The sequence below is a fragment of the Sporosarcina sp. Y1009 genome (assembly GCF_057669865.1).
The window spans coordinates 1-56,373 of record NZ_JBYHFO010000019.1 but is presented as its reverse complement, the minus strand read 5'-3'; the positions used below and the strand labels follow the sequence as shown (position 1 = coordinate 56,373).

General features: G+C 38.2%; 44 protein-coding genes and 1 pseudogene. 41 read left to right on the top strand and 4 right to left on the bottom strand.

What is annotated here, in order from left to right; translation table 11 throughout:
* The first annotated feature begins 640 nt into the window (after nucleotides 1-640).
* The 6 genes from AC25Y1_RS17150 (at nucleotide 641) to AC25Y1_RS17125 (ending at nucleotide 8,451) form a co-directional block, all read left to right on the top strand.
* Nucleotides 641-1,564, top strand: coding sequence for a carbohydrate ABC transporter permease (locus AC25Y1_RS17150; protein ID WP_488149220.1), 924 nt, complete (start codon nucleotides 641-643; stop codon nucleotides 1,562-1,564).
* 5 nt (nucleotides 1,565-1,569) lie between these two features.
* Nucleotides 1,570-2,406, top strand: a complete 837-nt coding sequence (locus AC25Y1_RS17145) for a carbohydrate ABC transporter permease (RefSeq protein ID WP_488149219.1) — start codon at nucleotides 1,570-1,572, stop codon at nucleotides 2,404-2,406.
* Nucleotides 2,407-2,446: 40 nt separating this feature from the next.
* The gene (locus AC25Y1_RS17140; protein WP_488149218.1) at nucleotides 2,447-3,751 is read left to right on the top strand and encodes an ABC transporter substrate-binding protein; all 1,305 of its coding nucleotides are present in this window, start codon (nucleotides 2,447-2,449) and stop codon (nucleotides 3,749-3,751) included.
* A 71-nt stretch (nucleotides 3,752-3,822) separates the two neighbouring features.
* The gene (locus AC25Y1_RS17135; RefSeq protein ID WP_488149217.1) at nucleotides 3,823-4,920 is read left to right on the top strand and encodes a glycoside hydrolase family 88/105 protein; all 1,098 of its coding nucleotides are present in this window, start codon (nucleotides 3,823-3,825) and stop codon (nucleotides 4,918-4,920) included.
* 182 nt (nucleotides 4,921-5,102) lie between these two features.
* The gene (locus AC25Y1_RS17130; RefSeq protein WP_488149216.1) at nucleotides 5,103-6,911 is read left to right on the top strand and encodes a sensor histidine kinase; all 1,809 of its coding nucleotides are present in this window, start codon (nucleotides 5,103-5,105) and stop codon (nucleotides 6,909-6,911) included.
* Complete coding sequence (locus AC25Y1_RS17125; protein ID WP_488149215.1) at nucleotides 6,904-8,451, top strand: response regulator transcription factor; 1,548 nt, start codon at nucleotides 6,904-6,906, stop codon at nucleotides 8,449-8,451. Before AC25Y1_RS17130 ends, AC25Y1_RS17125 begins: the two co-directional genes overlap by 8 nt.
* Before the next feature lie 95 nt (nucleotides 8,452-8,546).
* On the opposite strand, the gene AC25Y1_RS17120 is transcribed toward AC25Y1_RS17125, so the two are convergent.
* Nucleotides 8,547-9,311 carry an IclR family transcriptional regulator gene (locus AC25Y1_RS17120; protein ID WP_488149214.1) on the bottom strand — a complete coding sequence of 255 codons (765 nt, stop codon included), beginning with the start codon at nucleotides 9,309-9,311 and terminating at the stop codon, nucleotides 8,547-8,549.
* A 266-nt stretch (nucleotides 9,312-9,577) separates the two neighbouring features.
* Between AC25Y1_RS17120 and AC25Y1_RS17115 the strand changes: the two genes are divergently transcribed.
* From AC25Y1_RS17115 to AC25Y1_RS17085, 7 genes are all read left to right on the top strand, one after another.
* Complete coding sequence (locus AC25Y1_RS17115) at nucleotides 9,578-10,225, top strand: bifunctional 4-hydroxy-2-oxoglutarate aldolase/2-dehydro-3-deoxy-phosphogluconate aldolase (RefSeq protein WP_488149213.1); 648 nt, start codon at nucleotides 9,578-9,580, stop codon at nucleotides 10,223-10,225.
* Between the two features lie 2 nt (nucleotides 10,226-10,227).
* A complete protein-coding gene (locus AC25Y1_RS17110; RefSeq protein ID WP_488149212.1) occupies nucleotides 10,228-11,241 on the top strand; it encodes a PfkB family carbohydrate kinase in 1,014 nt (337 codons plus the stop codon).
* Nucleotides 11,242-11,551: 310 nt separating this feature from the next.
* A complete protein-coding gene (gene kduI, locus AC25Y1_RS17105; RefSeq protein ID WP_488149223.1) occupies nucleotides 11,552-12,382 on the top strand; it encodes a 5-dehydro-4-deoxy-D-glucuronate isomerase in 831 nt (276 codons plus the stop codon).
* A gap of 55 nt (nucleotides 12,383-12,437) precedes the next feature.
* Nucleotides 12,438-13,220 carry a 2-dehydro-3-deoxy-D-gluconate 5-dehydrogenase KduD gene (kduD, locus tag AC25Y1_RS17100; RefSeq protein ID WP_488149211.1) on the top strand — a complete coding sequence of 261 codons (783 nt, stop codon included), beginning with the start codon at nucleotides 12,438-12,440 and terminating at the stop codon, nucleotides 13,218-13,220.
* An 87-nt stretch (nucleotides 13,221-13,307) separates the two neighbouring features.
* Entirely contained in the window at nucleotides 13,308-14,153 is an 846-nt protein-coding gene (locus AC25Y1_RS17095) for a sugar phosphate isomerase/epimerase family protein (RefSeq protein ID WP_488149210.1), read from the top strand.
* Between the two features lie 26 nt (nucleotides 14,154-14,179).
* Complete coding sequence (locus AC25Y1_RS17090) at nucleotides 14,180-14,989, top strand: inositol monophosphatase family protein (RefSeq protein WP_488149209.1); 810 nt, start codon at nucleotides 14,180-14,182, stop codon at nucleotides 14,987-14,989.
* A gap of 84 nt (nucleotides 14,990-15,073) precedes the next feature.
* Nucleotides 15,074-15,418 carry a hypothetical protein gene (locus tag AC25Y1_RS17085; RefSeq protein ID WP_488149208.1) on the top strand — a complete coding sequence of 115 codons (345 nt, stop codon included), beginning with the start codon at nucleotides 15,074-15,076 and terminating at the stop codon, nucleotides 15,416-15,418.
* A 276-nt stretch (nucleotides 15,419-15,694) separates the two neighbouring features.
* Here AC25Y1_RS17085 and AC25Y1_RS17080 read toward each other — a convergent pair whose 3' ends face one another.
* Nucleotides 15,695-16,672: a LacI family DNA-binding transcriptional regulator gene (locus tag AC25Y1_RS17080; protein ID WP_488149207.1), complete on the bottom strand. Its 978-nt coding sequence runs from the start codon at nucleotides 16,670-16,672 to the stop codon at nucleotides 15,695-15,697.
* Between the two features lie 277 nt (nucleotides 16,673-16,949).
* On the opposite strand from AC25Y1_RS17080, the gene AC25Y1_RS17075 reads away from it, so the two are divergent.
* The 4 genes from AC25Y1_RS17075 (at nucleotide 16,950) to AC25Y1_RS17060 (ending at nucleotide 21,738) form a co-directional block, all read left to right on the top strand.
* On the top strand, nucleotides 16,950-18,461 hold the full coding sequence (locus AC25Y1_RS17075) for an extracellular solute-binding protein (protein ID WP_488149206.1): 1,512 nt from the start codon (nucleotides 16,950-16,952) through the stop codon (nucleotides 18,459-18,461).
* Between the two features lie 99 nt (nucleotides 18,462-18,560).
* Nucleotides 18,561-19,505, top strand: a complete 945-nt coding sequence (locus AC25Y1_RS17070) for an ABC transporter permease (protein WP_488149205.1) — start codon at nucleotides 18,561-18,563, stop codon at nucleotides 19,503-19,505.
* Between the two features lie 21 nt (nucleotides 19,506-19,526).
* Complete coding sequence (locus AC25Y1_RS17065) at nucleotides 19,527-20,402, top strand: carbohydrate ABC transporter permease (RefSeq protein ID WP_488149204.1); 876 nt, start codon at nucleotides 19,527-19,529, stop codon at nucleotides 20,400-20,402.
* 325 nt (nucleotides 20,403-20,727) lie between these two features.
* A complete protein-coding gene (locus AC25Y1_RS17060; RefSeq protein ID WP_488149203.1) occupies nucleotides 20,728-21,738 on the top strand; it encodes a dienelactone hydrolase family protein in 1,011 nt (336 codons plus the stop codon).
* Between the two features lie 50 nt (nucleotides 21,739-21,788).
* On the opposite strand, the gene AC25Y1_RS17055 is transcribed toward AC25Y1_RS17060, so the two are convergent.
* The gene (locus AC25Y1_RS17055; RefSeq protein ID WP_488149202.1) at nucleotides 21,789-24,089 is read right to left on the bottom strand and encodes a helix-turn-helix domain-containing protein; all 2,301 of its coding nucleotides are present in this window, start codon (nucleotides 24,087-24,089) and stop codon (nucleotides 21,789-21,791) included.
* Nucleotides 24,090-24,406: 317 nt separating this feature from the next.
* Between AC25Y1_RS17055 and AC25Y1_RS17050 the strand changes: the two genes are divergently transcribed.
* The 6 genes and pseudogenes from AC25Y1_RS17050 (at nucleotide 24,407) to AC25Y1_RS17025 (ending at nucleotide 35,279) form a co-directional block, all read left to right on the top strand.
* On the top strand, nucleotides 24,407-24,946 hold the full coding sequence (locus AC25Y1_RS17050) for a hypothetical protein (RefSeq protein WP_488149201.1): 540 nt from the start codon (nucleotides 24,407-24,409) through the stop codon (nucleotides 24,944-24,946).
* Between the two features lie 17 nt (nucleotides 24,947-24,963).
* Nucleotides 24,964-25,629 carry a YesL family protein gene (locus AC25Y1_RS17045; protein ID WP_488149200.1) on the top strand — a complete coding sequence of 222 codons (666 nt, stop codon included), beginning with the start codon at nucleotides 24,964-24,966 and terminating at the stop codon, nucleotides 25,627-25,629.
* Between the two features lie 76 nt (nucleotides 25,630-25,705).
* The gene (locus AC25Y1_RS17040) at nucleotides 25,706-26,992 is read left to right on the top strand and encodes a Gfo/Idh/MocA family oxidoreductase (protein ID WP_488149199.1); all 1,287 of its coding nucleotides are present in this window, start codon (nucleotides 25,706-25,708) and stop codon (nucleotides 26,990-26,992) included.
* Between the two features lie 1,361 nt (nucleotides 26,993-28,353).
* Nucleotides 28,354-29,256, top strand: a pseudogene (locus AC25Y1_RS17035) (pectate lyase family protein); the annotation flags it as partial.
* Entirely contained in the window at nucleotides 29,251-34,542 is a 5,292-nt protein-coding gene (locus AC25Y1_RS17030; protein ID WP_488149222.1) for a right-handed parallel beta-helix repeat-containing protein, read from the top strand. The pseudogene AC25Y1_RS17035 and the gene AC25Y1_RS17030, both read left to right, overlap by 6 nt.
* A gap of 74 nt (nucleotides 34,543-34,616) precedes the next feature.
* Nucleotides 34,617-35,279: a rhamnogalacturonan acetylesterase gene (locus tag AC25Y1_RS17025; RefSeq protein ID WP_488149198.1), complete on the top strand. Its 663-nt coding sequence runs from the start codon at nucleotides 34,617-34,619 to the stop codon at nucleotides 35,277-35,279.
* A gap of 172 nt (nucleotides 35,280-35,451) precedes the next feature.
* Here AC25Y1_RS17025 and AC25Y1_RS17020 read toward each other — a convergent pair whose 3' ends face one another.
* Nucleotides 35,452-36,765, bottom strand: a complete 1,314-nt coding sequence (locus AC25Y1_RS17020; RefSeq protein WP_488149197.1) for a multi antimicrobial extrusion protein MatE — start codon at nucleotides 36,763-36,765, stop codon at nucleotides 35,452-35,454.
* Between the two features lie 169 nt (nucleotides 36,766-36,934).
* Between AC25Y1_RS17020 and AC25Y1_RS17015 the strand changes: the two genes are divergently transcribed.
* The 18 genes from AC25Y1_RS17015 to AC25Y1_RS16930 all read left to right on the top strand — a co-directional run bounded on the left by AC25Y1_RS17015 (nucleotide 36,935) and on the right by AC25Y1_RS16930 (nucleotide 56,241).
* Complete coding sequence (locus tag AC25Y1_RS17015; protein WP_488149196.1) at nucleotides 36,935-38,428, top strand: tagaturonate epimerase family protein; 1,494 nt, start codon at nucleotides 36,935-36,937, stop codon at nucleotides 38,426-38,428.
* A gap of 189 nt (nucleotides 38,429-38,617) precedes the next feature.
* Nucleotides 38,618-39,595: a TRAP transporter substrate-binding protein gene (locus AC25Y1_RS17010; protein WP_488149195.1), complete on the top strand. Its 978-nt coding sequence runs from the start codon at nucleotides 38,618-38,620 to the stop codon at nucleotides 39,593-39,595.
* Between the two features lie 110 nt (nucleotides 39,596-39,705).
* On the top strand, nucleotides 39,706-40,239 hold the full coding sequence (locus AC25Y1_RS17005) for a TRAP transporter small permease (protein ID WP_488149194.1): 534 nt from the start codon (nucleotides 39,706-39,708) through the stop codon (nucleotides 40,237-40,239).
* A 3-nt stretch (nucleotides 40,240-40,242) separates the two neighbouring features.
* Nucleotides 40,243-41,523 carry a TRAP transporter large permease gene (locus tag AC25Y1_RS17000; RefSeq protein WP_488149193.1) on the top strand — a complete coding sequence of 427 codons (1,281 nt, stop codon included), beginning with the start codon at nucleotides 40,243-40,245 and terminating at the stop codon, nucleotides 41,521-41,523.
* A gap of 117 nt (nucleotides 41,524-41,640) precedes the next feature.
* Entirely contained in the window at nucleotides 41,641-42,486 is an 846-nt protein-coding gene (gene larE, locus AC25Y1_RS16995) for an ATP-dependent sacrificial sulfur transferase LarE (protein ID WP_488149221.1), read from the top strand.
* Between the two features lie 203 nt (nucleotides 42,487-42,689).
* Entirely contained in the window at nucleotides 42,690-43,565 is an 876-nt protein-coding gene (locus AC25Y1_RS16990; protein WP_488149192.1) for an AraC family transcriptional regulator, read from the top strand.
* A complete protein-coding gene (locus AC25Y1_RS16985; RefSeq protein ID WP_488149191.1) occupies nucleotides 43,552-44,712 on the top strand; it encodes a Gfo/Idh/MocA family protein in 1,161 nt (386 codons plus the stop codon). The genes AC25Y1_RS16990 and AC25Y1_RS16985 overlap by 14 nt, the downstream gene beginning before the upstream one ends.
* Before the next feature lie 66 nt (nucleotides 44,713-44,778).
* Nucleotides 44,779-45,801 carry a Gfo/Idh/MocA family protein gene (locus AC25Y1_RS16980; RefSeq protein WP_488149190.1) on the top strand — a complete coding sequence of 341 codons (1,023 nt, stop codon included), beginning with the start codon at nucleotides 44,779-44,781 and terminating at the stop codon, nucleotides 45,799-45,801.
* Nucleotides 45,802-45,846: 45 nt separating this feature from the next.
* Nucleotides 45,847-46,635, top strand: a complete 789-nt coding sequence (locus tag AC25Y1_RS16975) for a sugar phosphate isomerase/epimerase family protein (RefSeq protein ID WP_488149189.1) — start codon at nucleotides 45,847-45,849, stop codon at nucleotides 46,633-46,635.
* A gap of 203 nt (nucleotides 46,636-46,838) precedes the next feature.
* Nucleotides 46,839-47,699: a sugar phosphate isomerase/epimerase family protein gene (locus AC25Y1_RS16970; protein WP_488149188.1), complete on the top strand. Its 861-nt coding sequence runs from the start codon at nucleotides 46,839-46,841 to the stop codon at nucleotides 47,697-47,699.
* 29 nt (nucleotides 47,700-47,728) lie between these two features.
* Nucleotides 47,729-48,799: a Gfo/Idh/MocA family protein gene (locus AC25Y1_RS16965; protein ID WP_488149187.1), complete on the top strand. Its 1,071-nt coding sequence runs from the start codon at nucleotides 47,729-47,731 to the stop codon at nucleotides 48,797-48,799.
* Between the two features lie 148 nt (nucleotides 48,800-48,947).
* Nucleotides 48,948-50,114, top strand: coding sequence for a Gfo/Idh/MocA family protein (locus AC25Y1_RS16960; protein WP_488149186.1), 1,167 nt, complete (start codon nucleotides 48,948-48,950; stop codon nucleotides 50,112-50,114).
* A gap of 279 nt (nucleotides 50,115-50,393) precedes the next feature.
* Entirely contained in the window at nucleotides 50,394-51,662 is a 1,269-nt protein-coding gene (locus tag AC25Y1_RS16955; RefSeq protein WP_488149185.1) for a nickel pincer cofactor-dependent isomerase, group 22, read from the top strand.
* A 34-nt stretch (nucleotides 51,663-51,696) separates the two neighbouring features.
* Entirely contained in the window at nucleotides 51,697-52,467 is a 771-nt protein-coding gene (locus tag AC25Y1_RS16950) for an SDR family oxidoreductase (protein WP_488149184.1), read from the top strand.
* Between the two features lie 80 nt (nucleotides 52,468-52,547).
* Nucleotides 52,548-54,020, top strand: coding sequence for a gluconokinase (locus AC25Y1_RS16945; protein WP_488149183.1), 1,473 nt, complete (start codon nucleotides 52,548-52,550; stop codon nucleotides 54,018-54,020).
* Nucleotides 54,021-54,042: 22 nt separating this feature from the next.
* Nucleotides 54,043-54,801, top strand: coding sequence for a nickel pincer cofactor biosynthesis protein LarB (gene larB, locus AC25Y1_RS16940; protein ID WP_488149182.1), 759 nt, complete (start codon nucleotides 54,043-54,045; stop codon nucleotides 54,799-54,801).
* Nucleotides 54,798-55,268, top strand: coding sequence for a nickel pincer cofactor biosynthesis protein LarC2 (gene larC2 / locus AC25Y1_RS16935; RefSeq protein WP_488149181.1), 471 nt, complete (start codon nucleotides 54,798-54,800; stop codon nucleotides 55,266-55,268). Before larB ends, larC2 begins: the two co-directional genes overlap by 4 nt.
* A 49-nt stretch (nucleotides 55,269-55,317) precedes the next feature.
* A complete protein-coding gene (locus AC25Y1_RS16930) occupies nucleotides 55,318-56,241 on the top strand; it encodes an AEC family transporter (protein ID WP_488149180.1) in 924 nt (307 codons plus the stop codon).
* Nucleotides 56,242-56,373: the final 132 nt, after the last annotated feature.

The following is a 56,373-nucleotide window of genomic DNA, read 5'->3' as shown; positions in this document are numbered from 1 at the left end:
GTTAATCATTAATTTTTCTTAAGTTGACGCGTATGGTCGCCACCCTTCACTCCAATCAACTACTTTCATTGTATAAAGAAATTTTACAGAGAGCACTTTCGAATGTGGAAATTCATATGTACTGAATGTATATTAGTAGAAAAATCTTAGTTTAAAGATTTTGATAGAAATCTAGTTTAGAAATCCTTAGTAACCTAAACTAGCAATTTACAACTGAAGAAACGTCAATACTTTACCAAAAACAATCTAGCGAAGGCGCCTTACCAGTGGTAGCCGGAGTGATAAGACTGGCAGTGGTCTTCTGTCAGGCTTATCGCGGGAGGCATCCACAAGCGTCGAAGCGTTATTCAAGGGAAATTCTTGGTACAGCCTATAATTGGGGCCTTTAAGTGGGTGCAAAATTAATTCCTCAAACAAGGAAACATTACACAAAAAGTAAGTATCGTTTCCACAGAACAAAGAAATGTTCGACACAAACAATCCAACAAACCCCTCCAGATAGCCATTCACCCCACTATCCAGCTATTAAAATTTTAAAGATGTTAAAAAATCTAACAAAGACCTTAAAATATTGCCTTATAAAAGAAAGCGTTTTCATTTAGACTTGGAACTACGTTAAGAAATTGGAAGGAGGACTACGATGAGCTCTAATCAGCTGAGTGGTGATGTGAAGGTGAAGCGCAAATTTAAATTAGATAAATGGATTCCTTATCTATTCATCTTGCCGTCATTCTTAATTATTGCTACATTTTTATTTTACCCAATCGGAACTGTTTTCTATTACAGTTTCCAACACTATGATATTTCAGCACCTTTCTATAACAAATTCGCAGGTTTTGAAAACTTCGTAAAAATATTTACGGATGATAAATTGTTCTTCCCGAGTCTGTGGAACAGTTTAAAATGGGTAGTGTCTCAAGTTGGTCTTCAATTAATATTTGGATTGGGCGTCGCGGTTCTGCTCAATCAAACATTTAAATTACGAGGATTCGTTAGAGCGATTGCATTTATACCATGGGCCATTTCAGGCGTACTTGCTTCGGTTATGTGGTCGTTAATGTATAACGAACATATGGGTGTTTTCAATGACATCTTGATGAAACTTGGACTTATCAGTGAGCCGCAAGCATTTCTAGCGAGTACATCAAGTGCCTTCCTTGCAGTCGTTATTGCTGAGTTATGGAGAGGGATTCCATTCTTCGCGATTACGTTGTTGGCGTCACTTCAAAGTATTCCGGAGGAGCTATATGAGGCTTCGGATATTGACGGGGCTAGCAAATGGGAATCATTTGTACATATCACATTGCCGCATTTGAAAAATACAATTATCTTAACGACCTTACTCAGAACGGTTTGGGAGTTTAACAACGTTGATTTGATTTTCAACTTAACGGGTGGAGGTCCTGCAAATTCCACAACGACATTGACGATGTACATTGCCAACTTGGCTGTTAACGGAAGTGACTTTGGGTATGGATCTGCATTAACGGTAATTTCGTTCATCCTACTCTTTGTATTTGCGATGGTTTACTTGAAGATTACTAGATATGAAAGGGAGGACTAATAAAAATGGTTAATTCAAGAACACGCACAAATAAAATCTTATTTTTCTACCTCCCTTTAACATTAATGATTACATGGACAATCTTTCCGATTTATTGGACAATCAATACAGCGTTCAAGCGTGAAGGCGATATTGTAAAACGCCCACTTGAGTATTTTCCGACAGCACCAACTGTTGAAAACTTTGTGGTCGCTTGGAATAACGTAGGTTTTGCAACTTTTTTTAAAAACAGTTTGATCGTTGGAATTTCAACAGTACTTGTTGTTATTGTTTTATCAACATTATCGGGTTATGCATTAGCCCGTTATCAGTTTAAAGGGAAACGTTCATTTTTATTAATGTTGCTCGCTACGCAGTTTATTCCAAGAGCGATGTTAATTATCCCGTTGTTTATCATCTTCAAAAATATGGGGTTAATCAGTAATCCATTGTCACTGATTATCACTTACACCGCCGTCGAGATACCATTTACGACCATATTGATGAGTGGGTTTATCGGGAATATTCCAAGAGATTTAGAAGAAGCGGCGGCTGTTGATGGGGCCAATAAATTGCAATCATTGCGCTTGGTCATGTTGCCATTACTTCTTCCAGGAATTGTTGCAACAGCGGTATTCACATTCATCTATACTTGGAATGAATTCTTACTTGCACTCATGCTGACAAATCAGCAAAGCAAATTCACCTTGCCAGTCGGTTTGAGCTTTATGATGGGTGAATTCAACGTTAACTACGGAGCGTTGGCAGCTGGAAGTGTCATCGCATTAGTACCTGCTGTTATCCTATTCGCATATGCACAAAAGCATCTTGTTAATGGAATGGGTGGGGCAGTTAAAGGTTAATCAATAAATGCACGTACAAATAAAAGGAGGAACAACATCTATGAAGAACTTACTTAAAATGAGTTTGCTGTTCATGTTAGTTGCTGGTGGAATTTTAGCTGGATGTGGTAGCAGTAGTGATGGAAAGACAGCAGACGGAAAAACTAAAATTACGTTTTGGGATGAAAATGCTGGGCCACAACGGACACCGATTTGGGAAAAATTAATTGTAGACTTTGAAGATGCAAATCCAGAAATCGAAGTTGAATACGTTGGACTACCGAAAGATTCTTCGAAATCTAAATTAGATACAGCGATTGCTGCAGATGATATGCCAGACGTTGGTTCTATCCAAACGAGCTGGTTGCCAGAGTTTGCAATTCGTGAAGCATTACTTCCGCTAGATGATTATTTAGCAGATTCTGAACTAAATGCGTTAATTAATAAAGGTGCTGTCCAATTCAATAAAGATGTTGTCAATGATCGTAAATTATACGGAATTCCATACACGCAAAACCTAGACGTTATTTGGATCCGTTCAGATTGGTTTAAAGAAGCAGGAATAGAAGCACCGGAGACATGGGATGACTTCTTTAATGCAGCAGACGAAATGACTGAAGAAGGTCGTTATGGGTATACGATTCGCGGTGGGGCAGGTGGTTCTTTCCAACTGCAACGTCTCATGTTCGCGTATTCAGGTTTGGAAAACTACTTTGATGAAAATGGAAAATCAACAATCAATGATCCAAAACATGTTGAGTTCCTCGAGCAGTATTTTGAAATGTACCAGAAGAATACACCAAAAAGTGATATCACAAATGATTACAAAGAAATGATTGCCGGTTTTGACACAGGCGTCGTTGGAATGGTTCACCATAACATTGGTTCATTCGGCGAGCATAATAAAGCATTTGAAGCAGATCAGTTCCAAGCAATTCCACTACCTAAAACAGAAGATGACAGATACGTTGCAGAAGGTGGAAACACAATCAACATGTCCATCTTCAAAACGACAAAAAATCCAGACGAGGCATGGAAGTTTGTTGAATTCATCAACTCAGCTGAGAGTCAAAGTTACTGGAACGAAGAAGTCGGTCAAATTCCAACTAACGCAGATGTGTTAGATATGGATTGGATTAAAGACTCTGCTCATATTAAAACAGCGTTCGAAGTGTATGATAATCCGCAAACCGTTTTATACAAACCACCATTTTACTTACCAGACTACCGTTCAATTCTCGATAACTTGGTAGATCCAGGCACACAAAAAGTAATGAGTGGAGATAGCTCTGTAAAAGAGTTTCTTGACGAATGGGCAAAAGCAATTGAAGATTCAGAAGCTAAATATAATGACGCAATGAAATAATTATAGTAATCTGAGTGTTGATTCAATTGGCACTCAGATTATTACTATCGTAAACATGTATTGGGGGAATAGTGAAGATGACAACTGAAATTGAAACACCATTATCCATTGCTGAGAAAGCTTGCCGTACAATTATGAAAACGTTTTCTCCAGCCGAACTGCCACCAGCAAACAGATGGCATTATCACCAAAGTGTATTTCTCTATGGAATGATTCGTGTATGGGAAGCTACAGGAAAAGATGAGTACTTCGAATACATGAAAGCATATGTCGACAATTTATTAGATGAAGAAGGGAACTTCTTTTTCGCAAGAGACGAACTCGATTCTATCCAAGTTGGTATTTTATTGTTCCCACTCTATGAGGCAACTGGCGAGAAGAAATATCTTGTTGCTGCTAAGAAATTAAGGAATTTATTGAATACGATTAATAAAACAACAGAGGGCGGATTTTGGCATAAAGATAAATATCCTTATCAAATGTGGTTAGATGGTTTGTTTATGGCAGCGCCGTTTATGGTTATGTATGATAAGCATTTCAACGAACCAGAACTGATCCAATCTTTACTTCTTCAAGAAAAGTTAATGAGAAAACATATGAAAGACTCAAAAACTGGATTACCGTATCACGCTTGGGACGAAAAGAAAGTCCAACCATGGGCCGATAAAGAAACAGGTTGTTCACCGGAATTCTGGGGACGTTCTGTTGGTTGGTACGGAACAGCACTCGTCGATTTACTGGAATTATTAGATGGTCAAAAGCATGGACAAGAAGTTTTCGTTGAAGAGCTACAGCAATTCATCCCTTCTGTTGTTAACTTCCAAGACGAAGAATCTGGTCTTTGGTACCAAGTTGTTGACAAAGGTGACCGTGAAGATAACTGGTTAGAATCATCTTGTTCATCGTTATTTATCTATACGATTGCAAAAGCGATTAAAGCAGGTATTGTTGATGATTCTTATAAAGCTGTTGTGAATAAGGCGTATGAAGGTTTACTATCACGCATGGTGAAAGTCGACGGAGATGACCTTGAGTTAAGTGGGATTTGTATCGGGACATCCGCAGGAACGTACGATTATTATGTTGAAAGACCGACATCTGAAAATGATTTACACGGCATGGGTGCATTTATTTTAGCGTGTATGGCACAACATGATATCTCAAAATAAGCAGAGTAAGTAGCGACTATGCTTGTCCTCTAGATTAGTCTATACTTAATCTAGAGGTTTTTTTCTCTAAAAATTCAGTGTATAAGCAAAGAAGAATTGAACTGCATTCTTCCAAGTCGGTGCTAAGCGAGCGCCTTGTGTTTTTTGTTCTTAAAAATTCAGTGTATAAGCAGGGGTTTGCTATGCTACGTGAAAAAATAAAAAAGTTTAGTCGGAAGTATTTATTTTCGTCTTTTAGTTCTACAATCAATGCACTTTATATGACTATTATTATCATTATCGTCGTCATTATCGGCGGGATATCTTATCAATTGGCGACAAAACAAATTGAAGAAAATGCGTATCAAAGTATGAGTGATACGGTGTTGCAAACGAATAATTATATCGATTTTATGTTAACAGATGTTTTTGAACAGCTTGTGATTTTATCGAAAGATCCTAAAATTGAAGCCTTGAAAGTAATGGATTCAAATACAAGGTCCTCTCAACTCTATATAGATGTTGATGATGATTTACGCGCAATTTATCATCGTTTCAATTCAATTATCGATTCGATCTATGTGGATTTAAACCATGGAGAGATATCTTTCTATCAAGGTGCCCAGCAATTTGACCCGACATTTTCCTATGACCATTATTTCAAGGAATTCCAAGGAAGCAAAGAAGCTTTTTACTGGCAAAATATGCATCAGAATCCTTTGACGAAAGATTCCTATGAGGTCATCTCAGTATTTCATCTAATCGAGACAGAAAACCCACTAGAAAACGGCATGATTTTATTTAATCTACGTGCTGATTTTTTTGAGAAGGTTTTCAATAAATCATTAATTGGAGAAAACGGTTATTTTACACTGGTGAGTCCTGATGGTACTTTTCAAACGAAAACAGTAGACAATCAGTATCAGTTAGATGCCGAGACTGCCAGTAAGTTAAATGAAATCGACAATAAAGAAGGAAAGTTCGCTTTTGCAAATGCAGAAAACGAAAGCATGTATGGAATTTATAACACAATCGGTGTAAATAAGTGGAAAGTCGCTGCTATATTTCCAGAAAGCCAGATTTTAGAAACGATCAATCAAATAAAATATTTGTTGGTCGGCATTATTCTAATTGTCATTATTATGGCGTCATTTATCGTCAACTTAGTTGGAAAGTATATTTCCAATCCCATCAAAAAATTAGCGACTGAAATGACAAAAGTCGATCAAGAACATCTGCAGTTAGACGAAGGATTAGCTGCACCAAAAGAGATGCGAATTCTATACAGCAGTTTCAATGAACAAATGGCGCGCAATACTGCATTACTTCACCAAATTGAGCTCGATCAAAAGGAAAAGCGCCAGTTGGAAGTTGCGATTATTCAAGCGCAAATGAACCCACATTTCCTCTATAACACCTTGTATTCGATTAAAGGCTTATGTGATATGGGGTTAAATGAAGATGCGAGTGAAATGATTAGTGCGCTATCGAACTTTTTTAGGATTAGCATTAGTCGGGGACAAGAGATAATCTCAATAGAAGAAGAAATCGACCATATTAAAAGTTATTTGTATATTATGGAGATGCGCTACGGGGATGATTTTTCTTATACACTTGAGGTGGAGGATCAAGTTTTAACCAGTCGAATTATTAAACTCACGCTTCAACCACTGATTGAAAATGCGATCTATCACGGTGTTAAACTGAATCGGAATCAAGGTTTTATACATGTGCGTGTTTCAGAATCTGGGGATAAGATTCTGCTTGAAGTTGAGGATAATGGACAAGGGATGGACGAAATTCATCTCAAAAAGATTCAAGAAGAAATCGATGCCCCTTACAATGGCGATCAGAAAAAATATATCGGTATCGGCTTAAGAAGTGTTAGTGAACGACTCAAAGGATATTTTGGTAAATCATGTGAATTGAAGATTGAGAGTGAAGTTGGAAAAGGGACGAAAATATTGGTTTTAATTCCGAATGTAAAAGGGGAGATCCAAGACCATGGATAAAATCGTCATTGTTGAAGATGATCGAATTATTCGACGCATTTTGTCTAGAGCCCCGTGGAATCAACATGGTTTTGTTCTAGTAGGGGAAGCAGCAGATGGTGAGAGTGCACTTGAAATCATCGAAAGAGAACAGCCACATGTGGTTGTGTCTGATATTTCGATGCCTTTCATGAATGGGTTAGAAATGGCTCAGATTATTAGAGAGACGAGTCCTTACTCAAAAGTAATCTTTCTGACGGGGTATGAGGATTTTAAGTATGCGCAGCAAGCTGTTCAGTTAAAGGCTTTTGATTATTTATTGAAGCCAGTGAAGATAGAGGATTTATTGGCAAAAGTTAAAGCTGCAGCGCTAGCGTGTAATAAGGAAATAGAAAATGATCGTCGATTTGTGGATTCCTTGCCTTTGCTGCAGCAACAGTTTTTGCGGAAAATCGCCAACCAAGATGGTTCAACGGCTGTTGATATTGAGCAAGAACTTGCAAGTCTTGACATTCAACTAGAAGGACCTTTTTACAATGTACTCCTGATTAGTGTTCAGGAAGATGTGAAATTAAAGGTAACAGAGATTATTGAGGGTATTCTGTTGTCACATGCCGATGGTGAATTGTTAAATGGCGAATTGAATGAGTTAGTGCTTCTCTTGTCGTTGGAGGATGATACGGGGAACAAGGAGAAAGAGTTAGCAGGAATTATTTTAAATCAATTGAATGATCTGCTTGATTATAAGGCGACGATTACGATAGGAAGAACGTACCGGAACTTGTTTGAGATTATGACCTCATTTGTTGAGTCGCGACTAGCGATGGAAATGAAGCATATTATGGGGACGAGCCGTGTCTACTCGATAGATGATACGATTCCGAGTACGATGCAAAATGTGAATTTGTTAAATGGATTAAATGAGGAATTCAATACGCATATTCGACTAGAGTTGCCGTCGAAAGTAAAAGAAACGCTTGAGAAAATTGCCGGGGCAATAACCGAAAATAAGAATATACCGCTTTCCGAGACGAAGTTGACGGCATTGAAGTTTAGTACGTCACTTTATTATCAAATTAAGAAGTGGAAGAGAGGGGAAGAAGAGAGTCTAAGTATGACTGTTCTTTTTGACCATATTCTTCAGCTGGAATCATTGCATGAAATGTTATATACACTTAACGGTCTTGTCGATGAGTGGGCGGATTCGATGAATAAGGAGAAGAACTTAAATCATCATTCGCTGGTCGATAATGCGATGGCCTATATGGAAGAGAATTTCCATGAAGTAACGTTAACACAACAAAAAGTGGCAGATAAGGTATTTGTCAGTGCGCCTTATTTGAGTAATTTGTTTAAGCATGAGAAGGGCTTGAACTTCGGTGATTATCTATTGGAATTAAGAATAACAAAAGCGATGGCGTTACTTCGTGATCGTGATGCAAAAGTTTATAAGGTCGCTGAAAGTGTTGGCTATAGCAATCCACAGTATTTTGGTGTTTGTTTTAAAAAGTATACCGGCCAAACGCCGGGTGAGTACCGGAAAAGTGTGGACAGTGGTTAAGGGTGAGTGAATGTTGCAGCATATAATTAAAGGAAATCAGCAGTCTAATTAAAAAACAAGTACCAGAATCATGAATTATTCTGGTACTCGCTATGTCACTGCAGTTCAGCTTCAATTGCAGTTTTACAATTCTGTACGGCCTCAATAATTTCGTTTTTGAAAGTTTCAGTGATTCTATACTTCGGCACGCTGACGCTGAATGCGCCGAAATTTTGTCCGTTGACGGTAATGCTTGCGCCAATGCAGAACACATCGATTTCATGTTCACCGTTATCAAATGCATAGCCGCGGTTTTTAATCGATTGTAGTTCAGCTCTAAATGACTTCTTTGTTGTAAAGGTGTTATCTGTTTTAGCTATCAATTTATTATCCGCAAGATACTGATCAATCTCTTCGGCTGTTTGTTCAGCGAGAATGGATTTGCCCATCGCTGAGCAATACAACGGAATGGATCTTCCGATTTGCGAATACAAGGTGACGGGGTTATTGCTTTCTATTTTATTGATATAAACAATTTTGGCGTTTTCAATCATGCCGAGATGAACCGTTTCGGTCGTCACTCTTTGTAAGTTTTCTAAATGTGGTTGAGCAATTTTCTTTATATCTAATTGCTTAAAGCTTTGCCTTGCAAACTTAATAATGGAAGGCCCTAGGTCAAATTCATTGGTTTTAGAATCTCTTTTCACATAGCCAATCAGCTGCAAAGTATTAAGTATTTTGGATGCTGTCGAATTGGTTAAGTCGCATGCCTTTGCAATGACATTTAAACGTTGGGGTTGTGCACTTTCAAATAAGAAATTCAAAATTTGATCTGCTTTTATCAGAACGGTTCCATATGGTTTTATTTCTGGTTTAGGCATGATTATTCCTTCTCTCAATTTTTTCTGGTAGTAATCAATTAATCATAAAATCCAATCGCTCTTAATGATAGTTTGTCTTATAAACAAATTAAAGCGATTTAACTTGTAAACGCTTTCTTAATTATATATACTAAAGTAGATAGTTTCCATATAAGCATACTGGTTTCCGTATAGGAAATAAAGTATTGCGCACTAATTGACAAATTAACATAGATTTTGTTCAATAGAGGCCGAAATCGGACTGAAATTATACGAGGAGGTGTGTTATGAAAAAACAACAGGTACTAAGAAAACTAACTGATTGCGGAGTGGTTGCGGTCGTTCGAGCCGACTCTGAATTGGAAGCACTAAATATTTCAGAAGCTTGTGTCCTAGGTGGTATTAATGGGATTGAAATTACATTTACCGTGCAAGGTGCCGATAAAATTATTAGTGAACTAGCTACAGCTTACAAGAATAATAGTGAGGTCGTCATCGGTGCAGGTACCGTGTTAGATGCCGTTACTGCTCGCATTGCTATTCTTGCAGGTGCAGAGTTTGTTGTTAGCCCGAGTTTTGATAAAGACACAGCTGAATTATGTAATTTATATCAAATTCCATATATGCCTGGCTGCATGACAATTACTGAAATGAAGGAAGCGCTTAAATCAGGCGTAGATATCGTTAAACTGTTCCCAGGAAATACATACGGTCCTGATTGGGTGAAGGGTGTTAAAGCACCTTTGCCACAAGTAAATATAATGCCAACAGGCGGCGTTGATTTAGATAATGTTGACCAATGGATTAAAAACGGTTGTGTTGCTGTTGGCGTAGGCGGCAGTTTGGTTGCGCATGCAAAAACAGGTGAGTTTAACAAAATTACAGAAGATGCTCGTAAATTTGTCGACAAAGTTCAAAAGGCAAGAGAGGCGTAAATATGAAAAAGATTATTACATTTGGGGAAATTTTGCTTCGCCTTTCCACTACAGTAGGCGAAAGAATCCTACAAGCCAATCAGTTAACGATGAATTACGGCGGGGCCGAGGCGAATGTAGCTGTTTCACTCGCGAACTTTGGTTATGACGTAAATATAGTGAGTAAAATCCCGGAAAATTCACTCGGGGTTGCTGTTGAAAAGCATTTAAAAGCAAATGGTGTGGGGACGGATTATTTAATGAAAGGCGGCGAACGACTGGGAACCTATTACTTGGAAACGGGTATTGGGGAAAGAAGTGCTGATGTTGTCTATGATCGAAAATACTCGAGTCTTGCAATGTTAACGGAAGATGAGATTGATTTTGAAGAAGTCTTTCGTGACGTATCGCTTTTTCATGTGTCTGGAATTACTCCGGCATTATCACCGGTCTTGAGTGGGATAACTTTGCTCGCATTAAAGAAAGCGAAAGAACTTGGTGTAACAACAAGTTTTGATTTTAATTATCGATCAAAGCTTTGGAATAAAGAAGAGGCTTCAAAAGTTTTTAAACAGCTTTTACCTTATGTTGATATTTGTTCTTGCGGCGACAAAGATGCGATTCATTTTCTCGGCATTCAAGAAGCTGATAACGCGTTAGAAAATCATGAAAAACTAAGCTATTATTACGCGGAGATTCAAAAAATGTATCCAAATATCACATATATGAGTTCCACGTTCAGAACGGTTTTATCGGCATCAGATAATGATTTGCAAGGTAATTTCTATGTGGATGGAACTTTGTATCAATCGAAAGTACACCATATAAGTCCAATCGTGGACCGTGTTGGTGGTGGAGATGCATTTGCTTCAGGAATTTTATATGGCATTTTAGAAGAAATGTCTCCAGAAGAAGTGATTTCATTCGCGACTGCGGCTTCTGCTTTAAAACATACCGTTCACGGAGATTGCAATGTTTTTTCTGCGGATGAAGTACGAGAGTTTGCGGAGAATGGTTCAGGTAAAATTATTCGTTAATCAGCTGAGTAGATTTCCGCTACAGGCGGACGCTTTCCGCGGGGCGGTCGGACAAGTGAGGAAAGATAAAGTTCAATCTTTCCCTCCTCGTTCGCTTCGCTACCTGCGGGGTCTCACCAAAGAGAGAGTGAACTTTCTCTCTCCGTCTTTTTCCCGCTAATCCCGCTGGAGTCGCCGCCTTTCGCTCCAATCTAAGAAACTTATAGAGTGAAAAAGGCATCAGTAGTGTGTTTTATCAAGAATTGTAAAGTGAAAGTGTAGATTAATAAATTAGGCTTTTTACTATTAGGAGGAATGACAACAAATGGAAATGGAAACACGTTATGCAAATCACCCGGAAGAGATTAAGACTTATAATACGGATCAATTAAGAGAGCATTTTCTTGTTGAAAAGCTTTTTGAAGCAGGAAAAGTTCATTTAACTTACACGCATGTAGACCGCATGATTTTCGGTGGGGTTACACCAACAAATGAAGAACTAACGATTAAACTAGATAAAGAGCTAGGGGTTACTTATTTCCTTGAGCGCCGTGAACTCGGAATTATTAATATCGGCGGGGACGGATCTGTCGTTCTCGATGGTGAAGAAATTAAGATGGATCGCCGCGACGGACTATATGTTGGACGTGGAACGAAAGAGGTCTTATTCCGTTCAGACGATGCGAACAACCCAGCTAAATTCTATATCAACTCATCACCTGCACACCATACGTATCCAACAGTGAAAATTGATATTAAGAATATCAAACCACTTGAGGTGGGTGGGTCAGGAACGTTGAATGAGCGTAAAATCTATCAATATGTACACCCAAATAACTGTGAGAGCTGCCAACTTCAAATGGGGCTTACAATGCTACAACCGGGAAGCGTTTGGAACACAATGCCTGCTCATACACATGAGCGCCGTATGGAAGTTTATCTCTATTTTGATATGGAACCAGAAACGCGTGTTTTCCACTTCATGGGACAGCCAAGCGAAACGAGACATCTTGTCATGAAGAACGAACAAGCTGCCATTTCACCAAGCTGGTCAATTCATACAGGTACTGCAACAAGTAACTACACGTTCATTTGGGGCATGTGCGGAGAAAACATTACGTATGACGACATGGACCACGTAGCAATGAAAGACTTACGATAATATAAAAAGAACGTGCTCGTTTCGGCGAGCACGATATTTTTGGAGGGCGAAATAGATGACTAATAACTTAAATGATTTCTCATTAGACTTTTTCTCGTTAGACGGAAAAGTAGCAATCGTAACAGGCGGTAATAAAGGATTAGGCCAAGCTTACGCGGTAGCACTTGCAAAAGCTGGCGCAGATCTCTTTGTCGTTACACACGGCACTGAATGGGACGAAACGAGAGAATTAATCGAAAATACAGGTCGTAAAGTTGAATTTTTCCAAGCAGATTTAACAGATCGCAAGAAAGCGAAAGAGCTCGTAGCGAAATGCGTTGAAGTTTACGGGAAAGTTGATATTCTCATTAACAACGCTGGAACAATTCGTCGTGCACCACTTCTGGAATACACAGAAGAAGATTGGGACGCTGTCGTGGAATTAAACCAGAACTCTTTGTTCTTCTTAAGCCAAGAAGCAGCAAAATTTATGGCTGAACAAAAGAGCGGTAAAATCGTCAACATCGCTTCCATGCTTTCTTTCCAGGGTGGAAAATTCGTTCCTCCTTACACAGTGAGCAAGCACGGTGTTGTCGGTTTAACGAAATCATTTGCAAATGAATTGGCAGAGCACGGCATCCAAGTGAACGCAATCGCACCAGGATATGTAAAAACTGCCAACACTGCGCCAATTCGCGAAGACGAAAAGCGTAACGCAGAAATCCTAGCACGTATCCCAGCTGCACGTTGGGCTGATCCAGCTGACTTAATGGGTATTGTTGTGTTCCTATCAAGTAAAGCATCGGACTATATGAACGGCTCAGTTGTCGCAATCGACGGCGGATGGTTGTCACGTTAATCGATAAATAGAAGTAAATAAGCCGTATCACAGGCAGTGATACGGCTTATTTAATAGGTAATTAAATACAAGTAAAAGGGGATTATTATGGACTTAAATCTAGGAATACGCGCACATGATATTGAAAATCAAACAACAATTGAAGGATTAGTCGATGAAATCGCAGGCAAAGGTTTAACAGGTGTACAACTCGCTTTAGGGAAATCATTCGGGGATATCAATTCTAGCTTAGGAAGTTTGAGTCCTGGTTTCGCTAAACATATTGGCGGTAAGTTTGCGGAGAAAAATGTTCAAATTTCGGTATTGGGTTGCTACATTCACATGATTCATCCGGATAAAGAAAAAAGACAGGCTGAATTGGATCGTTTTAAAGAACATATTCGCTTTGCTAGAGATTTTGGTTGTAGCATCGTTGGAACCGAAACTGGAAACGTTCATGCAAAAGGAGGCTACACGACGGATAATTTCGAGGAACAACCTTTTCTTGATGTCGTTGATAGTGTCCGTGAACTCGTAGAAGAAGCTGAAAAATTTGGTGTCATTGTTGCTATTGAAGGGGGCATCAATCACCCAGTCCACACGCCTCAAAAATTAAGAAGGCTTTTAGACCTTATTGATTCACCTAATCTTCAAGTGATCTTTGATCCGGCAAATTACTTGGACCCAGAGAATTATCTTCGTCAAGAAGAAATCTTCCAAGAAGCAATGGATTTACTCGGAGACCGTATGGTGATTATGCATGCAAAGGACTTCATCATTGAAGATGGTTGGATTAAGATGGTGCCTGTTGGGACAGGATTACTAAACTATGATGCGGTTTTTAAACTAGTCAAACCGAAAAAACCTTTCATGAATGTACTCTTAGAGAATACACAAGAGCCGCATATTAACAATAGTATCGCATTCTTAAGAAAGAAGTATGAAGAGGCCTAAATCGCTTCAACTTGGAGGTTGTTACTATGGAGAGTACTGTTCGTAATGAAATCTATGAACATGCAAAACAATGGGTTTTAACAGCTGGAGAATTAATTCGCGAGAAAATTCATGATCCCATGATCATTGAAACGAAAGCACATGCAGATGACCTGGTCACGACGGTTGATAAAGAAACAGAGTATTTCCTAGCACAACAGATTCGTAAAACCTATCCGAAACATCTTCTTTTTAGTGAAGAAGGGTACGGGGACGATGTTGATTCACTAGACGGAACGGTTTGGATTGTTGACCCGATTGACGGAACGATGAATTTTGTGCACCAACGAAGAAACTTTGCGATTTCTATCGGGATTTTCCATCAAGGTATCGGAGAAATTGGTTTTGTTTATGATGTGATGGCAGATATTCTTTATAGTGCAAAACGCGGTGAGGGTGCTTATAAAAATGACGAAAAGCTACCGCCGTTAAAACAAGATCTTAACCTTGAGGAAGCAGTGCTCGGATTTAATCATAAGTTGCTATGTGAAAATAGCGTGATTGATGAAAAGGTTATGCAGCAATTGTTTAAAAAAATCCGTGGTGCACGCGCTTATGGTTCGGCGGCACTAAAACTTGCCTATGTATCAGAAGGGATTATAGACGGATATATAACGATGAATCTTGCACCGTGGGATATTGCAGGTGGCATAATTCTTGCGAATGAAGTGGGAGCTGTTACTACGAATTTAAGTGGTGGGAAAGCAAATCTGTTAACAAATGATTCTACGGTAACTTGTCACCCGGCGATTCAACAGGAGATTATTCAAGAATACCTAGTTATAGGGTTAAAGTAATCGAATGATCAGTAAGTTTACACATCGCTCATTGGGGGAATCCTGTGTATAACTAAAACTATACTTGAACAGGGGATGATACCAATGACTAGAAGTGTTGAAGTTTATTTTAAAAGTGAAAATGACGCTGAGTCTGTGCGTGCAAGTTTACAAACTGTAAAAGTGAAGAATCTGTATATCGATGAGATGGGAGAAGGATCTGATACAAGAATGTACACACCATTCTTTCCAACCAATATCGGAGGTTCTGGTATGCCCGGTAGTGTCGGACCGATTGGTGCAAATGCACCGATTGTAGTTGATGAAGATGTATTCAGCGGTGAAGATGCAAATCCAACTCATTTATTGAAAGTAGAAGTCGAAGAATCCGAATATGATCATGTCCTTTCTATTTTAAAGAACCATGATTGTTATACTTCGGTACAGTGATTTAAGAATGTAATTTAATCTTAGCGAGTACTTGAATGGTGCATTATTCAAGTACTCGTTTTAATTTGGCCGCTAATTTCACTTAAGCAACATTTTTATACATGAGAATAGTCCCGACTTGCAAGCAAAATCTATTTTGTGCAAGGAAATACCTTAGAAGTGCAAGCAAATCACTTTGAACTGCAAGCAAAACTCATCGAAGTGCAAGCAAATCACTAGTGCGTGCAAGGAAAATAATCAGCCACAAAAAAAGTCGCCTAGAGCTAGGCGACTCTCTTATTCACAACTAGCCCTGACAGTCAATTCAGGTGTCATTTTAATAACAATCGGTTGGCTATCCTTCTCTTCAATCATCTTAATCATCGATTGAACGATTTCCACAGCCAATTGATCAACAGGAACGCCTATGCTTGTTAAAGGAACTTCCATATTCTCCATTTGGGGGATGTTGTCGTAACTAATAATCGAAATATCTTTAGGGATATCGAGATTTGCTTCTTTAATTCCACGAATAATTCCACCGCTAATATCATAACTCCCACCCACAATGGCAGTTGGCCGATTCGGTAAGCTTAAAAACTTCTGAGTTGCCGTATAACCATCGTACCAATCCAATCCGAATGTGTTAATAAGATTATGCTCAGCTACCGGTAGATTAAAATCCTTCATTGCTTTGATAAATCCCTTATATTTTTGCATTTGCATGGGATCAATCGGGGAAAAATCACCTATATAAGCAATATGGCTATGATCTAACGAATACAAGTATTTTACAGCTTGATACATAGCCTCTTCATGATTCGCATCGATAATTGGATAATTTGCAGCTTCTTTTCCAACAACTCCGTACGATAATAACGGAATGGAATTGGGATTGACAGCAACATCTATATTTTCCTCGAACAAAATAATACCATCTACCTGAAAACGTCTAAATGTATCCAAAGAAGTTTGCACTTGGTCTACGGAGAGAATCATGGAATAGGGTGTTTTATTGATTTCATCGCTAATTCTCGTCACCAAAGTGGAAAGAACCAATCGTTCAATTGTAGGCCAGATTAATCCGATAATTTTTGTCTGTTTCGAAACAAGTCTTTGGGCTGCAAAATTGGGTTTATAACCAATTTCGTTTGCAATCGAAACAATTCGATTTTTCGTATCACTTTTCACTAATGGACTATCATTTAATGCTTTAGAAACCGTCGAATAACTCACACCTGCGATTTTAGCTATATCTTTTATTGTTATGCTCATTTATGATCACCCATCTACGTATTTACTCGCTTATCATAATGTAACACAAAATAACAACGTTTTCATTTTTGGTAACAATCTCCTATGTATATTGAGTAATTTCATGTAAAAACCATAATCATATCATTAGGTTGTAAGCGTTATCATGTTGATGTGACGGGCTTTGTAGGCAGAGTAAGAAACTGATTATATACGAAATCGTCAGAGTTATCTTATGATAGGGCTAGTTACAAAAGTGTTACTTAAAAAGAACGATCACAAAAGGGGTGTAGAAGAAATGAAGTTAAAGAAAATGTTGGTGTTAGTCTTTTCGATGGTTTTAATGCTTGTCCTGGTCGCATGTAGTAATGATGACGGCGGATCTACAAGCAAAAATGATGGTGATAAAGGAACAGCTGGTGAAAAAGAAAAACCGAAAATTACGATTATGACGAAGCTTCATACAGCTGAAGTTCCTGACGATAAACTTAAAACATTGCTTGAAGAAAAAGCGAATGTTGAGCTAGACATCGAATGGGTTCCCGATAACAACTATAGTGACAAGCTAAGTACTGCTTTCGCTACAGGAACATTCCCACAAGCAGTTACAATGGGGGCGGACCAGATTGATATGTTTAAAGAAGCAATCCGCGATGATCAATTTTGGGAAATCGGACCATACTTTGATGAGTTTAAAAACCTAGGTAATTTAAAAGAAGCTGTCGTTCAGAATACAATGGTAGATGGAAAAGTTTATTCATTATATCAAGGTCGTCCATTATCTAGACAAGGACTTATCTATCGTAAAGACTGGGCGGATAAGCTTGGATTAGAAGCACCAAAAACAGTTGACGAGTTTTATGAAATGGCAAGAGCATTTTCTGAAGACGATCCAGATGGAAATGGTAAAGCCGACACGATTGGTTTAACGGATAGAAGTGATTTAGTCTATGGTGTGTTTAAAACAATTGCATCATGGCACGGAACTCCTAATAACTGGGGCGAGCAAAATGGCGAATTATTACCTGAATTCATGTTCCCTGAATATAAAGAGTCTATGAACTTTGTAAAAGATTTAAGAGACAATAAATTCATGAACCAAGATTTCCCTGTAACAAGTAAAGAAGATCAGCAAGCTATGTTTAAAAATGGGACTGCAGGTATGTATGTAGGTGCAATGGTTGACGTACTAGGTATGTATAACGATGCAGTTGAGCTTAACCCGGATCTAGTGTATGACGTCCACAATTACGTTGCAGGGCCGAGTGGTGAGTTTACAGTTTGGTCGAACCCAGGGTATAACAATGAAATTGTATTCCCTAAATCTGCGATTAAAACAGAAGAAGAGCTTAAAGATGTGTTGGCATTCTTTGACAAAATGATGACACCTGAATTTGCAAACCTTGTTCAATGGGGAGTAGAAGGCGAACACTATACAGTTGAAAATGGTTTCGCGGTTGTTGATGACAATCAGGATGCAATCGAAAGAGAAGTATTTTCTTATAATATGTTAGGTATCGGTGAACCTGAGACTAACGGACGATATGAATCATTACACACTTATGAGCCGAGACAAAAAGTTGAAGAGCTAGTTTTAGAGAATGATAAACACTTAATCCATGATCCTACATTGACATTGGATTCAGATACGTATGTTAGAGATGGTGCTAGACTGCAAGAAATCATCAATGATGCAACATACAATTATATGTTAGGTGAAATTGATGAAGCTGGTTTTGACGGTGAAGTCGAAAAGTGGAAAGCACAAGGCGGAAGTAAAATTATTGAAGAATATAACGCATCTAGATAATTAAAAAAGTAAAGGAAGACCCGATTCTCTCGGGCTTCCTTTATTCATTATATTACGCTAGCAGGGTAGTAGACATTTCTTACAGAGAGAGTGATAAGTATGAGTAGCAAGGTTGCCACACAAGAGCGAGTAAGGAAGCCGAACAAGTTATTAAAACAAATTGCGAAGAATAAATTGCTATATTTGATGATTGCTCCAGGGTTAATCTATTTGTTTGTCTATAAGTACGTACCGATGTACGGCTTAATCATCTCTTTTCAAAATTACAAACCCTATCTAGGTATTTCAGGTAGTGAATGGGTAGGATTTGAACATTTTAGGCGATTATTTACATCCCCAGATTTCTGGATGATTTTGAAGAATACACTTGTGTTGTTTGGTTTGCAATTATTTATCTTCTTCCCGATTCCAATTGTACTTGCGTTAATGTTAAACGAAATCAGAAGAGAATATTACAAACGTACAATCCAAACGTTAATTTATTTACCGCACTTTATGTCATGGGTTGTTATCGTATCTATTAGTTATGTACTCTTAACGCTTGATGGTGGGATTATTAATGGTTTACTGGAGAGTTTTGGATTCCAACCAATAAACTTTCTACTAGATTCTACGTGGTTCCGTCCAATGTATATCTTACAAATTATATGGCGTGAAGCAGGTTGGGGAACGATTATTTTCCTTGCTGCGATCGCATCGGTTGACCCTCAATTATACGAAGCTGCTAAAATTGACGGCGCAAATCGGTTTAGACAAATTTGGCATATTACGTTGCCTGCGATTAAAAGCGTGATTGTTATCCTCTTGATCCTTAAAATTGGTGATGTACTTGAATTAGGATTTGAACATGTTTACTTATTAATGAATTCAACAAATAGACATGTAGCAGAAATCTTTGATACATACGTTTATGTTGCAGGACTAAGGCAAGGTCAATTTAGTTACGCAACAGCGGTAGGATTTTTCAAAGGGTTTATCGGTCTTGCATTAGTTGTTTTTGCTAACTGGTTAGCGAAAAAGAACGGTGAAGAAGGCGTTTATTAATAATTTTTAGGAGGATTAAACATGATTGGGGACAAGCAAATAGGCACGCGCATATTTAATATTATTAACGCCACATTACTTACAATCTTAGCCTTAATAATGATTTTGCCGTTCATTCACGTTCTCGGCAGTTCATTTGCAACTGGTGCAGAAATAGCAGAGAAGAGGTTCCTCTTATTTCCTACTGAGTTCACATTAAGTGCCTATAAATATATATTTTCAACGGATACTGTTTTGAAATCGGTTATGGTTTCAATCTTTGTCACTGTGGCTGGAACGATTTGGAGTATGCTGTTATCTACTTTAACAGCTTATGGACTATCTCGTAGAGACCTTGTAGGTAGAAGATATATTATGTTCTTCATCATCTTTACGATGCTCTTTAATGGTGGGATTATTCCAACGTTTATCGTTGTACAACAAACGGGATTATTAGATTCATTGGCTTCACTAATTATTCCAGTTTCGATTAACGTCTTTAACATGATTATATTAAAAACATTCTTCCAGAACCTTCCTTATGGTTTAGAAGAGTCAGCAAAAATTGATGGTGCAAATGACTTTAGTATCTTGTTTAAAATAGTCATTCCATGTTCGTTACCATCGATTGCAACGATTTCATTATTTTATGCAGTTACTTATTGGAATACGTATATGCATGCTATTTTATACTTGAGCGATGCGGCGAAGTGGCCTGTACAAGTATTGCTACGTCAAATCGTTGTTCTGGCGACTGGCATGAACTACGACAGTATGGAATATACGGATATCCCACCGCCATCTCAGTCAGTTAAAATGGCCGTTATCGTTGTCGCAACCGTCCCAGTATTACTAGTGTATCCGTTCTTACAAAAGCACTTCGCAAAAGGTGCTCTGTTGGGATCGATTAAAGAATAATCTTGGCAATAAATATTAATTTTTCAAGAATGAAGCGGGAAACTAGCAGGAGGAATGAGCGTAGAATTAGCTTGCAATTCTGTTGATTTCCGTTCCGGGCGGACGCTTTCCTGCGGGCGAGCGCAAAAGTGCGGAAAGATACAGTTCAATCTTTCCCTTCTGCACTCCAATCAACTATAGATTCCACTTTACGTAGGAAGATTATGAAGTGATCCAGTATGATTTTGCGTGGAGTAGAAACTGATAGCGGTGCTTGTGGAATGGTGTCAGCTTCAACGAATTTCTAGTTTTGTAGAATATCCTATTTACGTTGGGAGGCGGGCAAATGTGGTCTGCTGATTTGTATTTAGAGAACTTGTATGAGGAATGTGTGAGTAATCATTCGACTATATATGATGCGGACTGGAAAAGTAATTTGAAAGAACAGGTTCGACAGTCTTTGGGGAATTTTAAGGAGCATAAAGCGCCTTTAGATCCAGTTTTGCTAGAGAAATCCGATAGGGGGGATTATTGGCGACTGCGTGTTGAGATTTCGACTATTTTTCCACTTAAAATGCCCATTTATATTTTAATCCCAAAGTCCAAAAACATAGGGAAATTCCCAGCGGTTATTGCTATCCATGGACATGGATACGGTAGTAAAGAAGCTGTTGGATTGAATGCCGACTACTCGGTCAGAGCAGATAAGGGCTATCATAAAGCATTTGCGAAGGAACTTGTTAAAAAAGGTTTTGTCGTTGTCGTCCCCGAATTAGTTGGGTTTGGGGATCGTAAATTACAAGAAGATCAGGGGAAGGGTGAGCCAACCGATAATTCTTGTTACCGAATTGCCAGCCAATTATTGGCACTCGGAAAGACACTGCCAGGTCTTCGTGTTCAAGAAACGAGACGTGTAATTGATTTTGTGCAATCGCTCGATTATGTGGATGAAAATCAGATTGGCTGTATGGGGATTTCAGGCGGCGGTCTTGTTGCTGCCTTTACATCAATACTCGATGCACGATTGAAAGCGACGGTAATTAGTGGTTATACGAATACGTTTAAAGGCAGTATTATGGATCGTCGCCATTGCTTAGATAATTACATACCTGGAATATTATCCTATGCAGAGATGCCAGATTTGATCGGGTTAATTGCCCCGAATCCGTTATTTATAGAAGCGGGAACTGTAGATCATTTATTTCCATTGGATCAAGTTAAAATTGCGACTGACAAATTGGCCCTAATTTATAAAGAATTTGTTGCTGAAAGTGCATTGGCAACCCACGTATTTGAAGGCGGTCATGAAATTAGCGGGGAACAGGCGTATGATTGGTTAGTGCACCAACTTGCGTGATAAAAAAATACCATCAAAGGGAGAGAGCCTCCTTTTGATGGTATTTTAAATTAGTGATTTCTATGACTCTCTCTATACTTTCCAGGCGTCGTACCTTCCACTTTTCTAAATGAGCGAATAAAGTTTTGCGAGTTATTATAGTTCAATTTCTCAGCAATTTCTTTTACAGTGATATCCGTTTCTTCGAGCCATTTTTTGGCTTTATTAATACGGAATAATGTTAAGTAATCACTGAAAGACATATTCGTCTCTTTTCGGAAAATACTGCTTAAATAATTCGCATTGTAATGCAGCTTATCTGCAATAAAATTTAAGGTTAAATCAGAATCGAACTCTTGTTGAACAATATGGATAATCTCATCCGATATATTTTTGTACTGTGATTGTGTACGTTCTTCCGCCTTATTCATCATCGGATCAATAATCATCTTTTTAAACCAACTGACGACTTCTGGTAAAGTTCTAAACTCGTATAATTGGTCAAATAATGATTTATGATTTTCGAACTCCAGTGCATTGACACCGAGTGTCTCTGTTAACTGAATTAGATTTGTTAATAACCGGACGATGGCAATTTCGAATTGGCGGTTGCTCAATTGTTCATCAAAAAGTGAAGCAATCAGTTTTTTTAAGTTTTTATCTACCTCATCTTTATCGCCATCTTTGATCGAATTAAATAAATCATTTTCAATCTGTCTCGGATAGAAGGTAAAGAAACTCGTTTCTCTTTGTAAATTGTCGAAGAAGATGATTGAGCCAGGTCCAAACTTAAGTGTATAACGTAAAGCTTCTTGACTTTCTTTCAGTGCCATATGGGCGTGAACTAAATCGTTATGTGATTTACTAATGCCAACACTAATAGAAATTTTCAACTCTTTTTCAATCTGTTCACGTATTTCTTTAATTGTGGAAGTGATTTTTTCTGTAAATTCACTTTCGGATTCGTTCTCATTAAAGAGAATAGTCACTTGGTTTCTGTTGACCACAATCGGTGTCATTCGATCCGTTCTTGGAATCATTTCTACAACCATCGTATTCATGGCAAACAGTAGCAAGTCTTCATTTTCAAGTATTTTTTTTGTATCATCTATCGAATCAATTTGAATTGATAGGATAGAAAAGCCTTTCCATGACATCGGATAATTAAACGTTTCTAATTTAGAAGGTAATTCTGACGCCGTGATTTTACCTTGTAAAAGACGGCTCATAAAAAATTGTTTCAGCTGAATAATTTGCCCTTGTAATTTGTCTTCCAACTGATCATTTTGTTCAAGCATATGGTGAATTTTACTTTCAATGATTCCAAATTCATCGTTTCTATTGCCACTTGTGTTTTGACTAGATAATGAATCTGTCAACGTTTTTGTGAGTCTATTAATCGGGGCATATAGTCTCCTAGAGGCAAGGTATGCGAAAATAATAATGCCGATAAACATAATTGAACCAATCATAAATGTAAACCATCCGATAGATCGAGACTCTTTGTTCAACTCGCCAATTTCAATAATCGATAGGTATGTCCAATTATTATAATCAGATTTCCGGTAAATCACTTTGTAATCGCTTCCATCATTGGTAGCATCATATTGCCCGATTTTTTCTTTTTGAGAGCCGAGTTCTGCTGTAAAAGGTCGGTTGGAAAAATCTTTGCCGATGTTTGAAAAGTCACTATGTCCCACGACATGATTGTTTTCATCCAACACCATAATCGTTTCCGAATCGATATTATTTTTCAATAAATTTTCAAAATAACAGATCGGAATATAAGCAATGGCAATTCCACTTTTATCGTTTCCATTGAGTGGTAACTTCTTGATTAAGTTGATATAGGTTTGACAGGAAGAGTTCGTTGTTGAATCAAAAAAAATCTCATCTTTATCTTCAGTTATCCAGGAAGATATGTATGACAAATCCGAGTATCGATCAATCAGTTCTTCTGCTTCCCCTGGTGCTAACCTCCGAAGGCCATTATTATTAATACGCCAGCCTTCTCTAGTACTTACTAGTAAAAAGTCATCCATCCCACCGTCAAATCGTTGAAGTAGATTAATTTCCTTTTTGGTCTGATTATATAGTTGGAACTGTTGTGCATTTAATGGTTCATCAAGCGTTTTGGTTAACTGATATGAGGTCACAAAATTTGTCACTGACAAATCTACAGTTTGGAGGACTTGTTCAAAGTTTGCTTGAATTTGATAGACGCTTTGCTCTTTCTCTTTAGAGATATTTGATTGAATAATTTCCGATGATTTTAAGTATGAAAACACGCCAACGATTAAGACAGGTAAAGTTGCAATAATCGTAATGAATGAGAGTAATTTAATGAAAAACTTTTTCTTACTTGTTAACAAAATTGTCCCCCCTTCAAAGGCAGATAAGTAGATTTTCTGGCTGCGCTCCAAAATAAATTGTATCACACATAAATTTTAAAATATATAGTTTATTTGTGTTCCCAACAAATAAAGAGAAACGATTCATTATTTGGTGTAAAAATTCTATTATGACGTGATAATCATTTTCTAACATTGTCTGAAAACGTTGGTGAATTAACCTTTATAGACTAATCATATTAGATGATTATAGACGTGATACTGTTGTTGCGATAAGCTAAGGCACAATAGATAACTTGTACTTTGATAGATTTTTATTTTAGGAGTGTTTTTAGCTTATGCGAAATAAATCCATTCGTTTCTTTATCGTAGCATTAATTTCACTACTTTTTATAACGGGTTGCAAACAAGAAGAAAATCAATTTGATATCCTTATTTTTTCCTCTTTGCCTGAAGAAGCTTTAGAAGAAATGAAAGGGCTTGCAAAGGATGAGGTTGATTCTACACTTGAATTTAAAATTTCGCAATACCCACCAGTCGGTGAAAGATTGATTGTTGAAATTGTTCGTCATGCTGGAGATATCTTAATTATGGATCGGGAATTATTAGCTGCTATTTATGATACACAGGAATTATACAATCTCACAGAATTTCAAAAAGAGGAAAACAAAATTGAGTTGACTAGTTTTGAATTAGAAGCATTAATGGCAGATGGTGAAATATCGGAGGCAGTCGATGTTTATGATAATGCTTTGAAAATCATTAGTCTGGAGACATTTTTTATAGAATCCGAACCCATCGAGCTTGTCGCAGTAATTCCGAAATATATTGAGAATCAAGAAACTGCTTTTGCCGTTATACAAAAACTAGTTCAATAACAAAGGAGTTAATATTCATGCAGTTAATGGGGATGACAGGTAAGTTTTTCAGAGTATGTGAAGTTATTTCAAGATTGGCTTATGTCAATTTGTTGTGGATCTTTTTCACGGTACTTGGGTTAGGCATTTTTGGTTTCATGCCCGCTACAATTGCACTTTTTGCTGTTACACGGAAATGGGTAATGGGTGATAAAGATGTTCCGGTGTTTAAAACGTTTTGGACTACTTATCGTCGTGAGTTTTTCAAATCCACATTATTTGGCATTTTACTATTTGTTGTTGGATACATCATTTATTTTGATTTAGTAATTTTACCAACAGGTGGCTGGTTTGATCTATTGCGTATGGGTGTATTTATCTTTGGTCTTCTATATGCGATTGTTTTACTTTATATTTTCCCACTATACGTTCATTATGATTGGAAAAAAAGATTGTACTTGAAATACGCACTCATTATTGGTGCCTCGCATCCGCACTTTACGCTACTAATCATAGCGGGTATTGCTGCTGTCTATTACACAGTTGTTACGATACCAGGTTTGCTTCCATTTTTTAGTGTTAGTATTCTCGCTTATATTATTATGTGGACTGCGTATCAAGTCATGAGAAAAATGGAGATGTCGCAAGGGATAGACCATGAAGCACAAGCAATATTAAGTAATGAAATTTCCGAGGCAAAGTAATCGAATTACTAATCTTTGTATAAGAATCTGTTTTACAGATATTCATTATATAATACATTATCTAGGAGATGACAGAATGAGTAAGAAGTATGTACTAATCGGTACTGGTGGACGGGCTGAATTTTTCTATGGGGCAATGGTTGAGGATTACAGAGAGACTTGTCAGTTAGTAGCTTTTTGTGATATAAACCAAACACGATTGGATTATTCTAATCGTTTACTAGAAGAAAAATATAATCACCCAAAAATCAATACTTATTTGGCAAGTGAATTTGATAAAATGATTGAAATTGAAAAACCAGATATTGTTATCGTAACAACAGTTGACCGAACACATCATACATATATTATTCGTGCACTCGAACTTGGTTGCGATGTCATTACTGAAAAACCAATGACTGTAGATGCTGAAAAAACACAGGCAATCATTGATGCGATTGACAGAACTGGCCGCGAAGTTCGTGTAACGTTCAACTATCGTTATGCACCTCATAATACAAAAATTAGAGAGCTAATTCGCGATGGTGTCATAGGTGATGTCTACTCGGTGAATTTTGAGTGGGCGTTGGATACACAGCATGGAGCCGATTATTTCCGTAGATGGCACCGAAACAAAACGAATAGTGGTGGTTTGCTTGTACATAAGTCGACGCATCATTTTGATTTGGTTAATTTCTGGTTGAATTCTACTCCTGAAACGGTTTATGCAACTGGCGGACTTCGTTTCTATGGGAAAGAGAATGCAGAAGCTAGAGGAGAAACAAAGTTCTACCAGCGTGCGCATGGTAGTGAAAATGCAAAAGATGATCCTTTTGCGATTCAGTTGGAAGATAACGAACATTTAAAAGCATTATATTTGGATGCTGAAAAAGATGATGGTTATCAACGTGATCAAAGCGTATTCGGAGATGGCATTGATATTGAAGATACCTTAGGCGTTTTGGTTACTTATAAAAATAAAGCAATTTTGACGTACTCATTGAATGCATATTTACCATGGGAAGGATTTATCGTTTCCTTTAACGGTAGTAAAGGAAGAATCGAAGTGCAAGTCCGAGAACAATCCTATATCAATTCTGGTGGTTCAAAAAGTGATGAAGGTAAGCTGAAAGAGAAGACTGTTAGAGTACTGCCGATGTTCGGTGAGCCCTACGAAGTTGAAGTGGTAGAAGGAAAAGGCGGCCACGGGGGCGGAGATCCAATTCTATTACAGGACCTCTTCGGCGTTCCTACAGAAGACGAGTTCAACCGAGCAGCATCACACATCGACGGCGCAACATCTATTCTAACCGGAATCGCCGGCAACATCTCACTAAGAACAGGTCAAGCTGTCAAAGTGGAGGACTTGGTTAAGTTTAAATAAGGGGAAGGAGGATTTGTAGGGTTTTACTTGTTTTATAAAAGTTATTGTAAATTAAGAGTGGCTCATGAAAACGCTTCTGCGCTGGGGAAAGATTGAACTGTAACTTTCCTCCCTTTGTGGGTGCTGCCCGCAAAGGAAATCAACGGTCTATTAGAAGTATCGAGTACTGGAATAATAAATCGTATATGTACTTGATTAAACTCTTTTTATTTATCAACCATATTAAGGCACTACCAATGACGAGAATCATATTTAAGGTTCTCGTTTCTTTTTAAGTACCGTGTTCAGAGTATTGTGAAATGACAATCCATAGGAGGTTACAAATGAAGAAGCATAGACGGTTACTTGCATTATTTATGATTTTTATATTATTAATTCCAAATATGAATGTCCCAGTAATAGCGGCAGAAGTGGACGATACTTTTGATGGCATGATAGATATCTCGAGTGATTGGAATGGAAGTGTTTTTGGAAATGCAGGTGGTCAAGCGGGCATAATCAGCGACAATTTCAGCATCGGTGAAAATGCTGACAGTACTGTTACGCTTCAAAGTGCCAATAATAAAGGGAAAATCGATAGTAAAACCGAGGGGATTGCATATTATTTTAAAGATGTGCCAGCAGACGGGGATTATCAATTAACCGCAAAGGCAAAAGTTGAATCTTGGTCGTCCGATAATCAAGTGGCATTCGGCATTATGCTGAGAAGCAATGTATTGGAAAATCTAAATGATAGTAATTATACAGGCGATTATGTAGCTGTTGGTAATGTACGTAAAGAAATGAGAGGTTTTTATAAATATCAAGATCAAGAGTTTGAACGCCCAAATGATCTATCATTTAGCGGAGAACCAGCGGTTAATGATGAATATGAGCTAGGCATTAAAAAGACGGGTTCTAATTACGAGATTAGCATTAACGGCGTAACAAAAGAAATTAGTGATTACACAGGCGAAATTAATTATGCAGGATTGTTTACAGCTAGAAACACAACAGTCAAATTCAGCAACGTACAATTAGAAATCGAAACACAAGACTTGAAAATACAACTAGAAAATTTAATCAATCGTGCAAAAGTAATTTCAAATGAAGAAGAAATATATACTGAAAACTCCTTTGCCGCCTTACAAGAAGCAATTGCAGTTGCAGAAGCAGTTTATGAAACAGCAAACCCTGAAGACATAGATTTATTAACAGCAGCAATTACCTCGCTTCAAGAAGCAATCGATGGATTAGAGAAAGCGACTGTTGATCCAGACCCAGACCCAGATCCAGAACCAAATCCTGATCCTGATCCTGAGCCAGAAGATCCTGAGTTAGATCCAGGAGATACGAGTGGCTTAGACGGAACAGATGGTATGGTCGGTTATGCAACATTGAACGGTGGAACAACTGGCGGTGAAGGTGCAAATGCAGTCACATTTACAGTCAGCACAGGGGCAGAGTTGCAGGAACTATTGAACAAAAAGAAAAAAGAATATAAAGATGTACCGATGAAGATTTATATTAAAGGAAAAATTACACCGGAAAATTCCCCGGGGATAAGTAAAATTGATGTAAAAGAAATCAAAGACGTGTCGATTCTTGGGATTGGCAACGAAGGCGAATTTGACGGCATCGGGATAAAAGTTTGGAAGTCTAGCAATATTATTATACGAAACTTGAGTATCCACCATGTTCGAATTGGTGACAAAGATGCGATCTCAATTGAAGGGCCATCCAATAATATTTGGGTAGATCATAATGAACTTTATAATAGTTTAGCAGTCAATAAAGATTATTATGATGGATTATTCGATGTTAAAGGTGCTTCGGAATATATTACTTTCTCTTACAACTATGTTCATGATTCATGGAAAACAGGACTTGTTGGTTATTCTGATAGTGATAATTTTGACCGAACATTAACCTACCATGGCAACTATTTTGAAAATGTGAATTCGCGAGTACCAAGTTATCGCTACGGCCATGCGCATATTTTCAATAATTACTATAAGAATGTACTTGAGTCGGGTATTAATACAAGAATGGGCGCCATTGTAAAAGTTGAGAAAAATGTGTTTGAAAATGCAGTCGATCCAATTGTAAGTCAATATAGTTCTGAGATTGGTTATTGGGATGTTGAAGATAATCTATTTATCAATAGCACAGGTAGCATGCCAACTACTTCGACTGGAACGTTTACACCAACTTATGAATATAGTCTTCTTCCAGTAGATGGAGTGAAAGATCATGTCTTGGCGAATGCAGGTGCAGGCGTGTTAAGTGGTGACGGAAGTAATGTCGGTGATGGGGGAGATGAAGAAATACCAACTGACCCAAGCGACCCTGTTATTCCGCCCAATGAAATCACAACGATTTACAGTGATTGGTCTGGAACTGTTTTCGGTGATGTCGGTGGACAAGATAAAATCACAAAAGAAAACTTTGAAATCACGGAAGATGAAAATGTGGCAAATAGAGTACTGGTAAGAAGTTCAGGAAACCGCGGGAAAATCTCATCTAGTTCTGATGGCATTGCCTATTATTTTAAGCAAGTGCCGTCTGGTGCGAATTTTGAACTGACCGCTACTGCAACAGTAGAATCGTTTGATGCAAATAACCAAGTGTCATTTGGCGTGATGTTGCGTGATGATGTACATGCTTATATGCATGGTGTGGATTACGGCGTCGGTGATTATGTTGCGATAGGCGCACTTGATCAAGCGATGAAAGCATTTACTAGATTTGACAGCGCGTTATCCAAAGTCGATTTTGAAAATGCGATTACGCCGCCTACATCCGGCGAAGTATATGAGTTAAGCGTGAAGAAGAGTGGAAACTTAGTGACGGTTAAAATTGGTGATGAAGTAAACGTCATTGAAGACTTCACAGGGGCTATCAATTATGCAGGTTTATTCACAGCGCGTAATGCAAAAGTTGACTATACCAATGTGAATTTAGCAATTGACGGGGAAGTTGAAATAGGAGATTGGGAATTTAACGTATTCGGTGATAATACAAATGATGAAAGAAACCCAGATCCAACGTTAAATGAGGATGGTTCCGTTACATTATCAGCAGCGGGCGGTAAGATATCTAGTTCTATTGATGGCATTTCTTTCTACCATAAAGAATTACCTGCTCATGCAAATTTTGAAATTACAACAAAAGCAACTGTGCATAAATTCGGGGCAAATAATCAAGTGTCCTTTGGATTGATGGTTCGTGATGAAATCGGCGAACACAGAAACTCAAGCGGTCATGAATCGAATTATGTAGCGGTAGGTGGTTTGGATCAATCAGTCAAAGGATTTTATAAAGAAGGAACTCAAACCAAATTAGATTCATTCGATCCAAACATCCCAACACCAGGAAGCGAATATGAACTATCGATTAAAAAGTCAGGAGATACGTATGTCGTATCGGTAAACGGAGAAGATAGTGAACCGTTGATGCTTGGAGATTTATTAACAAATGAGGTTTTTGTTGGTATTTATGTCGCAAGAGATTCAGAGGTTACATTTAGCGATACAGAAATCTCGGTAGACAATCGCACAGTTGAAAATTTAATCATCGATTCTGCGAATATGAAAACGGATTATCTAGTAGGCGAGGCTTTGGATGTAACGGGCTTGGTAGTGACCGCTGAATTTTCAGATGGTAGCTCAGAAGCTGTTTCGGAAAAAGATTATATCGTTACGGGATTCAATAATCTTGAAGTTGGAACGAACACGATTACGATCAATTATAACGGCGTATCTGCAACGCTTGATTTGGAAATACATGCGTTAACAGTTACTGATTTGGCCATTAAATATTATCCTGCAAAAATTGAATACTACAAGGGTGATTCTTTCGACCCTCAGGGACTAGTTGTTGTAGCCACTTATAATGATGGTTTTAAAACAGCTGACTTAACAGCAGAACAATATGATTTTTCTTTAGAAGATGGATTTGTTTTTGAAGAGGCTGGTGTTTTTCCAATAACGATTACCTCAACCGAGACACCAGAACAATCGATCGACTTAAACGTTTATGTTAAAGATGCTGATCTAACAACTTTAGAAATTAGAGCGTTACCTGAAAAAACGCTATATTTCATTGGCGATGAGTTGAATTTAGCTGGTTTAACGGTCTATGCAAAGTATAGCGACGGGAAAGAAGTTAGATTGGCACAACAAGAATTTAAAGTAGCTGGATTTGATTCGACAATTCCGGGAACTAAAACTGTGTCAATCGTGCATAAAGGAAAAGAAGTATCCTTCACGGTTACTGTCAAGGTGAAAGAAGTAGAAGGCATCGAAGTTACGGATTATCCTAAAACGACATTTTATATCGGAGACGAGTTTGATCGTCAAGGATTAGTCGTATCAAAAGTCTATGATAATGCGGACAGAGATGTTTTATCGGAAGAAGAATATACAATTGATACTACAAACTTTGATAATCAAACAGCTGGCACGTATAGCATTGGGCTCATTCCGGTGGATACAAACCTGGCTTCGATTGATTATAAAGTGACGGTAAGAGAAAAAGTAGCAGCCCAGTGGCAGCAAATTCGTTTTGGTCAATCAAGTTCCACTACCAATAACTATATTGAAGTCTTAGAAGATGGGGTTATTAAACTTGTAGCCCTTGAAGGCGGCGGTAAAGTAACAGGTGACCATGACGGAATTACTTTCTACTACACGGAAATTGATGCTGAAGAGGATAACTTTGTTTTGTCAGCTGATATTAAAGTACAATCCTTTGCGAAAACACCATATGATGGCCAAGAATCTTTCGGAATTATGGCGAGAGATGTTAATGGATCGGCAAATGATTCTAGTGTTTTTGCTTCAAATATTGCGGCAATCGGTGGATTTAGTGGAGGAACCCGCGAAGCGATGGGGACTCAATTGTTTGCAAGAACAGGAGTCGTTGCCCCTGACGGTGAAGGCAGTCAAGGCATTCAGAAAATCATGTTGGATCCAACAAGACCAGATGCCAATAATACTGCGGAAAATTATCGACTGACACTTTCAAAAACGAATAGTGGTTTTACAGGGAAGATTAATGATGGGCAAGAGGAAGTCATTTATGAACCTGAAATTTTAAAAATACAAGACGGAAAAATGTATGTTGGTTTTTACACGGCACGTTTAGCAACTATAGAAGTCCGTAATATCGATTTAACAGTTTCAGCTGCTGCGACGGATGCACCAAAAGTATCGCCACCTGCTAAGGCTGTAACACCTGAATTGGAAATATTGTCGCTTGATAAAGTATCCAAAACGGATTATTCGTTACGTGTTAAATCGAATGTGAATGGAACATTAACCGTTAAAAAAGGACAAGTTGTCATAGCTGAAGATATGGCTGTTGAAGCAGGTAAAGCAGTCGATATACCGGCGACGCTTACGAGTAATGCACAGACCAACTTTAGTGTCGCTTTTGTGCCTGACGATACACAATATTTAACGGACTATAGTAAAATCGTACAGAACTTTACAGTCACGATGAAAACCTATGCGGATGACGGACATATTTATGTGTCACCAGTAGGAACAAGTGCAGGAGATGGAACGAAAGCATCTCCACTTGATCTAAATACTGCAATTGAATTTGTTAAGGAAGGGCAAAGAATAATTGTCCTAGAAGGTCATTATGTCCGATCATCGCCACTTAAAATTAAAAAGTTCAATGACGGAACAAAAGATGCCATGAAATATTTAATCGCTGATCCAAATGCAACAAAACGTCCACTTATTGATTTTGATAAAAAATCAGAAGGTGTCATTCATAGCGGTAACTACTGGCATGTTAAAGGTATTGACTTTGCACGTTCCGCAGGAAATACCAAAGGATATACAGTAGGCGGAAGTTACAACACGATTGAACATATCAGAACATTTGAAAATGGTGATACAGGTCTTCAAATTAGCCGTACAGATGTTTATGAAGAAGATAAGACGAAATGGCCGTCCTATAATCTCATCTCAAACAGTATTTCATTTGATAATAGTGACCCATCTGAAAATAATGCCGATGGTTTTGCAGCAAAATTGACTTCCGGAGATGGCAATATCTTCAGAGGAACAGTCGCTTATAATAATATCGATGATGGATGGGATTTGTATACGAAAGTGGGAACCGGTGCGATTGGTGCTGTTCTAATCGAAAATAGTATTGCATTCAATAACGGAACACTTTCCAATGGTCATGAAGGTAGCGGGGATAAAAACGGATTTAAACTTGGAGGAGAAGGGGTCCACGTTCCACATGTCATTAAAAACAGTCTTGCTTTTGGAAATGGTACGTACGGCATTACCAGCAATAGTAACCCGGGCGTCATTGCTGAAAATAATATTAGTGCGGATAATGGAACGAACTTGGGCTTCACAACCTATGGTGGTATTCCAACTGACTTTACCATTGATGGTTTCATCTCGATTAAAACGTCTGGTTCGTCGAAAGATAGTTATCCTGCAGCATTGGAATCAGATCGAAACTATCTATTCAATGGAACGAAAACGGTAAATCAATCAGGTGAAGAACTTTCTGCTGAAGATTCAGCCGACATTATTGGAAGTTTAGACGTTCTGTTTAATTATGATGACGAAGGAAGAATTATTTCTGTAAAAGAAGAACAGTGGGCGAATGTGTGGGGAACTTACAATGATGTTGTTGGACCTGAAGAGGAGCCAATCCTAGACGTCACAGAGTTGGAAGTATTAATTGCACAGGCTAAATCCATTACAAACGAAGATGGTAAATACACGGAAACTTCATTTGCAGCACTACAAGAAGCGATTGAAGTAGCGGAAGTCGCACTCGAAACGATTGCGACAGAAGTTGAATTAAGTGAAGCGATTGCTGCCTTAACAGAAGCAATAGAAGGATTAGTGGCGGTGGATCCAGATCCAGGTCAGGAAATTGATTTAACTGAACTCGCAGAATTAATCGAGCAAGCAAAACTAATCTCTAATGAGGACAATCAATATACATCAGGCTCATTTGCAGCGTTAGAAGAAGCGATTGAAGTAGCAGAAGCGGCACTAGAAATAATTACGACAGAAGTTGAATTAAGTGAAGCGATTGCCGCATTAACTGAAGCAATCGAAGGATTAGTGGCAGTTGGCCCAGATCCAGGTCAGGAAATCGATTTAACTGAACTCGAAGAACTAATTGAACAAGCAAAGTTAATATCAAATGACGATGATCAGTACACATCAGACTCATTTGCAGCGTTAGAAGAAGCGATTGGAGTAGCAGAAGCGGCACTAGAAACAATTGCGACACAAGCTGAACTAAACGCAGCAATTTCAACTTTAACTTCAGCCATCTCAGGATTGAAAAAAGCATCTGAGGACGAAGAAATCCCTATTATTGGGGACAAAGACAAAGACAAAGACAAGGATAAAACACCAATTGTTGAGAAAGACAAAGATCGGGAGAAAGACAAAAATAAAGGCAAAGATGGTGTACTGCCGAAGACTGCAACGTCAATGTATTCAAGTCTTTTCCTAGGATTAGCACTGCTGTTGTTAGGTATCGTAGGAATAAGACTGAGAAGAACTGAACAATAATCTATAGGTGATAAAGATGCCAGAAATCATTATGAAGATTTCTGGCGTCTACTATTTAAAAGGAGTGTTTTTTTATGGTAAGCAACAAAGTCACATTTTTTTTAGCAGCGGATTCAACCGTCCGTGATTATGACTCAACACAATACCCACAAGCAGGATGGGGTCAATTCATTGCTGACTATTTAATAGAAGATATAAATATTGAAAATCATGCAGTTGGTGGACGAAGCTCTAAAACGTTTATCACGGAAGGGCGTTTAGCGAAAATAGCAGAAGTCATCAAACCGAATGATTATCTTTTTATCCAAATGGGTCACAACGACTCAACAAAAGATCGTCCCGAACGATATACAGATCCTTATGGCAGCTATAAAACCTATTTACAGCAATACATAGATGTTGCCAAGTCCAACAAAGCAATTCCGGTACTCTTCACACCCGTTGGTAGACTAAATTATAGGAACGACGAATTTCTAATGGACTTTGTGGAATACTGCAAGGCTGTGAAGGAATTAGCAAAGGAAAACGATGTGTTACTCATCGATTTGATGGAAAAAACCATCAGCTACCTATCATCAATTGGCTACGAAAACGCCAAAGAATTGTACATGATTTCAGTAAACGGAATAGACTGCACCCATTTCACAGAAAAAGGCGCGAACAAAATCGCTAAACTTGTAAGTGAAGGTATGAAAGAATCAACAAATCTCGCGGGATATGTGAAAACTGCTAAATAAACTACCTGTAATTAGCACTCTATAACAACAGAATTGGCAACAATCTACAAATAAATTACTAGCGTAGGCGCCTTACAGGTTTTGATAAAAGGTAGTGTTTTTTCTACCTGGCTTATTGCGGGAGGCATCCACAAGCGCCGAAGCGAGTGTAATGGAAAAATCTTGGTTTATCTTACTTCTTCAACAACTGTCTTTCCTTAAACCGATCACTCATCCGATATACAATAACACTCACAATGATAAAACCAGCCAACTCACCCAATGAGGCTGCAATCGAACCGTTAATCCCATTTAAATGCGGTGAAATGCGAACAAAAAACAACAGACTGATAATGACAACAATGATATTCCCGACTTGTGCAAGCAACATCTTATTTGTTTGTCGATTGAGCATGAGAAAGCCATTTAGAAAATCCACCCAAGGAAATACCAGTGTTTTGACGATGAAAAACTTTAACACCGCAATCGTTGCCAAAGACAATGCTTCATCCGCACCCATAATCACGCGCATATACACCATACCAACCGGCGTATAGCATAATATGCATAAGAATAAAGTTGGTAAAATGCTAAGAACAATAAGAAACCGAATCACTTTTTGCTTATTATGTTTGTAAAACTGTAATACAAGCTGATGCGTATACATGAAAAAACCGAGAATCAAATTTGTAATACTAAAAGCTAAAGCAAACGAGGCAATCCCCATTTCAATATCATTCGATTTCGCCAATAAAATATAAATAACTGGAATAAGAATCGTTTGAAGAAGAAAGTAATACATCATCGGAAAATAAAACTTAGAAACATCTGCCTGTGTTAAGCGATATGAATCTGGTTGGGTTAACTCTTTTTTTAATATCAGATCTCCTTTGTAGACACTGACAAGACATTCAACCAACATACCCACAAGGAAAATAATTGCACCACTTACACTCGTAATATAGTCAAAGTATACAAATAAGTAAGCTGTCACAAACATCGCGATTAAACGAGCAATGACACCGAACGTTAACCAATTGGTCGCCAGTTGCTTAATAATAATTCCTTGATATAACCCGCGAATCCCAGAAAAAATAATGACTAAAAGCAACACTTGAAAAGTAATCGAAATCGCTTTTACCATATCTGGAGTAGCACCGAAAACAGACGTATAAATCCAACCGCCAAGTGGACTAAACGCCACGCCCGCACTTAAAAGCATCGTAACGGCTAAAACATACAAGAAAAACTTGCCAAGTAATTTAAACGACTTTCGATCTGTCACCAGCGCTGAAGAAGTTTGTCTGAACACAATCATTGGACGCTCAATAATGCCAAACAAAGACATTGCGACAGCAAAACATGCAATGATAAATACAGCATTTTCGCCGCGACTCAGAGTGCCGTTAATAACGACATGAGTGACAGAAGTTAAACTTGCCGAAACCCCTAATGGAATAAAAAAAGCAATCAGTTGCCCGTATGAGATTCCTTTCGTAGATTGCACGTGCGAAAACCCCGTCTCTATATAATAAATATTTTTTAGTAATCGTAGTCCTGAATGTTCTTGCACTTTTATTATAAATCAGATACCATGGAAATAACAACGTTGTTATTTTATACATAGTATCTAGTAAAATAGCAACGCATTAAATTAAATGAAAAGGATTGATCTAATGGAGCACTTACTACCAGCAATTGAATTATTAGCACAAGGAAAAATAGCTTCAAATTCAACAGGCTTAAAAGTATACGAAGCATCGTATAAGAAGAGTGACGATGTGCACTTATTAATGGTAAAAGATCAGGCAGAAAAGTTTATACTGGCAACTGGAAATGGCCAGTTATATAACGACTTGGATGGTACAAGTATTGGCGGAAAAGGAAAGGCTTGTCCATTAACATATGAAAACCGTCTCGTTCTAAACCGTTATTTTGATTATACAGCACCACGTGCATTCGGTACTGAAATCGCAACAATCGGTTTAGGCGATCGTCTTGGGTTAGCTTCACCTGGACATATTGAAACAGTTCAAGGAAAAGCGATAAAACCAGTTCTTGCACAACAAAGTATTCGTGAGTTAACACTTACAAATCGTTCAATGACAGATATGCTTGATGCAGCTGCATATGCGGTTTTCCAAGAAGGCTATGAAGGTGGATACGGCGCGGATGGTGACCATATTAAGTTAGAGTCCGATATTAAATATGCATTATCTCTAGGTGTTTCAATGATTACATTGGATTGTTCAGATCAAATTGACAAAACAATTGAAGAAGCAAATGATGATGTCATTGCTACAGAATTTGCAAATGTTCCAGAAGATGTGAAACAAGCGTATTTCGATAAATATTTAAACAAAGAATTCGAAGTCAACGGTTTATCACTTTCATTCGATGAAACTTCATTAATGAGAAATATTTTGCTATACGATGAAGCGATTACATATACAACACATGTATATAATGAATACATCAGCAAAGAAGACCGTGCAATCGACTTTGAAATTTCTATCGATGAAACGGAAACGGTTACAGCACCGATTTCTCACTTCTTCGTTGCTAATGAATTAATCGATAGAGGCGTAACTGTCATTAGTTTGGCGCCGAGATTCTGCGGAGAATTCCAAAAAGGAATTGACTATATTGGCGACGTTGAACAGTTTGAGGTTGAACTACGTGAACATGCGCTTATTGCAGAACATTTTGGTTATAAACTAAGTATTCACTCTGGAAGTGACAAATTCATGGTGTTTCCGATTATCGCAAAATACACAAAAGGGATCTTCCATGTTAAAACTGCAGGCACAAACTGGTTAGAAGCCATACGTGTGATAGCGGTTACGAATCCGGGATTATATAGACGTATGCACACATTTGCCTTGGAAAACTTTGAAGAAGCGCTGAAATACTACCATGTAACACCAGATTTAGATAGTGTTGCGAGACTTGATAGTGTGTCTGATGATCAGCTTGCAGACTATATGAATGATGATGCTGCTCGTCAATTATTCCATGTGACTTATGGTCTGATTTTAACAGCTAAAAACGAGAATGATGAATTTGTATTTAGAGATGAATTCTTCAAAACATTAGACGAACATGAGGAAGACTACCGTGGGGCGTTGGTTAAACATATTGGAAGACATATTGAATTATTAGGCCTTTAAGATATAGATTTCAGAAAAGATGAGAGAAACATTTCTCATCTTTTTTAATTTATAAAAAAAGAACTTGAAAAGTAAAACGCTTACATCTATAATGAAATCAATTAGTTTGTTTACTAGTCAAAATAATTACAACTATGAAAGCGGTTTTACTAGTAATCTAACAAATGTAAAATAAGGGGAGAGATACAATTGAAGAAAAGAATGTTAGCGTTAATGTCAGTACTATTTGTTTCAGTATTCGTATTAGCAGCATGTGGAGATTCAGACGATGTAATTACTTTGAGACTAGCTGATAATCACCCAGAAGATTATCCGACAGTCATTGGTGATAAGAAGTTTGCGGAACTCGTTGAGGAAAAAACAGACGGACGTTATAAAGTTGATATTTTTGCTGGTGGTCAACTCGGAGATGAAAAGAGTGTTGTTGAACAACTGCAATTGGGTTCAATCGATTTAACTCGTGTTAACGCAACACCGCTAACGGAATTTTCTAAAGATATTGGTGTTCTATCATTACCTTACTTATTTGAAAGCGAAGAAGCGAAGTGGGAACACTTGAACGGTGATTTAGGACAAGAACTTCTTGATACATTTGATGGTTCTAAACTAGTCGGACTTGCATTCTATGATTCTGGTGAAAGAAGTGTTTATAACTCTAAAAAACTGATTAAAACACCTGAAGATTTAAAAGGACTTAAGATTCGAGTTCAACCATCGGAATTGGCAATCGATATCTTTGAATCATTCGGCTCTTCTGCGACACCAATGGAATATGGTGAAGTTTACTCGGCAATTCAAACAGGCGTACTTGAAGGTGGAGAAAATAACTTCCCAAGTTATTACACTTCAAATCACTATGAAGTCGCAAATTATTTCACAGTAAACAAATACTCGGGTCCACCTGAGATTCTAATGGCATCTCAAAAGTTATGGGATTCGTTAAGTGATGAAGATAAAAAAGCATTCAAAGAAGCTGCTCTTGAATCCGTTGAAGTTCAACGCGAAGCTTGGAGTAAATTAACTGAGGAATCTAAAGAAGCTGTTATTGAGAATGGAAACGAAATATTTGAAGTCACAGATTTTGCTCCTTGGAGAGAAGCTGTAGAACCAGTATATGAGAAATACGGAGATCAATATAAAGTCTGGTTAGAAAAGCTTGGACAATAATTAGCACTAAATGGTGGTGGAGGTGGGTTTGTCTCACCCCTGCCATTCTCAACATTGGACTATATTACATAATAAGATTGACTATTATGAGTTAAGAAAGGAGCTTATTTATGAAAATCTTGAAACTTATTAAAAACGCTTTAGATCGTTTACTTGTATTTGCATCTTTGACAGCGTTGTTAGCAATGATCGTTATTATTATATATCAGGTATTTTCAAGGCAAGTATTTCACAGTACTCCATCGTGGGCAGAAGAACTTTCTATGTTGCTTTTTGTATGGACTAGCTTTTTGGGAGTTGCTTATGGTTTTAAAGCGAAGCTTCATATCGGGGTTAGCTTCTTAGTGGATTTATTCCCAAAGAAACTGCAGGAGGCATGTGATTTTTTCGCTAAAATTTTAATTGTGCTATTTGCCATTGTGTTGATCTTCAATGGCTGGAACTTTACAGTTTTGATGGGCGGATCGACAATGGCGGGAACAGGACTTCCTTCTAGTGTGCTCTATGCTTGTTTACCTGTATCAGGCCTCTATATTTTAATGTATGGAATCGAGCTATTCTTTACAAAAGGGCTTCACCAAGAATATAACGATGAAATTGATACAGACGCTATGGATGCCGCAATCAAAGATGGGGAGGCTTAAGAGATGGCAGTATTTTTATTACTTGGTACTTTTATTTTGCTTTTACTATTAAGAGTTCCAATTGCGCTTACCTTAGCTGCATCCTCATTAATCACTGGGGTTTATATGCAAGTTGACCTAGCAGCAATTGTACAACGGATGGTTGGAGGAGTGAACTCCTTTTCACTAATCGCGATTCCGTTCTTTGTATTAGCAGGAGAAATCATGAACGAAGGTGGAATTTCACGTCGGTTGATAAATCTTGCAAACGTTTTAATTGGTAGAATTCGTGGGGGATTAGCACTTGTGAACGTAATTACAAGTACATTCTTTGGTGGAATCTCAGGTTCTGCACTCGCGGACGTTTCATCTTTAGGATCTGTTTTAATCCCGATGATGAAAGAGAGTGGTTATGACAGTGATTATGCAGTTGCTGTTACTGTTGCAAGTGCGACTCAAGGTGTCGTTATTCCACCAAGTCATAATATGATCATCTATTCAACAGCAGCAGGTGGTGTTTCTGTTGGTGCCCTATTTATGGGGGGAGTTGTCCCAGGTTTATTACTTGGTTTAGCATTATTGATTTTAACTTATCTAATGGCGGTTAAAAGAAACTATCCTAAGGGAGAACGAGTTAAAAAAGAAGAAATCCCTAAGATTATCCGTGAAGGTTTGCTAGGATTATTCACAGCAGTTATCATCATGGGTGGTATTATTAGTGGAATATTCACAGCAACTGAGTCAGCAGCGATTGGTGCACTATACGCATTTATAATTACATTTTTTGTGTATAGAGATATCTCAATCATGCGATTTAAAGTGATTCTCTACCGTACATTTAGAACCTTATCCATGGTTATGTTTTTAATCGCTGCATCTTCTGGCTTTGGTTGGTTGTTGGCTTTATTAAAGGTCCCAGCTATGGCAACAGATTTTATCATGGCAATTTCACCGAATGACATTACGACATTGCTTTTAATCAACTTAATCTTATTGCTTTTAGGTATGGTAATGGATATGGCACCACTGATTTTGATCACTACGCCTATTCTTTTGCCAATTGCAGTAAGTATTGGTATGGATCCAGTTCACTTCGGTGTTGTCTTAGTACTTAACTTAGCAATCGGTTTGGTAACGCCACCTGTTGGATCAGTATTATTTGTTGGGTCAGCGATTGGGCGGCTACCAATTGAAAAAGTTGCCAAATCGATGTTACCATTCTATGCCGTTATGATTATCGTATTATTACTTATTACATTTATCCCTAGCTTGGTTCTATGGTTACCACAATTTCTAGCTAAATAAATATTCGTTTACGGTTTAACAGTTATGCTCAGTTGACAATTTCCTGTGGGAAAATTAAGCTGAGTATAGAGCGTATAAAACTATCCTTGTAAAAGGAGAAAAGTGAGGCGAATGGACATGAACGAAACAACGATTCAAAAGAATCATCATCTAGGTGAAATTCTTTCTGACATGGGACGCGTTATGGTTGCCTTTTCCGGTGGTGTAGACAGCACTTTAGTGTTGAAAAGAGCACAAGAGGAACTTGGAGACCAAGTTTTAGCTGTTGTTGTTGCATCAGAACTATTCCGTAAACAGGAGTTCGAGGATGCAGTCAAGCTTGCTGAAACAATGGGCGTTGCTGTTTATAAAACAGAAATCAAAGAATTGAACAACCCGGATATTGTCGCGAACACACCTGAAAGTTGGTATCATAGCAAGAAAATGCTTTACACGCATCTAGGTGAACTGGCAGAGCGTATGGATTATCCTTATGTGCTAGATGGCATGATTATGGATGATCTAGATGATTTCCGTCCAGGTATGAGAGCGAGAACTGAAGCAGGTGCACGCAGTGTGTTGCAAGAAGCGAAGCTTTATAAGAAAGAAGTTCGAGAACTTGCCAATCATCTAGAATTACCTGTTTGGGATAAGCCTGCATCATGCAGTCTTGCATCAAGAATTCCTTATGGGATCGAAATTGATCAGCATAAAATTGAACAAATCGATCAATCAGAGATCTTTTTAGCTAAACTCGGTTTCCCTCAAGTTCGAGTTCGTCACCACGGCAATGTTGCCCGTATTGAAGTGACGCCTGAGGAAATTACTGGGTTAGTAAAACATCGTGATCAAATTCAATTAAAACTTACATCACTAGGCTTTGCTTATGTTTCCTTAGATTTACGCGGATACCGCACTGGAAGCATGAACGAAGAATTGCCTGAAAGTCTATTGTCGTCAACAGACCAAGCAGTAGGCGTTTAATCACCAGACAATAGGGATTAAACAATAAAAGCGTGGAGGGAATTTATCGAAATTCCTTTCCACGCTTTTTCTTATTGGCTGAACCTGCGTTTAAAAAAGCAGGCACAGTCAATTATGGTAAAATTACTAACAATCACAGCTAATGACATTTATACACTTTTGCAATAAACTAAAAATAGAACCCTAGAAAGGAATGACCTAATATGGCGGAACGATTACTAGTGAGTTATCGTCTGCATGGCATAAGAGAAACGTTTCATTATCATTCACATGAAGAATATGAAATATACTTTTTTCATGCTGGGTCATGTCGCTATTTAATACATAACCAAATTTATGACTTAGAACCTGGTGATATTATTTTAATGGATGGTATGACACTGCACAAACCAAATGTCTCTCCAAATCATAAATATGTGCGCAGCTTCATTCATTTTTCACCTGAGTGGCTTAAAGGGGTATTAAAAGAGCTAGATAGTTTATATCTACTGGCTACTTTTCAAAAATTAAAGAACTACTTGATTCGAACGAAAGAAAGCAAAGAATCTAAAGAGTTGGAAATAGTCATTCGTCGCTTGGCAGAAGTCAAACAGGCATTTGATATGGGAGAGCTAGCGAAAGAAAATGAACTAAAATTGTTAGTCGTACAGGTTCTAATCATGGTGCATGAACTTGGAGAAACTGAGTCATGGACAGTTCCTGAAGAAAAGTCTTATAAAGAAGGACATGCGGAAAATATAACAACATACATCCAGACGAATTATATGGAAAAGTTAACAATCGATACAATCGCACGTTCTCTCAATTTAAGTAAATCATATGTTTCACATGTTTTTAAAGAGATTACTGGATTCACTGTCATGGAGTATGTAATGGGCTATCGCTTAACACAAGCAAAATATTTACTTGAAATGGCGCCGGACAAGGCAATGAAAGATATTGCTTTTGCATGTGGTTTTGAAAGCGCTTCACATTTCAGTCGATATTTTCGAGGTAAAGTGGGCATGACAGCGGGAGCGTATCGGCGTAAACGATTAAATACATTTACTAAAGGAGAATTGGAAAATGGGGAAAGTTAAATTAGGTATTATCGGTTTAGGTGCACAAGGCAGTTTGTATGCACAGTTTCTAGAAGAAGGAAGAGTTAAAAACATGGTTATGGGTGCAATTTGTGATACGGACCCAGACAAAAAGTCGATTTTCACAGAGAAATATCCAGACGTTCCATTTTATGATAATTATATTGAGATGCTTGAAAGTGGAGATGTTGATGCGATTATCACTTGCACACCGCATTACTCACATCCTGAAATTGGAATTCATGCGTTAGAAAGAGATATTCACGCTTTGGTGGAAAAACCAGCTGGCATCTATGCGAAAAATGTAAAAGAGTTAAATGAAGTGGCGGCTTCTAAGCCAGCGTTAACATTTAGCATTATGTTCAATCAGCGAACGAATGCACTTTATCAGAAAATCAAAGAAGTGATTGATAATGGGGAAATCGGAAACATCCGTAGAACGAACTGGTTGATCACATCGTGGTGGCGTCCACAAGCGTATTACGATGGAAGCGCTTGGCGTGCAACATGGGAAGGTGAAGGTGGGGGGGTTCTCGTAAATCAAGCACCTCACCAGTTAGATTTACTTCAATGGATTTGTGGTATGCCGAAAAAGGTATTTGCGAATATTAAATATGGTTATAAAAGAGATATTGCAGTTGAAGACGAGTTAACGGTCCTTTTTGATTATGGAAACGGGGCAACAGGGGTTTTTGTTACGTGCACGCATGATTTAATGGGGACAGACCGTTTAGAAATATTGGGCGATAAAGGAAAGATTGTTGTTGAAGACAGCAAAAAAGTTTCGATTAAGAGACTACATCAAGATGAATCTGAGATTAATGCTGGGATGGGTGCAGAGGAAGTTACAGCTGTTGTTCAAGGGAGAGATTTAGCAGATTTTCATCGTGAAGAAGTGCTTGAATTTGAAAGTGTTTGGGGCGAGCAACATATCACAGTACTTGAAAACTTTGCTGAGAATATCTTGACAGATGCACCGCTAATCGCGCCAGGCAGTGACGGTTTAAATGGTGTTGAATTAGCGAATGCAATCCACCTTTCAAGTTGGTTAGGAAAAGAAGTAGATTTGCCGGTAGATGAGGATCTATTTATTGCTGAGCTAGATAAGAAGATTGAAGAAGAGAAAAAGAGTTTAGTTTTGAAATAAGATAATACGATACATTTAAATCACACTATCTCATAGTCATACAGACTTTAAAAAGGGGTTGGGGTTATGCTGAAAATCGCGATTATTGGGCTGGGGGATGTCTCTCATATTCATCTAGCAGCAATTGAAGAAAACACAACGGTTTCATTGGTGGCTGCATGTGATGTTGATGAATCATTGCAGGATACTGTTTCTGGAGCGAGATTCTATACCGATTATGAAGAAATGCTAGCTAAGGAATCACTAGATTGTGTCCATATTTGTTTGCCGCATTTTCTTCACTACGAGGTAACGAAAGCGTGTGTTGAGAAAGGCATCCATGTATTTCTTGAGAAACCGATTGCACATAGTCTGGAAGAAGGAAGCGCGCTGGTGAAGTTAGAAGAAGCTAATCCTAACACTAAAATCTGTATTTCTTATCAAAATCGAATGAATGACACGTTTTTGAAACTTCAAGAACTACTGGACAGTGGTGAATACGGTAAGGTGACGGGCGTAAAGGGGATTGTTACTTGGTTTAGGCCGAAATCTTATTATGATCTCAAACCATGGCGTGGAACGATGGCTCAAGCTGGTGGCGGAGTTATGATCAATCAAGCCATTCATACATTAGATTTAATGCAATTAATTGGCGGTGAAGTCGAAACGATCAAAGGGGCAATTGATAATTTCTTCGATTATGGCGTTGAAGTAGAAGATACCGCGTCGGCGAATATTAAATTTGCGAATGGGGCAACAGGGTTGTTTTTTGCTACCATCACAAATGCAGCTGATTCTAGTGTTGATCTTCAAGTATTTTGCGAGAAAGGCGAATTTACCATCAAAGATAGTTTATTAACGATTATGAATGATCTCGGTGAGAAAACTGAACTTATTCAAGATGAACAGTTAAAAGGAAGAAAGTTCTATTACGGAGCAGGTCATAGTCGTTTAATCAATCGGTTTTATAATTGTATCAAGCATGATACAAATGATTATATTCATGTGAAAGAAGCGCATATTTCTCTAGCGTTAGTCGCTGCAATTCGTCAATCGGACCAAGAGAATAAAGCGATTACTTTGGCTGATAAGTCGATCGATTATGTTTAATGGCTACTAATCACTAATAAAAAGGTTTTGGGGAGATGACTGGATATGGAATACGGAATTTGTGTTCGAAATATAGAAGAGGCAAGAATTGCTGAGCAAGCTGGCTATGATTTTGTAGAGGCACAAGTAGTTACTTTATTTCCAGAAGAAGAGGAAGCTGCCTTCGAAAAAGTTTTAAGTGATTACCAAGCATTATCAATTCCGGTGAAGGCGTGCAATGTTTTCTTGCCAGGTGATTTGAAAATTGTTGGTGAGGTTATTGATCAGAAGCGGATAGAAAATTACGTGGAGACAGCATTAAGTCGAGTGAAGAAGCTTGGTGCAGACACGGTTGTTTTTGGAAGTGGCAATGCTAGAAGTTTTTCGGAAGATCAATTTCCAAGAGAAAAAGCAGAAGAACAGATTGTGAAGTTTTTACAAACAGTTGCGGATTATGCAGATAAGACAGGAATTACAATTGTCATCGAACCTTTGAATACGAAGGAATCAAATATTATCAATAGTGTGGCTGAAGGGGTCGACTATGTTCAGAAAGTAAATAGATCTTCCGTTCAAGTGTTGGCTGATTTCTATCATATGGATGAAGAAAAGGAAGCACTGACTGAAATCATTCGGCATAAGGATTATTTGAAGCATATCCACTTAGCGGATACAGGGCGTTTTCAACCAGGGACAGGTCAGTATCCATACGAGGAATTTATTCGCTGTGTGAAAGAAGCAGATTATAATGGAAGAGTTTCCATTGAGTCTTCGTTTGAACACTTTACGGCGGAGGAATTGAAAAAGTCGTTGGACTTTCTTAAAGAGCAGTTTGAAGGCGTTTCCATAAGCTAGTCTGTTATTTGTGTAGAGCGAGTGGCGGTAGGTTAATAGTCCTGACTTGCAAGCAAATGTGGTTGAGTGCAAGCAAAAGGACGGTAAGTGCAAGCAAAATTAATTGTTGTGCAAGGAAACAGGTACCGAGTGCAAGCAAAACACTAGTAACTGCAAGCAAATTTTAAATATCTAGATAAATAATTGTATGGAGGATGAGTAACTTGAAAAAAGGTAAATTTGGTGTGCAAATGATGATGGTGAAAAATGAAGTTGCTGAAATTGGTGTCTATGAAACGATGAAAAAACTAAGTGATCTTGGTTATCGCAGTGTAGAGATATCACAAATTCCAATGACTGCAGAAAATGTGGCTGAATTTAAGAGAGCTTCGGAAGATTTTGAGATTGAAATTGCAGCGATGTCAGCATTTGTTGAACCGGTTGCGAAGGGTTTAATAGGTGATTCGCTGAAGAATGACTTTGATAAGATTGTCAACGACTGTAAAATATTGAATTGTGATTTTTTACGGATTGGCATGATTCCATTGGATTTGATGGGCGATAAAGATAAAACAATGGAATTCATCCAAAAAGCAGAAGCTGAAGCAGTAAAATTAGCGGATCATGGCATTGAATTGTACCACCATACGCATCATGTTGAATTTGAGAAATACGACGGTAAATATCTATTGGATATTATGAGAGACAACACCACGAAACTTGGGTTTGAATTAGATGTTCACTGGATTCAACGAGCAGGTGAAAATCCAGTCGAAATTATAAAACAGTATGCAGGACGCGTTTCATTACTTCATTTGAAAGACTATCGTATTGGTCGTCTCGATTTAACCGAGGAAGAATTGGCGGATTATGATAAATTCATGGCGAAATTTGTTGACGTGATTGAATTTGCAGAAGTTGGAGAAGGGAGTCTTGATATGAAAGCGATTATTGAGGCTGGACTTGCGAGTGGCGCAAAGTATTTCATTGTTGAACAAGATGATACATATGGACTTGATCCATTCGAATGTTTAAAAACTTCTGCTGATAATTTGAGAGAAATGGGTTATGCGGACTGGTTTTAATCGAAAGCTAAAATCGGGGGGAACAAACGATGAGTAAGGACGGAATGACTTATGCACCAAAAGGAAAGCCGAATCCTGTTGTAAACGAAGGAGAATTTGCGATTGCTGCAACTGCGCTAGACCATGGTCATATTTACGGCATGTGTAATGGCTTAGTAGAAGCTGGCGCCTCGTTGAAATATGTCTATGATCCAGATAAAAAGAAGATGGAAGACTTTATCGAAAAGTTTCCTACTGTTCAAATGGCAAGCTCACTAGAACAAATTTTAGAAGACGCGTCTATTAAATTAGTCGCAGCCGCCGCGATACCGTCAATGAGAAGCGCGCTTGGTAATCGAGTTATGGAAGCTGGAAAAGATTATTTTACCGATAAAACCCCCTTCACAACGCTCGCACAGTTAGAAGAAACCAAACAAGTTGTTGACAGAACGGGTCAAAAATATATGGTCTATTTCAGCGAAAGGTTACATGTTGAGAGTGCTGTATTTGCCGGTGACTTGATCAAAGAAGGTGCGATTGGTCGCGTGCTTCAAGTAACAGGTTTTGGTCCGCATCGTCTAAACGCGCCAAGCCGTCCAGATTGGTTTTTTAAAAAAGAACAGTATGGTGGAATATTAAGCGATATCGGGAGTCACCAAATCGAACAATTCTTGTATTACGCGGATTGTAAAGATGCAGAAGTCGTCCATAGTAAAGTAGCAAACTACGATAATCCCGAGTATCCAGAACTAGAAGATTACGGAGATGCAACGCTCGTAGGAGATAATGGCGCAACACAATACTTTAAAGTCGATTGGTTTACACCTGACGGACTAAGTACTTGGGGAGATGGACGTACTTTCATCACTGGAACAGAAGGAACGATTGAAATCCGAAAATACGTTGATGTCGCAAGAGAAACAACAGGTAATCATCTTTTCTTAGTGAATAAAGATGGTGAGAAGTACTATGAGTTAACGGGTAAAGTAGGTTACCCATTCTTTGGTCAACTCATTTTAGATTGCATTCATCGCACTGAAAATGCAATGACCCAGTCACATGCATTCAAAGCCGCTGAATTATGTTTACAAGCGCAAGATCAAGCATTGATCATCAAATAGTGAAAAAAAACGGGTTAACTCATTGCGAGTTGACCCGCTTTTATATGCATATATAACTTTATAGAGTTTAATTATTTTCTATTTTTAAAAAACTGATTTACACTATGACTAGTGAAGAAGAATTATAGAAAATAATGAGGTGAGCGAAATGAAAAAGGTGAATGTTGGGCTTGTGGGCAGTGGATTTATTTCCGCAGTACATTGTGATTCTTATCAAAAAGTATACGGTATAGATGTTTGCCTGAAAGCAGTCGCTTCAACAAATGAAAAAGTACAGGCTTTTGCCGATAAATATCGGATAGAAAAGGTCTATAAGCATTTCGAACAATTGATAGAAGACCCAGAAATCGATGTGATTGATATTTGTACGCCTGCTCACTTTCATGAAGAAATGATTATCCGTGCAATGGAAGCAGGAAAACATGTTATTTGCGAAAAACCGATGACTGGTTATTACGGAGCTGGAGACGAGGAGAATATTGGTCATACAGTTTCGAAAGAAAAAATGTATCATGATGTTATTGAACGGATGGATAAACTGAAAGAAGTTGTAGAAAATAGTGGGAAGCTCTTCATGTACGCAGAAAACTGGGTATATGCGCCTTCTATTTCAAAATGTAGTGAAATCATCCAAGCGACTAAAAATAAGTTTCTCTTACTTAAAGGAGAGGAAAGCCATAGTGGGTCTCACGCCGTTCACGCTGCACTTTGGTCTAAAACAGGCGGCGGTGCACTCATAAGACAGGGCTGTCATCCATTATCGGCGATTCTCTATCTAAAACAGATTGAAGCACGGGCAAGAAAAGAACAAATTCACATTGAAAGTGTTGTTGCGGAAGTAGGTAATATTACGAATCGAATAAATGAGAAAGAAAGAGGTGTATTAGCTGCTCGACCTGTTGATGTGGAAGATTGGGCAAATGTCATTCTAACCTTTTCAGATGGAACAAAAGCAACGATAATGGCTGGCGATATGGTTGTTGGCGGTGTTAGAAACAAAGTGGAAGCCTTTACTTCGGAAAGTGCTCATATATGTAATATTACTCCGAACGATCATACCCTATCCTATTTTGCGAATGAAAGAAGTTTGGATGATGTTTTTATCAGCGAGAAGGTAGAAACAAAACAGGGGTGGCAATTTGTAAGTACGATGGATGAATATGTTAGAGGCTATATTGATGAATTCCAAGATTTTATGGAATGCGTTGCAAATGAGCGACAACCAGAATCCGATTTTAAGTTAGCATACGATACGACAAAAATAATTTATGCTGCTTACTGGTCGGCAAGTGAAGGGAAAAGAATTAATTTGTAAAGCTCGGAAGCTCCTACAAGAAGAGGGAGCTTCTTTCAGATTACCAATGCGTAAGATGATTACCTCTTTCTTAGTAGATAGCGGTGCTTCTCATGTGGATGCTTATGTGAAAATGATTATTGACGAAAAATTACTTAAATGATATTCTATATATAGCGTTTGTTTAGTCGACAAACAAATTAGTTGAAGATAATGGACTGTCTTGTTTTTTTAGAAACAAGAATTTGTAAGGGCTTTCACATTGCTTTTTTACTTTAAGGAAAAGGAGTGAAGATATTAATGGGAATTATAGATGAGTTACTAAGAGATATTCCAGTGCCTAAGATGATAAAAGTCAAGCAAACATTTGACAATGAACAATTGGATGATGTTGATCAAGCACTTGTAGAGGCATTGCAAAAAGAAGAAATTAAAAAAACAGTTAAGCCAGGAATGGAGATTGCTGTTGCTGTTGGAAGCCGTGGAGTAGACCAAATTGTCGAAGTTACCGCACGGACGATAAAGTTTTTACAAGAGCTTGGTGCTAAACCATTCATTGTCCCAAGTATGGGCAGTCACGGTGGTGCATCTGCAGAAGGTCAAACAGCTGTCTTAGCCCATCTAGGTGTTACAGAGGAATCGGCCAATTGTGAAATCCGTTCTTCCATGGAGGTTGTAGAAATTGGTAAATTAGAAAATGGTTTACCTGTATATATTGACAAGTTGGCATCAGAAGCAGATGGAATTGTTGTTATCAATCGTGTGAAACCTCATACTGCATTCAGAGGTACTGTTGAAAGTGGCATCATGAAAATGATCGCCATTGGATTAGGGAAACAAAAAGGTGCAGAAGCATGCCATCAGTTAGGATTTGAACATATGGGGAAACATATTATTCAAATGTCGACGATGATCATCGAAAAAATGCCTATACTTTTCGGTGTGGCTACAGTTGAAAATGCTTTTGACAAAGTTGCACATGTCGAAGTACTGCTTCCAGATGAAATTGAAACACGGGAAACTGAACTTCAAAAGTTAGCAAAAAAACTACTACCGAAGATTGATTTTAAAAATATTGATGTGCTCATTATCGATGAAATCGGTAAAAACATCAGCGGAGACGGCATGGATCCAAATATTACTGGGCGTTACCCAACACCCTACGCGCATGGTGGACCTGAAGTGAATAAAATGGTTGTGCTCGATTTAACGCATGAAACTGAAGGTAATGCGAACGGGGTTGGAACAGCTGATTTTACAACCCGACGTCTGATTGATAAGACGGATTGGGATGCGACTTATGCAAACGGGCTCACATCAACAGTCGTCGCACCCACGAAAGCTGCAACGACGTTGGCGAATGACCGCTTAGCTTTAAAAGCAGCGATTAAAACCTGTAATATTTTAGATTTTACTACCGTGAAAATGGTTCGTATTAAAAATACGTTAGAACTCAGTGAGATTGAAGTGTCTGAAGCTTTATTAAACGAAGTTGAAAAAAATGAGTATTTAACACAAGTATCAGAGCTGTATGAATTGAAGTTTGACGATGAAGGAAACTTAGCCTAAACGCTAAACTATATAGATAGAGGAGATTTTATTAATGGGAAACTTATTTGATTTAACAGGGAAAACAGCTGTAGCAATTGGTGGAAACAGTGTACTGGGGTCTTCAATGGTTAAAGGATTAGCCGATCAAGGTGCTCAAATTGCTGTTGTTGGTCGTAATTTAGAGACAGCTGAAAAAGTTGTACAAGAAATCATCGAAAATGGTGGGAAAGCGAAAGCATTTCGCTCAGATGTACTTTCAAAAGAATCCTTAGAAAACGTTGCAACTGAAATAGAAGCATGGTCAGGCGGATGGGATATTCTACTTAACGCTCCTGGGACAAATAGCCCAACGCCGTTCTTTGAAATTGAAGAATCCGAATGGGATCATATTCTTGATGTAAACTTAAAAGGCATCATGTTAACAACACAAGTTTTCGCGAAGAAAATGATTGAACAAGAAAGAAAAGGAAGCATCATCAATATCTCATCCGTATCATCTACAACACCACTATCAAAAGTATTTACGTATTCTGTATCAAAAGCAGGCGTAAATAGTATGACACAATTTTTGGCACGTGAATTTGCACCAAATGGTATTCGTGTTAATGCGATTATTCCAGGATTCTTCCCAGCAGAACAAAACCGCAAAATCTTAAGTGAAGATAGAATTGCTTCTATTATGGGCCATACACCGATGAATCGTTTCGGTGATCCAGAAGAGCTAGTCGGTACAGCAGTATGGTTAGCATCTGAAAAAGCATCTAGCTTTGTTACGGGTACACTCATCCGCGTTGACGGTGGATTTGGAAGTATGACAATTTAAATTTAATAGTAAGCTTTGGAGTAAAATCCAAAGCTTCTTCTTTATTAATGAGATTTTTAAGTGGAAGGGAAGTCAGCACGATGAGTAAGGATTTAGTACTTGCACTTGATATCGGAACAACAAGTGCAAAAGCAGTACTTTTCGAATTAAATGGAAAACTAGTCGCCGAAGCAGAAAGAATGGTTACCTCTTATTATCCGAATACAGAGTGGGTCGAACAAGATCCAGTTGAAATTGAACGAGCATCCGTTGGTGCAATTAATGATGTCATGAAGAAGTCGAACCGTAAGCAGGATGATGTGTTAACTTTAGGAATCTCTTGTGCAATGCATTCGCTAATTTGCGTGGACGCTAATTATAATCCGCTTTCTCAAGCACTAATTTGGGCAGACGGTCGAAGTAATGAGCAAGCTAAAAAGTTGAAAGAAACTGTTGGAGATAGTATTTATGCAAATACGGGACTTCCCAATCATCCAATGTCACCGTTAAGTAAATTGCTTTGGATGAAAGAGACGAATTTTGAACCATATAAACAAGCTGCTTTTTTTGTTTCTGTAAAAGAATACGTTCTTAAAAAGTGGTTTGGCCGCAGTATAATAGACTATTCAATGGCATCAGCAACAGGGCTATTTAATATGAAGACATTCGATTGGGATGAAGAAGCACTTGAACTTGCGGGTATAAATAGAAACCAGCTTTCCCGGATTGTGCCACCAACAGAAATTCTGTCTAGAATTGATGAAGGAATTGCGGAAGAGATGGGTGTTTCATACGAAATGCCATTTGTAATCGGTTCTGCAGATGGTCAATTAGCAAACCTTGGAAGTGGAGCTATTAATCCAGGCGAAGTGGCGATATCAGCTGGAACGAGCGGGGCAATTCGACAAATGATAAAAGGCTTTGAAGTAAGTGATAGCCAAGAAACATTTTGTTATGCCTTTACGAGAGAGTTGTCAATTATAGGTGGCCCCACAAATAATGGTGGAATAGCCTTGCAGTGGTTGAAGGAACTTATCGAATATGAAGGAAGCTTTGAAGAACTAACAGCTGAGGCAGAGCATGTTGCTCCAGGTGCAGAAGGTCTGTTATTTCTACCTTATATTAACGGGGAAAGAGCTCCAATATGGAAGCAAGAAGCTAAAGGTAATTTCTTTGGGCTTTCCATTACACATAAAAAAGAACACTTGGTTCGTGCTGTTTTAGAAGGAATTACATATAATCTATACCATATCGGCAAAGCACTGGAAGATAAAGTCGGTGAACCTGAAAAAATATTTGTCAACGGTGGACTTGCACAGTCGCCTCTATGGGTACAAATGCTTGCTGATGTATTTGGAAAAGATATTTATGTTTCTGAAAGTCATCATAGCGCAGCATGGGGTGCAGCATGGACTGCATTGGTTGCAATAGGCAAGGTAACTTCCTTCGAAGAAATCAAACAAAATATCCCGATTGAAGCAATTATTAAACCAAATTTGGAAAATCATGAAATCTATTCAAAAGCATTTAAAAAATACAGTGGCATAGCAAGCGATTTAACGAAGTATTTCTAACGAATATAAAGGGTGAAAACAGATGGAAGATATTTTGAAACAAGTCCAACAAGGCCTATTAAGTGTTGAAGAGGCCAAAGCACAGTTAGCGACGTATGAAAACTTAGGGTTTGCCAAAGTAGATCATCATCGTAAAAAACGTCAAGGATTTCCTGAAACAATCTATGGAGAAGGGAAATCAGCAGCGCAAATTACTGCCATCATTTCTGCAATACGTGCAAATCAAGATTATGTATTGGTTACACGGATTACAGAAGAGAAGTCGGGTGAGATTCGAAAGACGCATACGGATTTAGTCTATAATCAACAAGCAGAAATATTGTATTCTAAACGACCTGAAAATGAAACGTTAGAGACAGGGTACATAGCGGTAGTTTGTGCAGGGACCTCCGATTTACGTGTTGCAGAAGAAGCTGCGATTACGGCAGAGGTATTTGGCTGTAAAGTCCGTCGTTTTTACGATGTAGGGGTAGCCGGTATTCATCGACTTTTTGATAATATTGACGAGATTCAAAATGCCACAGTCTCCATCGTCGTTGCGGGAATGGACGGAGCTTTGCCAAGCGTTGTAGGCGGACTTGTTTCACACCCTGTCATTGCCGTTCCAACAAGTGTTGGTTACGGGGCAAGTTATAATGGATTGGCAGCACTCTTAACGATGTTAAATTCATGTGCATCGGGAATTAGTGTGGTCAATATTGATAACGGTTTTGGAGGCGCATATAACGCAGCTCTCATTCATCGATTGGCACAGCAAAACCATGGAGAGGTGTTAGGATGAACGTAAAACACCCTCCAAATCACGAACATATTGATGAAGTGATGTTTAAGATGGAAGTGAATCTGGATGATATATCAGGGGAAATACTTGGTTATGTCATGGATTTACTGATTGAGTCTGGTGCAAATGATGTTTATTATACTTCTATTTATATGAAGAAAAATAGACCAGGCATCTTACTACAATTGCTATGTTCTAGGGAAAAGCTTGATGAAATGAAACAAATTTTATTTACAGAAACAACAACTCTAGGTGTGAGGTACTATCCTTTAACGGTTCACCGCGCAGAAAGGCGTTTCAGAAAAGTACTTACCAAATGGGGAGAAGTAACTGTGAAGGAAGGCATTTATGATGGACAAGTCATTCAATGCTCGCCGGAATATGAAGAATGCAAGAAAATTGCCGAACAACATCAGATTCCGCTGAAGAAGGTTTATGAACAAGTGTGGAAGCAATTGAGAGAGTAGTCCAAGATAAGTAATGCTACTTTGGGAGGCATCTGGGGGAGGCGATCATTTGGTAGAGTTACTTATTATTTTAAAAGATATTATCTTACCGATATTTGTCATCATGGCATTAGGGTTTATCATGCAAATAAAATTCGACCTCAATATTCAAACGCTAGCGAGAATGAATATTTTCTTTCTGGTGCCGGGTTTTATATTTGTAAAATTATATAGTACGGAGATTTCGCTCAGCTTATTTGGAAATATATTGCTATTTTTTATATTATATGTTGTGATCCTTTATGTGATTTCTCATTTTATCGGGAAAGCGATAAAGTTAGAAAAAGGTGAGCAGACTACTTTTTCGAATAGTGTCATGTTTTTTAACTCGGGTAATTACGGCGTACCTGTGAATGATTTGGTGTTTAAAAGCGATCCACTAGCAATGTCCATTCAAGTAATTATGCTGACGTTGCAGAATATATTTTTGTTTTCGTATGGTATTTTTTCATTGCAATCTATTAACGTTGGAAAGTTGAAGGCGGCATTAGGTTATTTCAGAATGCCAGTATTGTATGCGATGTTGGCTGGTGTGTTGTTAAACGCTTATAATGTTCCAATTCCGTCGTTCATATGGGTTCCAGCGAATTATATTGCGGATTCAATGATTGCACTAGCCTTGTTTACTTTAGGGGCGCAAGTTGCCAAGATTAAATTCATGAGTGGTTTACGTACGGTTTATTATAGTTTAGCGATTCGGTTAGTGATTGGACCGCTCATTGCACTTCTCATAATATACATATTTAAGGTAGAGGGTATTGTTGCCCAGGCGCTGTTAATCGGTTCGGCCATGCCGACTTCTGTAAATAGTGCGGTTATTGCTGAGGAGTATAAAAATCATCCGGATTTAGCTGCACAAATTGTGTTGTTCTCAACACTCTTAAGCGCAATCACCGTTTCACTAGTTATTTTCTTGGCAAGGTTTTTATTTTGATGGATTGATAGAATTGAATGTGAAGATCGAGTACTAGAATGATTTTTGTTCTTGTACTCGATTTTTTTTCTTAATATATACCGTTGATCTCCGTTCCGGGCGGACGCTTTCCTGCGGGCGAGCGAGAAGTGC

Coding starts and splice junctions, on each gene's coding strand:
- AC25Y1_RS17150 (WP_488149220.1), top strand. CDS start 641: ATGAGCTCTAATCAGCTGAGTGGTGATGTGAAGGTGAAGCGCAAATTT.
- AC25Y1_RS17145 (WP_488149219.1), top strand. CDS start 1,570: ATGGTTAATTCAAGAACACGCACAAATAAAATCTTATTTTTCTACCTC.
- AC25Y1_RS17140 (WP_488149218.1), top strand. CDS start 2,447: ATGAAGAACTTACTTAAAATGAGTTTGCTGTTCATGTTAGTTGCTGGT.
- AC25Y1_RS17130 (WP_488149216.1), top strand. CDS start 5,103: ATGCTACGTGAAAAAATAAAAAAGTTTAGTCGGAAGTATTTATTTTCG.
- AC25Y1_RS17125 (WP_488149215.1), top strand. CDS start 6,904: ATGGATAAAATCGTCATTGTTGAAGATGATCGAATTATTCGACGCATT.
- AC25Y1_RS17120 (WP_488149214.1), bottom strand. CDS start 9,311: ATGCCTAAACCAGAAATAAAACCATATGGAACCGTTCTGATAAAAGCA.
- AC25Y1_RS17115 (WP_488149213.1), top strand. CDS start 9,578: ATGAAAAAACAACAGGTACTAAGAAAACTAACTGATTGCGGAGTGGTT.
- AC25Y1_RS17110 (WP_488149212.1), top strand. CDS start 10,228: ATGAAAAAGATTATTACATTTGGGGAAATTTTGCTTCGCCTTTCCACT.
- kduI (WP_488149223.1), top strand. CDS start 11,552: ATGGAAACACGTTATGCAAATCACCCGGAAGAGATTAAGACTTATAAT.
- kduD (WP_488149211.1), top strand. CDS start 12,438: ATGACTAATAACTTAAATGATTTCTCATTAGACTTTTTCTCGTTAGAC.
- AC25Y1_RS17095 (WP_488149210.1), top strand. CDS start 13,308: ATGGACTTAAATCTAGGAATACGCGCACATGATATTGAAAATCAAACA.
- AC25Y1_RS17090 (WP_488149209.1), top strand. CDS start 14,180: ATGGAGAGTACTGTTCGTAATGAAATCTATGAACATGCAAAACAATGG.
- AC25Y1_RS17085 (WP_488149208.1), top strand. CDS start 15,074: ATGACTAGAAGTGTTGAAGTTTATTTTAAAAGTGAAAATGACGCTGAG.
- AC25Y1_RS17080 (WP_488149207.1), bottom strand. CDS start 16,672: ATGAGCATAACAATAAAAGATATAGCTAAAATCGCAGGTGTGAGTTAT.
- AC25Y1_RS17075 (WP_488149206.1), top strand. CDS start 16,950: ATGAAGTTAAAGAAAATGTTGGTGTTAGTCTTTTCGATGGTTTTAATG.
- AC25Y1_RS17070 (WP_488149205.1), top strand. CDS start 18,561: ATGAGTAGCAAGGTTGCCACACAAGAGCGAGTAAGGAAGCCGAACAAG.
- AC25Y1_RS17065 (WP_488149204.1), top strand. CDS start 19,527: ATGATTGGGGACAAGCAAATAGGCACGCGCATATTTAATATTATTAAC.
- AC25Y1_RS17060 (WP_488149203.1), top strand. CDS start 20,728: ATGTGGTCTGCTGATTTGTATTTAGAGAACTTGTATGAGGAATGTGTG.
- AC25Y1_RS17050 (WP_488149201.1), top strand. CDS start 24,407: ATGCGAAATAAATCCATTCGTTTCTTTATCGTAGCATTAATTTCACTA.
- AC25Y1_RS17045 (WP_488149200.1), top strand. CDS start 24,964: ATGCAGTTAATGGGGATGACAGGTAAGTTTTTCAGAGTATGTGAAGTT.
- AC25Y1_RS17040 (WP_488149199.1), top strand. CDS start 25,706: ATGAGTAAGAAGTATGTACTAATCGGTACTGGTGGACGGGCTGAATTT.
- AC25Y1_RS17025 (WP_488149198.1), top strand. CDS start 34,617: ATGGTAAGCAACAAAGTCACATTTTTTTTAGCAGCGGATTCAACCGTC.
- AC25Y1_RS17015 (WP_488149196.1), top strand. CDS start 36,935: ATGGAGCACTTACTACCAGCAATTGAATTATTAGCACAAGGAAAAATA.
- AC25Y1_RS17005 (WP_488149194.1), top strand. CDS start 39,706: ATGAAAATCTTGAAACTTATTAAAAACGCTTTAGATCGTTTACTTGTA.
- AC25Y1_RS17000 (WP_488149193.1), top strand. CDS start 40,243: ATGGCAGTATTTTTATTACTTGGTACTTTTATTTTGCTTTTACTATTA.
- larE (WP_488149221.1), top strand. CDS start 41,641: ATGAACGAAACAACGATTCAAAAGAATCATCATCTAGGTGAAATTCTT.
- AC25Y1_RS16990 (WP_488149192.1), top strand. CDS start 42,690: ATGGCGGAACGATTACTAGTGAGTTATCGTCTGCATGGCATAAGAGAA.
- AC25Y1_RS16985 (WP_488149191.1), top strand. CDS start 43,552: ATGGGGAAAGTTAAATTAGGTATTATCGGTTTAGGTGCACAAGGCAGT.
- AC25Y1_RS16980 (WP_488149190.1), top strand. CDS start 44,779: ATGCTGAAAATCGCGATTATTGGGCTGGGGGATGTCTCTCATATTCAT.
- AC25Y1_RS16975 (WP_488149189.1), top strand. CDS start 45,847: ATGGAATACGGAATTTGTGTTCGAAATATAGAAGAGGCAAGAATTGCT.
- AC25Y1_RS16965 (WP_488149187.1), top strand. CDS start 47,729: ATGAGTAAGGACGGAATGACTTATGCACCAAAAGGAAAGCCGAATCCT.
- AC25Y1_RS16960 (WP_488149186.1), top strand. CDS start 48,948: ATGAAAAAGGTGAATGTTGGGCTTGTGGGCAGTGGATTTATTTCCGCA.
- AC25Y1_RS16955 (WP_488149185.1), top strand. CDS start 50,394: ATGGGAATTATAGATGAGTTACTAAGAGATATTCCAGTGCCTAAGATG.
- AC25Y1_RS16950 (WP_488149184.1), top strand. CDS start 51,697: ATGGGAAACTTATTTGATTTAACAGGGAAAACAGCTGTAGCAATTGGT.
- AC25Y1_RS16945 (WP_488149183.1), top strand. CDS start 52,548: ATGAGTAAGGATTTAGTACTTGCACTTGATATCGGAACAACAAGTGCA.
- larB (WP_488149182.1), top strand. CDS start 54,043: ATGGAAGATATTTTGAAACAAGTCCAACAAGGCCTATTAAGTGTTGAA.
- larC2 (WP_488149181.1), top strand. CDS start 54,798: ATGAACGTAAAACACCCTCCAAATCACGAACATATTGATGAAGTGATG.